The sequence below is a fragment of the Allosphingosinicella sp. genome (assembly GCF_036387615.1).
Taxonomy (GTDB): Bacteria; Pseudomonadota; Alphaproteobacteria; order Sphingomonadales; family Sphingomonadaceae; genus Allosphingosinicella.
In genome coordinates, this window is the sequence record NZ_DASVTH010000052.1 from 56361 (window position 1) to 99706 (window position 43346).

39 protein-coding genes (1 of these 39 only partly in view) are annotated in these 43346 nt (G+C 64.7%); 19 read left to right on the forward strand and 20 right to left on the reverse strand.

Going from position 1 to position 43346, the window contains the following annotated elements:
- A protein-coding gene (locus tag VF631_RS10875) for a type II toxin-antitoxin system ParD family antitoxin (protein WP_431850326.1) crosses the window boundary here: on the reverse strand, positions 1-304 show its 5' portion. 269 nt of this gene lie to the left of the window's left edge; 304 of the gene's 573 nt are visible here — the first part of the coding sequence; the start codon lies at positions 302-304; its stop codon lies beyond the left edge, outside the window.
- A gap of 441 nt (positions 305-745) precedes the next feature.
- Between VF631_RS10875 and VF631_RS10880 the strand changes: the two genes are divergently transcribed.
- Genes VF631_RS10880 through VF631_RS10890 form a run of 3 tightly spaced genes read left to right on the forward strand, consistent with a single transcriptional unit; the run spans position 746 to position 3463 of the window.
- Complete coding sequence (locus VF631_RS10880; RefSeq protein WP_431850327.1) at positions 746-1672, forward strand: CsgG/HfaB family protein; 927 nt, start codon at positions 746-748, stop codon at positions 1670-1672.
- Complete coding sequence (locus VF631_RS10885) at positions 1669-2499, forward strand: hypothetical protein (protein ID WP_431850328.1); 831 nt, start codon at positions 1669-1671, stop codon at positions 2497-2499. Before VF631_RS10880 ends, VF631_RS10885 begins: the two co-directional genes overlap by 4 nt.
- 19 nt (positions 2500-2518) lie before the next feature.
- Complete coding sequence (locus tag VF631_RS10890) at positions 2519-3463, forward strand: lysozyme inhibitor LprI family protein (RefSeq protein ID WP_431850329.1); 945 nt, start codon at positions 2519-2521, stop codon at positions 3461-3463.
- Between the two features lie 11 nt (positions 3464-3474).
- Here VF631_RS10890 and accC read toward each other — a convergent pair whose 3' ends face one another.
- The 4 genes from accC to VF631_RS10910 are packed head-to-tail and all read right to left on the reverse strand — an operon-like array spanning position 3475 to position 7001.
- Positions 3475-4821, reverse strand: coding sequence for an acetyl-CoA carboxylase biotin carboxylase subunit (gene accC, locus VF631_RS10895; protein ID WP_431850330.1), 1347 nt, complete (start codon positions 4819-4821; stop codon positions 3475-3477).
- A 3-nt stretch (positions 4822-4824) separates the two neighbouring features.
- Positions 4825-5301, reverse strand: coding sequence for an acetyl-CoA carboxylase biotin carboxyl carrier protein (gene accB, locus VF631_RS10900; RefSeq protein ID WP_431850331.1), 477 nt, complete (start codon positions 5299-5301; stop codon positions 4825-4827).
- Between the two features lie 27 nt (positions 5302-5328).
- The gene (aroQ, locus tag VF631_RS10905; RefSeq protein WP_431850332.1) at positions 5329-5766 is read right to left on the reverse strand and encodes a type II 3-dehydroquinate dehydratase; all 438 of its coding nucleotides are present in this window, start codon (positions 5764-5766) and stop codon (positions 5329-5331) included.
- A gap of 59 nt (positions 5767-5825) precedes the next feature.
- Positions 5826-7001, reverse strand: a complete 1176-nt coding sequence (locus VF631_RS10910; RefSeq protein ID WP_431850333.1) for a cell wall hydrolase — start codon at positions 6999-7001, stop codon at positions 5826-5828.
- Positions 7002-7270: 269 nt separating this feature from the next.
- Here VF631_RS10910 and VF631_RS10915 point away from each other — a divergent pair, with 269 nt between their 5' ends.
- Positions 7271-8188 carry an iron-containing redox enzyme family protein gene (locus VF631_RS10915; protein WP_431850334.1) on the forward strand — a complete coding sequence of 306 codons (918 nt, stop codon included), beginning with the start codon at positions 7271-7273 and terminating at the stop codon, positions 8186-8188.
- Here VF631_RS10915 and VF631_RS10920 read toward each other — a convergent pair whose 3' ends face one another.
- Positions 8189-8800, reverse strand: a complete 612-nt coding sequence (locus VF631_RS10920) for a flavodoxin family protein (protein ID WP_431850335.1) — start codon at positions 8798-8800, stop codon at positions 8189-8191.
- Between the two features lie 75 nt (positions 8801-8875).
- On the opposite strand from VF631_RS10920, the gene msrB reads away from it, so the two are divergent.
- Positions 8876-9337, forward strand: coding sequence for a peptide-methionine (R)-S-oxide reductase MsrB (gene msrB / locus VF631_RS10925; protein WP_431850336.1), 462 nt, complete (start codon positions 8876-8878; stop codon positions 9335-9337).
- Between the two features lie 60 nt (positions 9338-9397).
- Here the strand turns inward: msrB and VF631_RS10930 are convergent, their stop codons facing one another.
- The 6 genes from VF631_RS10930 to VF631_RS10955 all read right to left on the reverse strand — a co-directional run bounded on the left by VF631_RS10930 (position 9398) and on the right by VF631_RS10955 (position 16925).
- Positions 9398-9634, reverse strand: coding sequence for a hypothetical protein (locus VF631_RS10930; protein ID WP_431850337.1), 237 nt, complete (start codon positions 9632-9634; stop codon positions 9398-9400).
- A gap of 322 nt (positions 9635-9956) precedes the next feature.
- A complete protein-coding gene (locus VF631_RS10935) occupies positions 9957-10781 on the reverse strand; it encodes a cyanophycinase (RefSeq protein ID WP_431850338.1) in 825 nt (274 codons plus the stop codon).
- A 27-nt stretch (positions 10782-10808) separates the two neighbouring features.
- Positions 10809-13574, reverse strand: coding sequence for a cyanophycin synthetase (gene cphA / locus VF631_RS10940; protein WP_431850339.1), 2766 nt, complete (start codon positions 13572-13574; stop codon positions 10809-10811).
- 134 nt (positions 13575-13708) lie between these two features.
- Entirely contained in the window at positions 13709-14851 is a 1143-nt protein-coding gene (locus tag VF631_RS10945; protein ID WP_431850340.1) for an acyl-CoA dehydrogenase family protein, read from the reverse strand.
- The gene (locus VF631_RS10950) at positions 14851-15849 is read right to left on the reverse strand and encodes a CaiB/BaiF CoA transferase family protein (protein WP_431850341.1); all 999 of its coding nucleotides are present in this window, start codon (positions 15847-15849) and stop codon (positions 14851-14853) included. The genes VF631_RS10945 and VF631_RS10950 overlap by 1 nt, the downstream gene beginning before the upstream one ends.
- A complete protein-coding gene (locus tag VF631_RS10955; RefSeq protein WP_431850342.1) occupies positions 15846-16925 on the reverse strand; it encodes an aldose epimerase family protein in 1080 nt (359 codons plus the stop codon). Before VF631_RS10955 ends, VF631_RS10950 begins: the two co-directional genes overlap by 4 nt.
- Positions 16926-17047: 122 nt before the next feature.
- On the opposite strand from VF631_RS10955, the gene VF631_RS10960 reads away from it, so the two are divergent.
- Positions 17048-18103 carry a glycoside hydrolase family 43 protein gene (locus VF631_RS10960; RefSeq protein ID WP_431850343.1) on the forward strand — a complete coding sequence of 352 codons (1056 nt, stop codon included), beginning with the start codon at positions 17048-17050 and terminating at the stop codon, positions 18101-18103.
- Positions 18103-19326 (forward strand): glycoside hydrolase family 172 protein, encoded by a 1224-nt coding sequence (locus VF631_RS10965; RefSeq protein WP_431850344.1) that lies wholly within the window; start codon positions 18103-18105, stop codon positions 19324-19326. Before VF631_RS10960 ends, VF631_RS10965 begins: the two co-directional genes overlap by 1 nt.
- A gap of 47 nt (positions 19327-19373) precedes the next feature.
- Here the strand turns inward: VF631_RS10965 and VF631_RS10970 are convergent, their stop codons facing one another.
- Positions 19374-22205, reverse strand: a complete 2832-nt coding sequence (locus tag VF631_RS10970; protein WP_431850345.1) for a TonB-dependent receptor — start codon at positions 22203-22205, stop codon at positions 19374-19376.
- Between the two features lie 304 nt (positions 22206-22509).
- On the opposite strand from VF631_RS10970, the gene VF631_RS10975 reads away from it, so the two are divergent.
- Positions 22510-24579: a transglycosylase domain-containing protein gene (locus VF631_RS10975; RefSeq protein WP_431850346.1), complete on the forward strand. Its 2070-nt coding sequence runs from the start codon at positions 22510-22512 to the stop codon at positions 24577-24579.
- A 90-nt stretch (positions 24580-24669) separates the two neighbouring features.
- Here the strand turns inward: VF631_RS10975 and VF631_RS10980 are convergent, their stop codons facing one another.
- The 3 genes from VF631_RS10980 to VF631_RS10990 form a co-directional block, all read right to left on the reverse strand.
- On the reverse strand, positions 24670-27960 hold the full coding sequence (locus VF631_RS10980) for a TonB-dependent receptor (RefSeq protein WP_431850347.1): 3291 nt from the start codon (positions 27958-27960) through the stop codon (positions 24670-24672).
- Between the two features lie 263 nt (positions 27961-28223).
- Positions 28224-28424: a hypothetical protein gene (locus VF631_RS10985; RefSeq protein ID WP_431850348.1), complete on the reverse strand. Its 201-nt coding sequence runs from the start codon at positions 28422-28424 to the stop codon at positions 28224-28226.
- A gap of 60 nt (positions 28425-28484) precedes the next feature.
- Positions 28485-30809 carry a transketolase gene (locus VF631_RS10990; protein WP_431850349.1) on the reverse strand — a complete coding sequence of 775 codons (2325 nt, stop codon included), beginning with the start codon at positions 30807-30809 and terminating at the stop codon, positions 28485-28487.
- 261 nt (positions 30810-31070) lie between these two features.
- Between VF631_RS10990 and VF631_RS10995 the strand changes: the two genes are divergently transcribed.
- Positions 31071-31259 carry a hypothetical protein gene (locus tag VF631_RS10995; RefSeq protein WP_431850350.1) on the forward strand — a complete coding sequence of 63 codons (189 nt, stop codon included), beginning with the start codon at positions 31071-31073 and terminating at the stop codon, positions 31257-31259.
- On the opposite strand, the gene VF631_RS11000 is transcribed toward VF631_RS10995, so the two are convergent.
- Complete coding sequence (locus VF631_RS11000) at positions 31245-31658, reverse strand: BLUF domain-containing protein (RefSeq protein WP_431850351.1); 414 nt, start codon at positions 31656-31658, stop codon at positions 31245-31247. The two genes, VF631_RS10995 and VF631_RS11000, sit on opposite strands and share 15 nt — an antisense overlap.
- A 401-nt stretch (positions 31659-32059) precedes the next feature.
- Here VF631_RS11000 and VF631_RS11005 point away from each other — a divergent pair, with 401 nt between their 5' ends.
- The 8 genes from VF631_RS11005 (at position 32060) to VF631_RS11040 (ending at position 37944) form a co-directional block, all read left to right on the forward strand.
- Complete coding sequence (locus VF631_RS11005; protein WP_431850352.1) at positions 32060-33277, forward strand: tyrosine-type recombinase/integrase; 1218 nt, start codon at positions 32060-32062, stop codon at positions 33275-33277.
- Positions 33278-33374: 97 nt separating this feature from the next.
- The gene (locus VF631_RS11010) at positions 33375-34499 is read left to right on the forward strand and encodes a hypothetical protein (protein ID WP_431850353.1); all 1125 of its coding nucleotides are present in this window, start codon (positions 33375-33377) and stop codon (positions 34497-34499) included.
- A gap of 186 nt (positions 34500-34685) precedes the next feature.
- Positions 34686-34889: a helix-turn-helix transcriptional regulator gene (locus tag VF631_RS11015; RefSeq protein ID WP_431850354.1), complete on the forward strand. Its 204-nt coding sequence runs from the start codon at positions 34686-34688 to the stop codon at positions 34887-34889.
- Positions 34890-35095: 206 nt separating this feature from the next.
- On the forward strand, positions 35096-35293 hold the full coding sequence (locus VF631_RS11020; RefSeq protein WP_431850355.1) for a hypothetical protein: 198 nt from the start codon (positions 35096-35098) through the stop codon (positions 35291-35293).
- Entirely contained in the window at positions 35290-35637 is a 348-nt protein-coding gene (locus VF631_RS11025; RefSeq protein WP_431850356.1) for a hypothetical protein, read from the forward strand. The genes VF631_RS11020 and VF631_RS11025 overlap by 4 nt, the downstream gene beginning before the upstream one ends.
- Positions 35634-35831, forward strand: a complete 198-nt coding sequence (locus VF631_RS11030; RefSeq protein ID WP_431850357.1) for a hypothetical protein — start codon at positions 35634-35636, stop codon at positions 35829-35831. The genes VF631_RS11025 and VF631_RS11030 overlap by 4 nt, the downstream gene beginning before the upstream one ends.
- Positions 35828-36682, forward strand: coding sequence for a toprim domain-containing protein (locus VF631_RS11035; RefSeq protein ID WP_431850358.1), 855 nt, complete (start codon positions 35828-35830; stop codon positions 36680-36682). The genes VF631_RS11030 and VF631_RS11035 overlap by 4 nt, the downstream gene beginning before the upstream one ends.
- The gene (locus tag VF631_RS11040) at positions 36682-37944 is read left to right on the forward strand and encodes an AAA family ATPase (protein WP_431850359.1); all 1263 of its coding nucleotides are present in this window, start codon (positions 36682-36684) and stop codon (positions 37942-37944) included. The genes VF631_RS11035 and VF631_RS11040 overlap by 1 nt, the downstream gene beginning before the upstream one ends.
- Positions 37945-38697: 753 nt before the next feature.
- Here the strand turns inward: VF631_RS11040 and VF631_RS11045 are convergent.
- On the reverse strand, positions 38698-39483 hold the full coding sequence (locus tag VF631_RS11045; protein WP_431850360.1) for a hypothetical protein: 786 nt from the start codon (positions 39481-39483) through the stop codon (positions 38698-38700).
- 173 nt (positions 39484-39656) lie between these two features.
- On the opposite strand from VF631_RS11045, the gene VF631_RS11050 reads away from it, so the two are divergent.
- Together VF631_RS11050 and VF631_RS11055 are read left to right on the forward strand one after the other, a co-directional pair.
- Positions 39657-40685 (forward strand): hypothetical protein, encoded by a 1029-nt coding sequence (locus VF631_RS11050; RefSeq protein ID WP_431850361.1) that lies wholly within the window; start codon positions 39657-39659, stop codon positions 40683-40685.
- A gap of 691 nt (positions 40686-41376) precedes the next feature.
- Complete coding sequence (locus tag VF631_RS11055) at positions 41377-42072, forward strand: HAD family hydrolase (protein ID WP_431850362.1); 696 nt, start codon at positions 41377-41379, stop codon at positions 42070-42072.
- 403 nt (positions 42073-42475) lie between these two features.
- On the opposite strand, the gene VF631_RS11060 is transcribed toward VF631_RS11055, so the two are convergent.
- Together VF631_RS11060 and VF631_RS11065 are read right to left on the reverse strand one after the other, a co-directional pair.
- Complete coding sequence (locus tag VF631_RS11060) at positions 42476-42967, reverse strand: hypothetical protein (RefSeq protein WP_431850363.1); 492 nt, start codon at positions 42965-42967, stop codon at positions 42476-42478.
- Positions 42968-43150: 183 nt separating this feature from the next.
- On the reverse strand, positions 43151-43346 hold a 196-nt coding region (locus VF631_RS11065; protein WP_431850364.1), incomplete at its 5' end, for a hypothetical protein.

The following is a 43346-nucleotide window of genomic DNA, read 5'->3' on the forward strand; positions in this document are numbered from 1 at the left end:
GCCGTTCCACGACTTGCTCGCGGGTCACCGGCGAAACCGGCTGCTCTTGCACGAAGCGCGTCTTGGCTGCGCGATCCCGAACGTCCTTGAAGACAATGTCGGCCGCAATGCCGGGTCCGCTCTCGCGCCCGCGCTCCATCTCGGCCCGGAGCGCGTCCAGCCGCGCGTTGCGCTCGGCTTCGCGCTCCTCCATCAGCCGCAACCCATCGCGCACGACCTCGCTCGCCGAAGCATAGCGCCCGCTCCGGACCTGCCCCTGCACGAACGTCTCGAAATGCTTCCCAAGCGAGTAACTGGCCGGCATCGGGCACCTCCGTTTATCAATTTATGATAACTTGAGGTGCAGGGCAAGCCGTCCTGCCTTTTCGGCGCCGCACACAGCCACCCGCCCGGCAGCATGACCCCTCTGGAAAGGATCCCCGAGCTGCAAGGCCAAAGCGGCGGCTGACGAGCCATGCCCATATGCGTGCCGTTTCGGAGAGAGTTCAGACCAAACCGGATTCTTCTTCCCGCCAATCCGCCCATGAAAGGCCAAGGCACGCAATTGCGACTCTGAAAATGCGGGTATAGTCTAAGCCACTGTTCCTGACCGCGTTGTGCCCGTCGGCACTTGGCCCGGCAAACAAGTCGATCGTTCGACTTGGCGCGTTATCAATCAATATCAGCCGCTTTCTTCGGCAGCCGATCACGCGCGTCTTGCGCGGTCCCGGTTGCTTGACTGCGCTGAACAGGGGGGACTTTCGACATGCGTCTATTCGCGCCCTTTGCGGCTCTGCTCGCCATCTGCCTGCCCGGTGTCGCGCAGGCTCAGACCAAGAAGCCGATCGTCGCGGTCATCAAGATCGACGATCTGGCCGGGACTGGCCAGGCCGACACGCTCTCCACCATGATCGAGACCGCCGTCGCCGGCACCAACAAGTTCCGGCTGATCGAGCGTGAGCGGCTGGGCAAACTGGTCGGCGAGCAGACGCGCGCCAAGGGCGGCATGGTCACCACCCGCACGCCGGGCAAGGTCGGCGGCTTCGAAGGCGTCGATTTCCTGATCTACGGCACCATCACCTCGATTTCCGCACAGCAGAAGCACGATTTCGGGGGCACGTTGCTGATGGGGCTGATGAGCGGCCGCGACAAGCAGGGACCGAGCTGCTCCAACATGGTCGCGACGCTGAGCCTCGACGTGAAGATCACCGACGCGGATTCGGGCGAGATCCGCTACATCACGCGGCTGAACGAGACCCAGAAGTCGATCTCGAGCTGCGGCGGCCCGGGACAGATCGACGCCACGCTGCTGATGCGTTCGGCGGCCGACAAGGTGGCGAGCGGGCTCGTCACCGCCATCTACCCGATCCAGATCGCCGCAGTTCAGGGCGATGGCAGCCTCATTCTCAACTATGGCGAAGGCTCGCTCGCGCCCGGCGCGGTGATGGCGGTCTATACCAAGGGCGACATCATCCGCGATCCTTCGAGCGGTGAGGTAATCGGCAACAACGAGACCAAGCTCGGCCTGATCCGGGTTTCCGAGGTGCAGCCGCGCATGTCCAAGGCGGTGGCGCTCAGCGCCTTCACCAACGCGCCGCCTGTCGGGGCGATCGTCCGCGCGGTGAGCCTCGAGGAGGGCAAGGCCGCGGGCAAGGCCGCCGAGAAGGCCAGCAAGAAGGCCAACAAACGGTGAGATCGCGCCTGCTGCTCGCCGCGCTGATGCTGCCGGCGAGCCTCACGGGGACGCAGGCGGCGGCTCAGGGCCGGCCGGCGGTCAAGGTTGCGGAGATCGAAAGCGATCGCGACTGTTCCGTCTTCGCGGCCTTCTGGGGCGCCTGGCTCGTCATCGAATGCCGCAACAACTTCCCCCAGCTGCGCGACCGCATCCAGTCCGCCATCGCCCAATCGGGCAAGCTCGGCCTGTCCGCCCGCAGCGGCGGCCGCGACCTGCCCGCGCCGGCCTACGTGCTGAGCGGCCGCGTCAGCGCGCTGGAGACGACGAGCTCGCGTGCGACAGCTGTCGACTATTGTGTCGCAGGCACCAACGCCGCCGCCAGCCTGGACGTGCGCGTCCGCGACGCCCGCAGCGGCGCGATCGTCTATGGCGGAACCGTCACCCGGACGGCGTCGCTCGCCCACCATGTCGTCGCCGGCGAAGGCGGCTGCTCCGCCGGCCCGGCCGGCCGCGCCAGCTACGCCTCGCTCCAGAACGATCTCGCGCTTTCTGCGGCAAGGGCCGTCAGTTTCCATGTCGTGCCGCTGCGCGTCACTCAGGTGTCGGGCAAGCGCATCAACCTCAACTATGGCGCGCCGCTGCTCGCGATGGGCGCGATCGTCCAGGTGCCGGACATCAGCGGCGCCCCGGTTCGATACCGGGTGAGCGGCGCGATGGCGGACTCGGCCGTGGCGGACGCAATGGGCGACGTCGGCGACATCCGGCCCGGCACGCGCGCGCTCTACATCGAGAGCGAGGATCCGGCCGCGAACGGCCGCCGGTTCGAGAAGGTCGACTTGCCTTGAGACGGGATGGGGGCGTTCCATGTTGAAGAGATCGTTCGGATTATGTCTGCTCCTGCTTGCCACGGCATGCGGGAAGCAAACCGTCGCCTGCAACGCCGAGGATGCTCAGGCTCCCGTCCTCGCCATCGCGCGCGAGCAGGTCGAAAAGGCTGCCACCACGCAGGTTCGCGGTGAGAGCGGCGACCGCCCGGTCTCGCTATCCAAGGTCCGAGCGGCGGTCGGCCAGCTCGGCTTCTCGATGGCCGACATCCGCACCTCCAAGGAGGACCCGAACAGCACGAAGCGCTTCTGCGTCGGCACCTTGAAAATCCGTTTCCCTGCCAATGCGCTCGAAGACGCGGACCAGGCGCGAGAGTCGGCCGGCCTGAGCCTCGTCTCCGACCTTGCCGATGATGGCGGCATCGATCGCAATGCCGACGTGTTCGACGCCGAGATCGAATTCAACGTCCAGCCCACCGACCAGGGCGACAAGGTCTTCGCCGAGACGGAAAGCGGCCAGAACCTGTTCCGCTTCGCCGGCGAGGTGCTCGCGTCCAGCCTGCTCAAGGCATCGATCGCGGAGGCCCAGCGCGAGACGCGGCTCGCCCAGCAGCAAGCGGCGGCGAGCGAGGCCGCCGCACAGCAGGAGAGCCAATCGGCGACGCTGGACCTCACCAAGAACGAGAACCAACTCGCTACGCAGCAGATCAACGCTCTTTGGGGCTCGATCCCGAACCGCACCCGCGCTCAGCTTCAGCCGCTGCAGCGGGCGTGGGTGCGCAAGAAGGAAGCGGATTGCCGGCTGGAGGCGGCCGGCGCCTCACTCGACCCTGACGAGGTCGAAACGGCACGGCTCGGCTGCGAGACGCGTTTCACCCAGGAGCGGGCGCGCTGGCTTGAGCCCTACCGCAATTACGAGCCGCCTTCGGAGCCGGAGAGCTCGAACAGCGGCGGCGAGGAGACGGAGACGGTGGACGATATTTGACCGACGGACGCCTACTCCGGTCGCGCCAACCATTCTTCCAGCCACTTGATCGTGTACTCGCCGGCGCGGAACTCGGGGTCGTCGATCAGCTTCTGGTGGAGCGGGATCGTGGTCTTCATCCCCTCGATCACATATTCCTCAAGCGCGCGCTTCAGGCGCATGATGCAGCGTTCGCGGCTGCTCCCGTAGACGATCAGCTTGGCGATCATGCTGTCGTAGTAAGGCGGGACGCGGTAGCCGCCGTACAGGCCGCTATCGACGCGGACGTGCATGCCGCCGGGCGCGAGATAGGCCTTCACCGTGCCGGGCGAGGGCGCGAAGGTCTTGGGGTCCTCGGCGTTGATCCGGCATTCAATCGCGTGGCCGCGAAACCGAATCTGATCCTGCTTGCAGGATAGGCTTTCGCCGGCGGCGATGCGGATCTGCTCGCGAACCAGGTCGATGCCCGTGATCATCTCGGTCACCGGATGCTCGACCTGGAGCCGCGTGTTCATCTCGATGAAGAAGAACTCGCCATTCTCGTATAGGAACTCGATCGTGCCCGCGCCGCGATAGCCCATATCCGCCATCGCCTTGGCAACGATGCCGCCCATCCGGTCGCGCTCGTCGCCGCGGATCACCGGTGAAGGCGCTTCCTCCAGCACCTTCTGGTGGCGCCGCTGGAGCGAACAGTCCCGCTCCCCGAGGTGAATCGCATTGCCCTTGCCGTCGCCGAACACCTGGAACTCGATGTGGCGCGGATTGCCGAGATATTTCTCCATGTACACGGTGTCGTCGCCGAACGCGTTCTTCGCCTCCGACCGCGCCTGGCTCATCTGCGCTTCGAGCTCGTCCTCGGAATGCACCACCTTCATGCCGCGCCCGCCGCCGCCCGAGGCCGCTTTGATCAGCACCGGATAGCCCGTCTCCGCCGCGACCTTGCGGCCCTCTTCCGGTCCCTCCACCGGCCCGTCCGAACCGGGAACTAAAGGAAGGCCCAGCGCAGCTGCGGTGCGCTTGGCCTCGACCTTGTCGCCCATCACCCGGATATGCTCGGGCTTGGGGCCGATCCAGACGATATCGTGGCTCTCGACGATCTCGGCGAAGCGCGCGTTCTCGCTCAGGAAGCCGTAGCCCGGGTGGATCGCGTCGGCATGCGCGATCTCGGCCGCGGAGATGATGTTGGGGATGTTGAGATAGGATTCCGAGGCTGCCGGCGGGCCGATGCAGATCGCCTCGTCGGCCAGCCGAACGTGCATCGCGTCGGCGTCCGCGGTCGAGTGCACGGCGACTGTCTTGATGCCCATTTCGTGGCAGGCGCGGTGAATACGAAGCGCGATCTCGCCGCGATTGGCGATCAGGACCTTCTCGATGGCCATGTCTTACTCGACGACCAGCAGCGGCTGGTCATATTCGACCGGCTGGCCGTTGCTGACGAAGATCTGGCGGACGATGCCGGAGCGGGGGGCGGCGATCGGGTTCATCACCTTCATTGCCTCGATGATCACCAGCGTATCCCCCTCGCTTACCCTATCGCCGGGCGTGGCGAACGGCTTTGCGCCCGGCTCGCCCGAGAGATAAACGGTGCCGACCATCGGCGACCGGACGGTGCCGGGATTGTCCTGGGCGGGAAGTTCCGGCGCGGGGGCGCTCGGCTGGGCCGTTGGGGCCGGCGCAGGAGCGGGCCCGGCATAGACAGCCGGTCCGGGCGATCCCGAAAGCTTGCGCTTGACCACGATCCGGCGCGCGCCGTCCTGGACCTCAATCTCGCTGAGATCGCTTTCGTTGAGGAGGCTGGCCAGCTGGCGAACCAGATCGGTATCGACCTGGAGCGCCCCTTCGCTTCTGGTGTCCGTCATAGTCTCTTCCCTGTTCGCGCCGCCCTGTCAGAGACGAGCGGCCGCGTCCAGAGCCAGCAGATAGCCGAGCTTCCCGAAGCCCGTGATCGTGCCGCGCGCCACCGGCGCGACGTAGCTGCGGTGCCGAAAAGGCTCCCGAGCCTGGGGGTTGGAGAGGTGGACCTCGATCACCGGCGTCACGATGGCCTTGACTGCGTCGTGCAGCGCCACCGAGCTGTGGGTGAAACCGCCGGCGTTGAGGATAACGGCGCGCGCTTGCGTCGCCTGTGCCTCGTGCAGCCAGTCGATCAGATGACCTTCGTGGTTCGATTGCCGCACGTCGACGGCAAGGCCAAGCTCGCGCGCCCGATCCTCCAGCGCGCCGGCGATGTCGTCCAGCGTGTCAGGGCCATAGACCTCAGGCTCACGCGCCCCAAGCAGATTTAGGTTGGGTCCGTTCAGGACAAAGACCAGTGGGGCGGCCATAGCGCTTCTTTCGAAAAGCAGAGGCTCCTATGGCGCTTCAGCCCGGCGTGCAATCAGCCTCAAAGGCCCGGCGTCGATCCCGCCTTCGGCTCCGCCTTGCGGACACCCTCCAGCACGACCGGCGCCGCCGGCTTCGCTTCCGCGGTCTTGGCCGCAGCCGCCGGCGCTTTCTCGACCTTCTGGCCGAGCGGCGTCTGTTTGGAGCCGTCGCCCTGCCCGCTCAGCGCCCAGCGGTTGCTGATCGTGTCCTCCGTCTTGGCGGCCTGCGCGGTCAGCATGCTCGTGACCTGCGACTGCTGCATCGGCTCGTAGCGGCGCAGCACAGCGCGCTGGAAGCTGTCGATGCTGCTTGGCGGCAGCGGCTTGCCGTCCGGTCCTTTCTCGGCGAGCCCGGCCTGCTCGGCAGTCAACTTGGCCAACTCGGCCGCGACATCGGCAGGCACCGTCGCGGCCATCTGGATCGCGGTCCGGCGGCCCAGGCCGGTCACGTCCGGCTCGGCTCCCGCATGGCGGTCCGCGAATGCAGCGCCGCGGCCCCAGCTTCCGGTCCAGCGATAGAAGATGTGGGTGCCGATCACCGCCGCCTTGACCAGGCTGGAGCTCCAATAAGGAACGACATAATTGGTGTGGTAATGCGTTGCCCAGCCAACCGGCGCGAACACCTTGCCGGCGAGCATCTCCGACGCAATCGCGCGCGCCCGGTTCCAGTAGGCAGGCATCGGCGCACGCGCGAGCGAGCCGTCGCACGTGTACGAAAACTGGCAACCCGTGGTGCGCTGCGAACCTTGAAAGACCACGCCGCACACGGTGTTCGGGTAAGCCGGATGCCGGACGCGGTTGAGCACCACCTGCGCGACAGCGCGTTTGCCGTCATCGGACTCCGTAGCAGCTTCGTAGTAGATGGCCGACGTCAAGCAATCGAGCGCGCGGTTCGTATCGATCCCGTTCTTGGCAGCAAGCTGGAAGGCAGTGGCCGGCGGATTGGGTCCGATCGCCACCGGAACGGCCGCATTGATTGCAACCGCATCTTGCGGCGCCACGTCCGGGCGAAACTGGAGCGGCTCAGGCGCCGGCGGCAACTGGGCGCGAAGCTCGGCAGCCATGCCTGGGGTCACGCGCGCATTGGCGGAGCCTTCCATGCCGGTCAGCAACGTCATGCCGGCCAGCGCGTTGAGCGCAAGGAAGGTCAGGAGGACCAGCGACGCCAGCGCCTGCTTGAGTGACAGATTCGGCATGCGAAAGGCAGGCATTCGCAAATTTGCAATCAGCATTCAGGACTCCGGTGATCGGACACACCCATATCAGGGCGCGTTCGCTGGAGACAACCAAAGCTCGACTTTGCGGTTGTCCAGAAAGGTCGGGTTGAACGGATAAGCCACTGCCCTGGAGATCTTATAGCACAGAAACCTGTCGCTAGGCAAAACGAGCGGCCCCGCTCCGCCCCAGGAACCGGTCATCCCGCCAGCGGTTTAGCCTGCATCCCAATGTTACGGACGTGATCTGAATGGCGACCCAGGCCTCCATCTCCCTTGCCCAAACGGGCGCGGTCCAGTTCCTGACCGATCCGTTTCAGCGTGCCCTCGCGCACTGGAACCACGAGCGACTCTCGCCTTGTTTTCCGGATGCGGACTGGCAAAAGAGGCTGGACCGGGACACGCGCATGCTGCGGCTGGAAGGCGCGTTCATTGAGGAGCTGCGCGCCGAAGTCGCCAACGAGGCCGCCGCTGCACCGACCGACGTGGAGGGCTTCATTGCCTGGTTCGAGGCACTTCAGGAATCCGGTCCCGGTCAGGGCGATCCGCTCTTTCCCTGGATCGAGCAGGAAGCCACCTTCGATCAACTGCGCTGGTTCATGGGCCAGGAAGCGGCCGGGGAAGCGGGTTTCGACGACCTCGTCGCGATGACTCAGGTCAAGATGCCCGCGCTCCCCAAGCTCGAGCTCGCCCGCAATTATTGGGACGAGATGGGCCGCGGCAACCTAAAGGGGATGCACGGCCCGATGCTGCAGGTGCTGATCGAAACGATGAAGATCGAGGCCGAGATCGACAGCACGGTGTGGGAGAGCCTCGCGCTCGCTAACGCGATGACCGCGATGGCGTCGACGCGGCGATATGCCTGGCATTCAGTGGGCGCTTTGGGCGTGATCGAACTGACCGCGCCGGGCCGCTCGGCAGCAACCGCCGCCGGCCTGCGCCGGCTCGGCTTCTCGGAGCGCGAGCGGCGTTATTTCAGCCTGCATGCAGTGCTCGACGTCAAGCATAGCGAGGACTGGAACCGCGAGGCGCTACGCCCCCTCGTCTCCGAGGATCCGCGTCGCACCACCGCGATCGCGGAAGGCGCGCTCATCCGTCTCAAGGCCGGCGCACGCTGCTTCGAGCGTTACCGTCAGGAGCTCTGGAACGGAAGCGCAGCCGCGGACTGATCAGCCGGAAGTCTCCTGCTGAGGTAAAGGCGACGCTTTTAGCGCCCTCGCGACCGCGGCCATATTTCGTGCTGCGTTGCGGGCGAGACGGTCCGAATAGTCGTGCGCCTGATCGGTTTCCAGATAGTCCGGACCGGGTCCCGGGCCGAGATGCCAGTAGGTCCAGCAATTGGCGGGCATGGTGAACCCAATGTCGATCAACGGCTGGCTGACACAGGCGACGATGTGATGGGCGCCGTCCTCGTTGCCGGTGATGACGATCCCGCCGACCTTGTCGAACGCGATCGGCCGGCCGTCTTCCGCGGTTTCGCTGAGCATAGCGTCCATCCGCTCCAGAGCACGCTGGCAGATGCTGCTATGTTGGCCGAGCCACGTCGGCGTCCCCATCACCAGGATGTCGGCGGCGACGATCTTTCCGCGGATGAACGGCCAATCATCGCCCTCGCCTTCGTCCGAGCTGACGCCCGGCTTCACGTTGTAATCGGCCAGCCGAACGATCTCGCTCGTGATGCCCTCCTCTTCGAACTGGCGGACGAGCACTTGCGCCAGCGCCTCGGTTTTGGACGGCGCGAGCGAGGCTTTGAGCGTGCAGCTCAGGAAAAGGGCCTTCATGCGAGCTCCTCGGGCATAGCCGGAAGGACCTAGCGTCCTTATCTCTCAGGTGGCCAGCAGAAAGGATCATCCGCAATGAGCGACACCCAGGCACGGGAAACATCGGCATCGGGCTACGACATCGCCCCGCTCGCACCGGAGGAGCGGGACCGGCTTGCCGGCCAGCTCAGCGCCGAGGAGCGCGACGTGCTGCTCAACCATGGCACCGAGCGGCCCTTTTGCGGCACCTTGCTGAACAACAAGCAATCGGGAGTCTATGCCTGCCGCCTGTGCGGGCTGCCGCTGTTTCGATCGGAAGAGAAGTTCGAATCGGGCACCGGCTGGCCCAGCTTCACGCGCGGCTACGATCCGGAGCACATCCGCGAGATCAGCGATCGCAAATACGGGATGGTGCGAACCGAGATACGCTGCGCACGCTGCGACAGTCATCTCGGCCACGTCTTCCCGGACGGCCCGGCGCCGACCTTCCAGCGCTACTGCCTGAACTCGGTCGCGATGGAGTTTTTCGCGAGCGAAGCGGACATTCCACGGCACTGAGCGCGACCGGTGGAGCGGGAACGTATATCCGCTCCGAGTTGAAGGCGAATGCTGCCCTTCTCAGAAGGGTGCTCGCGGCTTGTAGATCATCAGCACTCGTTCGATTTCGCCTTCGGAGCCCAACACCACTTCGATGTCCCAGTAGAGCTGCCCTGGTCCATTGGGCGCGTAGGCAAGCCTGTGTGGCTGCCAGAGCCGATTGTCGGTCTGGACGCGTTCGATGTTCCACACCCTTTTGAACGGCACCTGCAGGAATGCATCTCGTGGCGAGACTTTGGTCGTCTCGGATGACGCCATCGATCCCGCTAGAAGCTCGAACGTCTGAAGCTCCCCGGCTCTCAGCCGACGTTGGGCCTCCTCCAACTTAGCAATGAGCGCCGTCGCTTCCTCGGCGCCGAGCCCTGTGAGTTGCCGTGCGGCGGGGGCTTGGTGGTTGCTTCTCGTTTGAGCCCACCCGATGGCGGACTGAACCGATAGTCCGATGAGGAGCAAAACATACCAACTGCGCATCACCGGACTTTCGCTCATCCAGCAAGTCTCTGCAATGGGCCGTCGGCGGACGCGAATGGACGAACTCGATGAGCGTAGCGGACCCTGCAACTGCCGGGCCGACCTAGTGTCATTCTGAAGTCTGCGCCTTGGATCGCGGGATCGGCCGACGTTCCTTCAAGTCGAACTCGTCTCCGGTGCCGAGCACGTGAACGCGCACGTCGTGCATGGAAAGCACGCGTTCCGGCCGCGCTTCCGCGAGGTTCGAGTGTGAGACATGCTCGCCGTCGACGATGTACACGGCGCCGGCTCCGATGACCCGGAAGCGATCGCCCTCCACCACTGCGGCCGTATCCTCGTCAATGCCGATGCCGAGCACGCCCGGATTGTGCGCGACGGCACCGATCAGACGTCCAAAGCGGCCGCGTTCGGCGAAATGCTGGTCGATGATGACGTTGCGAATGAAGGCAAGGCCCGGCGCCATGTGTAGCCCCCCAATTCGGTGCGTTTCTGCGCTGCTGCCGCGTACCAGCATGGTGTCGCTCATCACCGACGCGCCTGCCGAGGTGCCGGCGATCACGCCTCCCTCCTTCCACACCCGCCGCACTTTCTCCTCGATCGCGGTATGGCCGATCTGGCTGGTGATGCGCAGCTGATCGCCGCCGGAGAAGAACACGCCGGCCGCGCCGTCGAGCACGGCGAGTTTCTCGGCGCTGTGCGCTTCGGCTCGGTCCTCAACGTAGAGTTCGACCAGTTCGCCGACGCCGAGATCCGTCAAGGCTTTCTGATATTCGGCGAAATAGCCTTCAGGCTGGTGGCTTGCGACGGTGGCCAGCACCAGCTTGCCGCCGTTGATCAGGCTAGCAACCTCCTTGAGGATGATGCGGTCGCCCTCGGAGGTGCGGTCTTCGTGGCCGCCGATGATGATCAGCTTGCCGCATTTGGCGTCGGTCATTTCAAATCCTTGCAGGGTGCGCCGGCCTCACTCCGCCGCGAGCGTGCGGGGGCTAGTGTCGGGTCTCTCGAACCGCTCGATCTGCCGCCAGGTTCCTTCTACATCCGTCGGCGTTACGATCAGCAGCTCGCCGGGATTGGTGGCGAGCAAGGCGGCCGCGGTCGCGCCATGCTCTGTCGGGATAAGGTGAACCATCTCCGGCAGGGCGCCGCCCTGAACCGCGCCCCGCTTGAGCAGTTCCATCACTTCGCCACGCGAACGCCCCCGCAAGCCGGGGTCCTCGCGGAAGAAAAGCTCGTCGAAGATACCGGCCGCGATCTGGCCCATTTCAACGATGTCCTCCTCGCGCCGATCGCCCGGGATGGAGAGCACGCCAAGCGCGCGCTTGTAGCGGTGGCGCAGGCCCCGAACGACTTCGCCCAGCGCGGTGAGGCCTGCGGAATTATGCGCGTAATCCAAGATGACGCGGAAACCGTGCTCTTCATGGACGTTGAGGCGCCCCGGATTCTGCTCGAAAGTCGACTGGAACGAAGCCATGCCTGAGCGGATGGTGAGCAAAGGCACGTCGTGAGCCAGGCACATTGCAATGGTGGCGCAGGCATTGGCGATGTTGAAGGTCGCCATGCCGTGGAGCGTCGCCGGGATTGCGCCCGCCTCGATCACCACCTCGCGTCGACCACGCTCGTAGTGAACGATGGTGCCCCCCTCGTGCCCGGGCTCCCGGACAACGGCGAGGCCGCCCTCCTCGATGTGGCGCCTTAGGAAAGTCGGCATCTCGTCCGGGCCGCCGTTCAGCGAAAACCAGGCGAGCCGGCCGCCCGCACGGCGCGCCATCCGCACGCAAAGCGGATCGTCGGCGTTGAGGACGGAGGTGCCGTTCTTCTGGACGGTTTCCACGATCAGGGATTTGACCGCGGCGAGATCGTCTAGGGTCTCGATCCCCTTCAGCCCGAGATGATCGGCGGACACGTTCAGGACGACGCCGACATCTGAATCTGAAAAGGCGAGCCCCTCGCGCAGGATGCCGCCGCGGGCAGTCTCCAGCACGGCGATGTCCACGCTGGGATCACGCAACACGATGCGGGCGCTGCGCGGGCCTGTGGCATCGCCCGACGCGACCAGCACGCCGTTGACGTAGACGCCGCTGGTTGAAGTGAGCCCCACATTGGCGCCGGTGTAGCGCAGCACCTGCTTCACCATCCTGCCGACGGTCGACTTGCCGTTGGTGCCGGTGATCGCAAAGATCGGCACGCGGCTACGCCCGCCGCGCGGGAACAGCATGTCGATCACCGGCCGGGCGACATCACGCGGCGGGCCTTCGGACGGCTCCAGATGCATGCGAAAGCCGGGCGCGGCGTTGAGTTCGATGATGCCGCCGCCCGTTTCCCGCACGGATTTGGAGATGTCGGGCGCAATGAAATCGATGCCGGCGATGTCGAGCCCGACGATCGCGGCCGCGCGGCGGGCGATCTCCGCATTGTCCGGGTGAATCTCGTTGGTGCGGTCGACGGCCGTGCCTCCGGTGGAGAGGTTCGCGGTGGCGCGCAGCACAACCTTTTGGCCCGGCTCTGGGATGCTCTCAACAGTGAGACCCGAGCGTTCCAGGAACTCGCGAACGTGGGCATCGACCTTGATCCGGGTCATCACCTTCTCGTGGCCGCGGCCCCGGCGCGGGTCCTTGTTCACCTCGTCAATCAGTTGCTGGATGGTGTGGACTCCGTCGCCGACGACATGGGCCGGCACTCGTTCGGCGACAGCGATCAGCTTGCGGTCGATCACGAGGATGCGGTGGTCGTTGCCCTCAAAGAACTGCTCGACGATGATGTCGCGGCGACCCTTGGCTTCTCGCAACGCTTCCTCGAAGCCGAAGCGGAGCTGCTCCTCGCTCTTGATACCGATGGTGACCCCACGGCCGTGATTGCCATCGAGCGGCTTGGTGACGACGGGAAAACGCAGCCGCCGCGCCTCCCGCACCGCATCTTCCACATCGCGGACGACGACGCCGCGCGGCACCGGGATGCCGTTGTCGTCGAGCAACTGCTTGGTCTGGTCCTTGTTGCCGGCGATATCGACCGAAATGAGCGCAGTCTGGCCGGTGATACTGGCGCGGATGCGCTGCTGGTGACGGCCGGTACCGAGCTGGATCAGGCTGCGCTCATCGAGCCGCATAACCGGAATAGACCGCCGCCGTGCTTCGTCGACCAGCGATTGCGTGGTCGGTCCGAAGTTGAAGCGGCCGACGGTGCGCCGTAGCTCCGCCAGTCGCCGTTCGAAATTGAATGGGCCGGCAAGCTCGTAGACCCGGTCGAGCTTCTCGATCCCGCGTAGCTCGTCCGGCAGCAGTGAGTTGACGAGTTCGAGCGCGATCCGGCCCGCCATGCGCCCGATCCGCTCGTCGGCGTAAGCGAACATGACGTTGTAGACGCCTGGCTTGCCTTTCACCGAGCGCGTCTTGCCACGCGTGACCCGCGTGCCGGCCAGCGTCTGCAACTCGAGCGCGACATGTTCGGCCACGTGACCGATCCAGGTGCCCTGGCGCAGCCGCTTGATGAAGCCGCCGCGGCGCTTCAGGCTGCAACCGTGGCGATCGAGGCTCGGCAACATCTCGATCAGCCGGTCCGTGAAGCCGGGGATGCGGTCGCTCGGATAATCCTCCAGGCGGCCGAGATCGAGCATGATGCGAACGAACGGCGTGTGGCTGTAGTAATGCGGGCCGCGATACACGCCCACTTCGAGGACGCTCATCGGTTCGGTCATCGAACGCACGGCGGAATAAGGCTGCAGCTCGCTCATCGCTCTCTTCTTCGCTGCCCCGCGTGAGCGAGATACGCAGCCCGGGACAGGCGCGGGGGTAAGGTGGTGGGACGGTGAATGCGCGGAGGTGAAACGAGGTTCCGGACCTCCTTCTCCCGCGAGCGGGAGAAGGGCTAGAGGGAGCGGCTCACCACTTCCTTCATGATCTCGTTGGTGCCGCCGAAAATGCGGGTCACGCGGGCGTCGCGCCACAGGCGGGCAATCAGATATTCGTTCATGTAGCCGGCCCCTCCGTGGAGCTGGAGCGAGGCGTCGCATAGCTCCCATTGTAGCTCGGTGTGCCAGAGCTTAGCGGCGCTGGCCTCGGCGGCGGTGAGCTCGCCGGCGATGTGGCGGCGGATCGCCCAATCGAGATGCGCCCAGCCGACCTGGAGCTTGGTCGCAATGTCAGCGAGCGTGAACTTGGTGTTCTGGAACTCGAACACGGTTTTGCCGAACGCCTTGCGCTCCTTGGTGAACTTCACCGCCTCGTCGAACGCGCGCTGGGCCGAGCCTTGCGCGGAGCAGGCGATGGAGAGCCGCTCCTGGGGCAATTGGCTCATCAGGTAGGCGAAGCCCATGCCTTCAGCGCCGAGCAGGTTGCTCTGCGGGACGCGGACGTCGTTGAAGAACAGCTCGGACGTGTCCTGGCTGTGCAGCCCGATCTTGTCGAGGTTACGGCCGCGGGCGTAGCCTTCGCGCTCGGCTTCTACGAGGATCAGCGAAGTGCCGCGCGCGCCCTGCCCTGGGTCGGTTTTGGCGACCACGATCGTGAGCTCGGCATGCTGGCCGTTTGTGATGTAGGTCTTGGAGCCGTTGATGACGTAATCGGCGCCGTCCTTGACCGCGCTGGTGCGGATGCCCTGAAGGTCCGAACCTGCGCCCGGCTCGGTCATCGCGATCGCGGTCGGCGTTTCCCCGGAGATCATGCGCGGCAGCCAGTGCGCCTTCTGCTCCTCCGTGCCGTAATGGACGATGTAGTCGGCGACGATGTCGGAATGGAGCGTGATGCCGGCGGTCGAGCCGGCATAAGCCAGTTCCTCGTCGATCACGGCATTGTAGCCGAAGTCGAGCCTCAGCCCGCCATACGCCTCCGGCACGGTCGGGCAGAGCAGGCCGGCCTCGCCGCACTTGGTCCAAAGCTCGCGATCGACGATGCCCTCGGCTTCCCAGCGGTCGAGATGGGGCGTTAGCTCCGCGGCGAAGAAGCGCCGCACCTGATCGCGGAACATCGCATGATCTTCGGTGAAGCAGGTGCGGCGGGATGTGTCGAGCATCAGACCTCCTTGAAGCGGGGCGCGGGTGCCGGTTGGGTCAGGCCACCCTGCTCGGTGAGGGTGCCTCGCGACGCAAGGTGCGGGTGCGAGGGTGCGTCGGCAAGTGAGAGGATCGACGCGAAACAGACATCGCAGCCTTCGAGCAGAGCCGACCAATGCTGACGGGGATGCCGGCGGAAGGTGGCGGTAAGCTCGTCCCGCAGGGCCGGATCGAACTGGCCGGAGCGGAGCCCGAGCTTGTTCGCGAGCACCGCGAAGAAGTGCGGCTCGAGCGCGCCGATCGCGACCCATTCACCATCGGCGCATTGGTAGCTGTCATAGAAGGGCATGCCGCCGTCGAGCAGGTTCGCGCCGCGCTCGTCGCGCCACATGCCCGCGGCGAGCAGGGACCAGGTCTGGGCCGCGAGCAAGGCGGCCCCGTCGACCATCGCGCAATCAATGACGCTGCCCCTGCCGGTGGCGCGGGCGGACAGGATGCCGGCGAGCATGCCGAAGGCGAGCAGCATCCCGCCGCCGCCAAAATCGCCGACCGCGTTGACCGGCGGTGTGGGCGCCTCCCCTGCCCTGCCGTAGGTGTGGAGATTGCCGGTGACGGCGATGTAGTTGATGTCGTGCCCGGCGGTGTGGGCGAGCGGACCCTCCTGCCCCCAGCCGGTCATGCGGCCGTAGACCAGGCGCGGATTGTCGGCGTGGAGCGGCTCCGGCCCCAGCCCCAGCCGTTCCATCACGCCGGGCCGGAAGCCCTCAATCAGCCCGTCCGCGTTCGCCGCGAGCTCCCGCACGCGCGCGACGTCGTCCGGGCTCTTCAGATCCAGCGTCAGGACCTCGGCGCGGCCGCGGCGCAGGATGTCCTTGTCCGGCGGGATCGGCGGCGTCCAGCCGGCGCGCTCGATGCGGATCACCTCCGCGCCGTGATCGGCCAGCATCATCGCCGCGAATGGCGCAGGCGCGAGCGCTGCCAGTTCGACGATCCTGATGCCGGCCAGCACGCCAGTCATCGGCGGTCGACTGAGAACCGGAAGACGATCAGGTTGCGGTAGGTCTGGCCGGGATCAAGGCGGATGCTGCCGAACTCGGGCCGGTTGGGCGCGTCGGGCGGCATTTGCGGTTCGAGGGCGATGGCGTCGCCCTGACGGTAGAGCTTGCCCGACTTGCCCCGGACGCTGCCGTCGAGGAAATTGCCCGAATAGAATTGCAGGCCCGGCTGATTGGAGAGCACTTCCAGCACGCGGCCGGAGCGCGGCTCCTCGACCCGGGCCAGCAGGCGTGGTTCGGGCGAGGGCGAACGGGCCAGCGCCCAATTATGATCGTAGCCGCGGCCGAAGCGGATCTGCTCGTCGGCGCCCTCGCGGACTCGCGCGCCGACGGGCGTAGGCTGGCGAAAATCGAACGGGGTGCCGGCGACCGGCCGGAACTCGCCTGTCGGAATGGCGGTATCGTCGGTGGGGTGGAAATGCTCGGCTGGAAGAGTCAACAGGTGCCCCATGGCGCCTTCGGCCGAACCTTCGCCGGCCAGGTTCCAGTAAGCATGGTTGGACAGGTTGACGAGGGTTGGCCGATCGGTGGTGGCGCGATATTCGATGGCAAGCTGGTTGTCGGCATCCAGGCGGTAGGTCGCATGGGTTTCGAGCGTGCCCGGAAACCCCTGATCACCGTCCGGGCTGAGATGGCGCAGCGTCACGCTCGGCGCGGCTCCGCCTGAAGCCTCGACCGCCTCCCAGTTCACCTTGTCGAAGCCCCGTGGGCCGCCATGGAGCGCGTTTGGGCCGTTGTTGACCGGCACTTGATAGTCCTGGCCGTCCAGAGTGAAGCGGCCCCCGGCGATGCGGTTGGCGACGCGGCCGACGATGCAGCCGAAATATTCGACGCCGGCCAGATAGCCCGACAGCGTGGGATAGCCGAGCGTCACATCATCCAGGCGCCCGTCGCGATCGGGCACAATCACCGATTGGATCGCGGCCCCGTAGGTGATGATCCGCACGCTCATGCCGCCCGCGTTGGCAAGCGTGATCGCTTCCACCGCCCCACCATCGGGCAAGCGGCCGAATTCCTCTCGTTCGATGCTGCCGGCCATGCCTTGTCGCCTCTCGATTGAACCAGGCGGCTATGCTAGCGGTTTGGGCACAAGGAAAGCCCGGCTAGTGCCCGCGTGGTGAACGCTTCCGGCGCCGGGCTGGACGAGCGTAGGAGAAGCCGGTGCCCAGGTTCAATCTCAAACTGTTCGGCTGGACGCTTGCGGCGGCCCTCGGCACGGCGACTGTCGCGGGCAACAGCCAGCCACTCTTCGAACCGGTGCTAAAGGACAATTTCCCCGATCCGTTCATCCTGCCGGTCGGCGACAACTATCTAGGCTACGCGACCAACACCGCCAACCGCAACGTGCCGATGGTGGTTTCGAAAGATCTCGTGCGCTGGCGCAAGCTGATGGACGAGACCAATCCCAAGCTTCTCTACGACGCGATGCCGACCCTACCCGCCTGGGCCAAACCCGGCTTCACCTGGGCGCCGGAGGTTCTGGCGCTGGACAAGGGTTATGTGCTGTATTTCAGCGCACGCCATCGCAAGCGCGATATCCAGTGCGTCGGCGCCGCGACCAGCGCGGACCCGCTCGGCCCGTTCGTCAGCGCCTCGTCCGAACCGCTCGTCTGCCAGCCTGAGCTCGGCGGCACGATCGACGCCCATCCGTTCCGCGATACGGATGGCAAGCTCTACCTTTACTACAAGAACGACGGCAACAATCCGCGTTTCCTCAAGCCTTCGCAAATCTGGGCGCAGCGGCTGTCGGCGGACGGCTTGCGGCTCGAGGGCACCGCGACACCGATCGTCAAGAACGACACGCATTGGGAGTGGCGGGTGGTGGAAGCGCCGGTGATGGTGCGGCACCAGGGCGGCTACACCTTGTTCTTCTCGGCCAACCATTTCGGCTGGGAGGCGGACCAGCGCCTGTCCAATTACGGCACCGGCTATGCGCGGTGCGAGGGGCCGATGGGGCCGTGCACCGATGCGCCGGAAAATCCGTGGCTGCGCAGCTATTTCACCCCCTCGGCCGGATGTCTGAGCGGGCCCGGCCACCCGACGATCTTCTCGGGTGGCAATCGCCGCTACATCGCCTTTCACGCCTGGGCCGCGACCGCGGGGTGCCGCCCGGCAAAGAGCGAGCGCTACCTGTATGTCGCGCCGCTCGGGTTCGACGGATCAAAGCCGGTGATCGGCCGAGGCCTGAAGCCTGTCGCGGCAGCCAAGGCCAAATGATGGTGCGGACGGTGCTCGCGCTCGCGGCCGCGGGGGCGAGCGTGCCCGCAATCGCGCAGGACGAACTCTACCGCTTCCAGCCAGGCCAGGAGACCCGCTGGATCAGTCCTGAAAACCCGACTGGCGCCAAGGGCGCGGGCGCACGTGAAAACAAGGGTGCCAAGGGCCACGCATTCGACACCGTCCCGCTCGGCGGGAGCCATGTGCTTGCCGACATACGCGGCGCCGGCACGATCGACCGGATCTGGATGACGATCGAGGATCGATCGCCGGAAGCGTTGCGCGGCCTGCGGCTCGACATCTTCTGGGACGGCGCGGCAAGGCCGGCAGTGTCTGCACCGCTTGGCGACTTCTTCCTGCACGGCGCGGGCGAGATGGTGGCGATGGAGACGGCCCTGCTCGCCAGCCCGGAGGGTCGCTCGTTCGTGTCGACGATCCCGATGCCGTTCCGGACGGGGGCGCGGATCGTGGTGATCAATGAATCGCCCAAGCCGGTCAACCTCATCTTCTTCGACGTGAACTACCGGGCGGTGCGGGAGCAGCCGCGCGATGCGCTCTACTTCCACGCCTGGTGGAGCCGCGAGCGAGCGACGAAGCTCGGCCGCGACTTCCGCATCCTGCCGCGGATCCAGGGCCGGGGCCGGTTTCTCGGCACCAGCGTCACCGTGCTCACCAACCCGGTCTACGAGAAGACCTGGTGGGGCGAAGGCGAGATCAAGATCGCGATGGATGGAGACCGGGCGGATGCGCCCACGCTGGTCGGCACCGGCACCGAGGATTATATCGGCACGGCCTGGGGCCAGGGCGCCTATATCAACCGTCACCAAGGCGCGCCGATCGCGAGCTGGGAGGGCGAGGGTCGCTGGACCTTCTATCGCTGGCACGTGCCCGACCCGGTCTGGTTCAGCCGCGACATCGAAGTGTCGCTGCAGATGATCGGCGGAGCGCGCAAGAACATCGTGCTCGGCCTGCAGAAGAAGGGCGCACCGCTGATTCCGGTGACGATCGATCCCGGATCGCGCAACAATTTCCAGAAGCTGCTCGAAACCGGCAAGCCGCTCAGCGACCCCAGCCTGCCGGACGGACACACCAATTATTACCGCAGCGACGATGTCGCGGCCGTCGCCTATTTCTATCTGGACAGCCCCGGAGGGAGTCTGCCGGCGATCGCGCCTGCGGCGGAACGCCTGGCGGCGCTCCGACCACCGCCGCAAAAGAAATAGGGGCGCCGTTCCCGGCGCCCCCGAAGCTTTTCCCGTATCGCTCCCGGTCAGAGCCGGAAACGGACACCGAGCGACATGGTGGATTCCTCAAAGCGGAGGAACCGCACATATTGAGCGCGCGGCTGGCCCGCCCGAGCGGAGGAGAAGTTCTGGCGGAACGGATCCTCCAGGATGTTTGTCCAATCGAAGAAGATCGTCGCATTCTCGATGATCGTGAAGTTGGTCGAAAGATCCAGGCGGCCCGGCGGATTGGCGAACTCGCGATAGAAGCCGCCTTCCTCGTCGCCACGAATGTCGCGGCGGTCGAGATACGAGCTGCGGTGGTTGTATGTCAGTCGCGCAGAGAAGGGCCCGCCTTCATACATGCCCACCAGGTTGTAGGTGTGCTTGGAGACGCCGCCGGCACCCGGCAGCTGGATTTGATCGGTGATGAATTCTCCCGCATTCAACGGGTCGGCGATCTCCAGCCTCCCATCGAGGTAGGTGTAGTTCGCCTGGATGCCGAAATTCCCTAGGAAATCCGGAATGCCCTCGAAGTCGAAGAAGGTCGAGAGCTGCGCTTCGAGGCCCTGGATGCGGCCGGAGCGGGTATTAACCGGCGTCGTCACCCGGATGGGACCAAGCGTTGGGTCATCCCGGGTGACCGTCTCGTTTTGGATAAAGCCCCGAAGGTCGCGCCGGAATACGGCGGCCGACATGAAGCCGGTGGGCGAGAAATAATATTCGAGCGACAGGTCGTAATTGTCCGAGTCCAGCGGCCGCAGGAACGGGTTGCCGGCGCTGCCCGTTCGCAGGCCGCCTTGCGTCGGGTCGGGTGCGCCAAGGGTCGCTGACGGGTTCAGCTGCGCGAAGGTCGGACGGGTGCGAGTCTGCGTATAGGACGCGCGAAGCTGCAGCTGCGGCGTGATACGGAAGCGGAGGCTCGCATTCGGCAGGAAGTCGGTGAACGACTGCTCCGCGTCGATCGGGGTAAACACCCCGTTGACGTTTGCCGTGCCCGAGACACCCACTTCGGTATGCACCGCCCGGATTCCGGCAATGCCCTCGAGCCGCTCGCCGAACCCGAAGTTCACCTGCGCGTAGCCGGCGTAGGTTTTCTCCTGCGCGTCGAATGTGGCCGTCGGATTGGGCGCCACCGGTTCGACCGTGAACGCTCTGCCGTTGTTCGGGAATCCGAAATTCGGATTGTTGGCGATCACGAATTGCCGAAGTTCCTCGCGGTTCCGCCGGATCGAGCGGTAGGTGGGCGTGAGGAAGGTCTCGGTGCCTGACTGAATGTCCGTGCCCCGGAAGCCACGGCGCGGAACCGCAAAATCAAGCGGCAATGCGGTGATCGGAATCCGCCGATCCAGATTGAAGCCTGCAAAGCGATCACCGAACTCGCGGTGGGCGTCGCGGTCGGTGAGGCGCGCGCCGACTTGCACCGAGCGCAGGAAGCTTTCGTCGCCGAATTCATACTGGGCGTCGATCCGGGCCTGATAGTCGTCGCCCTCGGAGACCTGGTCTTCCTCGAAGAGGCCTTCGAAGAATTGATTGGCGGGATCGTTCAGGTCGCAGTTGCTGACGGTGAATTGCGGCGTCTCCAGGTCGAAGTCGATCGTGGAGCCATTGGGGCAGTAGCGCCGGTCCACAGATTCGGTGGAGCCAGTGAAACGACTGTCGGTCCGCGCGAGATCGGCCGTGAGGGTGAAGGGGCCGGCCTCGTAGCGGCCGCCGACCGCAAACTGATAGGTGTCGGTCTTGTTGAAAGTGCCGCCCTGGAAGGAAAAGAGCGCGGGAGGATTTGTAACCGTGCCACTCGAGAGGGTGTTGTCCCCCCGGAAGACGAGGTTGGTATAAGATTGACCGCCGAACAGCAAAGCATCGAGGCGACGGTCGGACACCTTGTTTCGGAAGCCTTGGTACAAGCCTTCCGCATAGAACTCGAGGGTGTCGTTCGGCCGCCACTGGATCGATGCGTTGACAGAGGGCCGCGTCCGGTCCCCTTCACGATAGAAGAGCCGCTGGACATCGGGAAAACGCACGTCCGCGGGACCGCAGCAGTTGAGCTGGTTTCCGTTCCGCCCGAAGGTCTGCAGGAAATCCGTGTTGGACGGCTCTGAGTCGAGGAACTTCAGGCGCGTGTAGGAGGCGTTCACCAGAACGCCGATCTCACCGATACCGGTGTCCCAGCGATTGCTGACCAGGATGTTGCCGTTGGGCGTGATCTCGCCGGCCTGCTTGGTATACAAGCCCCACACCGAGCCTCCCAGCTCGAAGCCCTTGAAGTCGAACGGGCGGCGCGAACGGACGTTGACGAGCCCCGCGAGGCCCGCCTCGACGAGGTTGGCCGTGGTGGTCTTGAACACTTCCAGGGCGGCGATGTTGGCCGACGGGAAGTCCTGCAGCGCGACTTGGCGCGTTTCGGCCGTGAAGATCTCGCGCCCGTTATAAGTGGTGGTGTAGTCCGGAAGGCCGCGTACCAGCACGCGCGAAGCTTCGCCGCCGAAGCGGTCCACGGTCACGCCTGGAATGCGTGCGGCGGTATCGGAGACGGCAAGGTCGGGCAGCTTGCCAATATCTTCGGCCACGATCGCATCGACGATCTGCTCGGAATTTCGCTTGAGGTTGCGGGCGGACCGCAGCGACTCCCGGAACCCGGTGACGACGATGTCTTCGCCGGCTGAGGCATCATCGGCGCCGGCCTCGCTCTGCACGGCGTCATCGGCCTGCGGAGCACCGGCTTCCGGATCGGCCGGCTGCTCCTGCGCTTCTTGCCCCTCGGGCGACTGCGTGGCCGGCGGCTGCGCGGCGGAGGGCTGCTGCGCCCAGGCCGGTGCGGCGCCGAGCGCGAGCACGCCCGCGGACGCTGAGCAAAGAATGAGTGACTTCAGGCGCATGGTTCAGCTCCCCTCAACTGATTGCCGGCGGCTCTCGAACGGAGCCGTTTCAGGGCGCACGCTACAACCAGCGGATTCCAATCGGCAAGTCGAGCCGCTCGATTATTGCGAGACTGTGACATTGCGGACGCAATGACCTATGTGGAGTTCTGTCGCGTCGGAAGGTCTATTCAGCGCGCCGAAACCAAGCGGTCGCGATATCGTTAGGCGTTTTGGCGCGGGCGTTTCGCCCGGCCGGGAGGGTTTGGCTTTGTTGAGTGATCCTGTTTCAACGCGGGGCCCCGGAAACCGGCGGTTCGCGCGAGTGCTTGCCGACGACGAACTTCCCCCCGAGCTGATCGAGCCGACCAACGCCCCGCCCGCACCGGCCCGCAATCGCACCCTGAAGCGCTGGCTTTACCTCGCACTGGGGCTGTTCGCGCTACTCTTCCTTTACATGCTGGTCACCGCGCCGCTATCCAAGTCGCTTCAGCCGATCGCCGCGCCGGGCATCACCCTGCTGTCCGCCGAGGGCAAGCCGATCGCTCGGCGAGGCGCGGTCACCGACCTTCCCGTGAAGGTGGAGGAGCTTCCGCCCCACGTCGCCGCGGCCTTCGTCGCGATCGAGGACCGGCGCTTCTACGATCATAGCGGCGTCGATCCGTGGGGCATCTTCCGCGCCGCGATCGTCAACCTCAAGGAAGGCGCGGTCGTCGAGGGCGGCAGCACGATCACGCAGCAGCTCGCCAAGCTCGCCTTTCTGTCGTCCGACCGGACCTATGCACGCAAGCTGCAGGAGTTCCTGCTCGCTTTCTGGCTGGAGGGTTGGCTCAGCAAGGACGAGATCCTGTCGCGCTACCTGTCCAGCGTCTATTTCGGCGACAATATCTACGGGCTGCGCGCGGCCTCAAACCATTATTTCAGCCGCACCCCCGAGAAGCTGACCGTCGAGCAGTCGGCGATGCTGGCAGGCCTCATGAAGGCGCCGTCGCGGCTCGCCCCCACCGTCAACCTCAAGGGCGCCCGCGAACGCGGGGATGTGGTCGAGCAGTCGATGGTCGACGCCGGCTTTCTAACGGAGGAAGAAGCGAAGAAGCTGCCGCGCGTGAAGCTCAAGCGCGGTCCGGTCAAGGACGTGCCGACCGGCACCTATTTCGCGGACTGGGTGTTCCCCGACGCCCGCGCCTTTGCGCAGGCCGGTTACGGCGAGCAGCGCATCGTCACCACGCTTGAAGACGATCTCCAGCGGCTGGCAGTCAACGCGGTGCGCAGCGCGGGCCTCGGGCCGGCGCAAGTGGCGTTGGTGGCGATGCGGCCGGACGGGCGGGTGGTCGCGATGATCGGTGGCAAGAGCTACAAGTCGAGCCCGTTCAACCGCGCCACCCAGGCCAAGCGCCAGCCGGGCTCCGCGTTCAAGCTGTTCGTCTACCTCGCGGCGCTTCGTGCAGGCATGACGCCGGGCAGCATGATCGAGGATCAGCCGCTGACCGTCGGCGACTGGACGCCCAAGAATTACGAGAACCGGTATCGCGGCCTGATCACCCTGCGCGACGCCTTTACCGTGTCCAGCAACGTCGCCGCGGTGCGGCTGTCGGAGCGGGTCGGGCGCGAGAACGTGATCCGGGCGGCGCGCGACCTCGGCATCACCAGCGAGCTCGACAATCAGCGCAGCCTTCCGCTCGGCACCTCAGGGCTGAGCTTGATGGAGCTGGTCGGGGCTTATGCGTCGGTCGCAGCCGGCAGCTACCCGGTCCGCGCGCGCGGCCTGCCGGAGGTGGAGGAGAGCTGGTACGATCGCATGATGTCGCGCCAGAACCGGATGGACGAGCGCACGCGGCAGATGATGCTGGAGCTACTCTGGTCGTCGGTCAACCGCGGCACCGGCCGCGCCGCCGCCCTTCCCGTCCAGAGCTTCGGCAAGACCGGCACAACCCAGGACAGCCGCGACGCCCTGTTCATCGGCTTCGCAGGCGATCTGGTGACGGGCGTGTGGGTCGGCCGCGACGACAACAAGCCGCTCGGCAAGAACGTGACCGGCGGCACTGTGCCGGCGCAGATCTGGCGTGCCTTCATGTCCCGCGCGGTGAACCCGCGCACCGGCCAGGTCGCCCCGGCGCCGACCCCGCCCGAGCAGGTGCTGATCCCGGACACGGGGGTGCTGCCGACCGACGTCAACGTCCCGATCGGCGACACCGGCTACGATGTCGGCATCTCGGTCGGGCCGGACGAGGTGACGGTCTCGACCCGGCCGAGCGGCGAGGAAACGGTGACCGATGTCGATCCGGCCGTCCCGGAAGAGCCGGAGCCCGCACCTGGGGATATCCCGACGATCGCGCCGCCGCCACCGCCGCCCGTGCCGGAGGATGAGCCGGTGGAGGAAGGCAGCGAGTTCTGAGCGGACGATTTCCGCCGCACCGCATCGCGCAAGAAAAAAGGGCGGCAGGTTTCCCTGCCGCCCTTTTTCTCATGGGTAACTAGACGCCGCTTAGAATTCGAAGCGAACGCCGAGGCGGACCTGCCAAAGTGAGACGCGGGTGAACAGCTCCTCGTTCGGCGCACGGAAGTTCGAGTAACGATACTGCGCGCAGGGGTTGGTACCAGCCGCGACGCACTGCACGTCCACCAGCGGCGTCGTATACGGGAAGCGCACCTGGCGGAGCGAGCCCCAATCGCTGTCGATCAGGTTCAACACGTTCTCGACATCTGCGAAGAGCTTCACCTTGCCGAACCCGAAGGTCGGGATGTCCTGCGCGATACGCAGGTCGATCTTGGTGAAGTTCGGGCTGCGCCCGATATTCTTCGGCGCAATCTGGCCGCGGAAGTTGCGCAGCTTGGTGCCGTCGATGAAGTCGTTGAGCAGCTGCTGCGTTTGCGCGGCGGTTTGCGTGATGACGGTGTTCGCACCGGTACCGGTGGTCGTGTTGGCATACTGAACCAGCACGTCCGAACCACTCGCGGGGACGTAGAGCAGGTGCCGGTCGTCGTTACCGAACACGCCGAACACCTGGTCGCGACCGCTGGCGTTGGTCGGATTGGCATCGAAGGTGTAGCTGTACGGCCGTCCCTTGCGCCACTCGCCGAAGATGTCGATCCGGGTCTCGGCGTTGGCGAAGAACTCGCGGCGATAGCCGAGGTTGAACTTCACCGAATGACGAATCTGCTCGTTGCTGGTGCCCAGCGTGGAGCCGTTCGGGTCGCGGGTTGCCTGATTCGCGTAATTCGAGAACGCCACTGACGAGGTCAGCGGGTTGCGATCCTCGATGTCCTGGAAGGTATAGGAGCCGCCCAGGCTGAAGCCATTATCGAACTGCTTGTCGAACCGCGCCACAGCGATGATGGATTCGCCCTCCTCGTGATTGGTGAGCAGGATATCGCTGTTATTGCCGCTGGTCCCGGCGAACGGACCGTACCGCGTACGGCCGTCGGGCGTGGTGCCGACCGGAGCAGCGCGCAGATCGACGTAATCGATGCCCTTGTCGACGAAGCCATAGATGCCGTCGACCGCAAAAAACCAGTTGTCGCCAAGAAAGCCGAGGTCCGCATTATAGGAAACGCTGCCCGAAAAGCGCCACTGCACCGGGATATCGAATTCCGGATCGATCGCGTTGGTCGTGGCGTTCGGAAGGGCGGTCGTGCTGCTCTGCACGAACTGGGTCACGATGTCTGGAATGCCCGGCCCGGCACCCCTCACGTCGTTCAGCGCGGCGATGCCGATATTGGTGGGCGCGTTCTGGAAGCCGGTCGCGGTACGATTGATCGTAACCCGGTTCTGGGTGACGCCAGTGTTGGAATAGCTGTTCGAGATATACACGTCCGGCGTGCCCGCCGCGAAGCGGCCGGCGGTCGCGATCACACGGAGGCGGTCGCTGGCCCGCCAGCTCAGGCCGAAGCGCGGCAGCAGAACATCACGGCCGTTGATCGTCACCCGGTTGGAGAAGCCGTACCGGCTCAGGAAGGACTGGTTCAGCGCCGGGCGAACGTCCTGCGCGTACAACTCGTACCGCAGGCCCATTATCAGGTTCAGATTGTCGGTGACGTCCCAGCTATCCTGAACGCCGAAGGTGAAGTTCTGGTAATCGAAGATCGCCGCGGCGCCGTTGATGTCTCCAGTCGTGGACTGCGCCAGATCGAGCTGGTTGGCGCGCCCGGCTTGGAAATCCGTAATCGAGTCGAAGTAGAAGGAGCCGGACGCACGCTGCAGGAACAGGTTGTAGACGTCCTGGTCGGTGCGCTCGGCAAGGAACTTGAACGTGTGGGCGCCGGCCTGAAGATTGGCCTGCAGCTGGATGTTCAGATTGCGGGTGTCGAGTTCGTTGGCTTGACGGCTGACGTCCGGGCCGAAGCGGATGCTGCCCTGGTTGGTCGAGCAGCCGGTCAGACTTCCGGTGGACGTTTGGTCGAGACAGACGGTGAATTCGCCGAACTCACGTCCGAATGGCGGAGTTTGATCACGGTTGTAGTCGCGGAAGCTGACGCGTGCTTCGGTCGAGAAAGTATCCGACCAGTCGCTGTTCAACTGCGCCACGCCCGAGTGCACAACCTCCTTCAACGTGTAGGTGTTCGAGAACAGGCCGAGCCGCGGCGTAGCAACACGCGTGTCGTTGCTAGCCTCAATCGCCTGCGTGCCATTGTTGTAGATGTAGGTCAGCGATGCGCGATGATTGTCGCTGATGTTCAGATCGAGACGGGCCGTGACGCGATCGTCCTCCTCCGGAAGATTCCGGAGCACGTCGCCGGTGTCGAAACCATAGACGCTCTGAGCGATGCTCGAAATCTGATCAATCTGGGCACGGCTGACGTTCGGCACGACCGTGCCGAAACCTTCGCCGGCCGGACCAATATCGGTCGGCTCCGTCTCGCGGGTCCGCTCCCAGGCGACCGCGAAGAACAACCGGTCCCGGATGATCGGGCCGCGCAGGAAGGCGCCGTAGCTCTTGTTGTTTAGATCGAGGTCCAGCCTGGTCCCGCGCGACTTATCGCCGGTCAGGTTATCGTCGTTGTAGGTGAAAAAGGCGCCGCCGGTGAACCGGTTCGTGCCGGTGCAGAGCTGCGTGTTGACCGCGCCGCCCTGGAAGTCACCCTCGGTGATGTCGGCCGGCGCGACGGAGACGGAGAACTGGCAGATGGCATCGAGCGGAACCGGGCCTCGCGAGGTGGGGAGGCCGCCATTGTTGAGGCCAAAATCGTCGGAGAACTGGACGCCGTCGACCGAGAAGCGGTTGAAGCGCGGATTCTGCCCGGCGATTGAGAAGGCGCGGCTATTGCTGAGGTCGACCTGAGCGAACGGGCTGCGGCGAACCAAATCGCGCACGTCGCGGTTGATCGAGGCCACGCCTTCGATGGCATCGCGGTTGAGCACCGTTACCGGACCGAGCGACACGCTAGCGCCGCCATTCCGCGTGCCGGTGACGACGATCTCCTCGCCCGCTTCGGCGGTCTCGGCCGTCGCGGCAATGTCGATATCCAGGCGTGCGACGTCACCGGCTGTGAGGTTCAGCTCTTCCGGATAGGTGAAGGCGGCGGCTCCGGGGGCGGTCACGACGATCGTGTACGGGCCGCCGAAGCGCAGGCCGCTGGCGCCGAAATTGCCCTGCGTGTCGGTGTTTACGCGCGACACGGCGCCGGTCGGCACGTGGGTGATCACCACCTCGGCATCGGCAACCGGAGCGCCGGCGGTCACCACGGTGCCGCGGATATCGGCGGTGGTCTCCTGCGCGTAAACGGCAACCGGCATGACAAGCGCGGCGGTCGCGCAAAGCAGCGAAATTCTGTTCATGAATGTCCCCAAGGCCCGAGCGCTTCGCCGGCCACACGAATTCAACGTGTTGCACCGCGGCAAAGCCTGCCCGCCCTTAAGCCGACTTATGTTGCAGCATCAAGACAGGTGTGCGGGCGGGAGGGACAGGGATGCCCCGCCTCCTTGGGGAGAGGTGTTGCAATATTGCCGCGCTCACCGGAAAAGCGGCATAATGAGCGTTTGAGCCTGCGGGCTCGACGGCCGGCAGCGGGTCCGGTGCATTTTCGCCCCAGCCGAGTCGCTCAGTCGCGGTCGATCGGGCGGCGCTTCTTGCGGCCGTCGTAAATCTTCTTGGCCGCATAGCCGCCGGCAAGAGCGAGGCCGAGCGGGCCGAAGGCGCGCCGGGCGACGATCGGGACCAGGGCGCCGGCGATCGCGCCCCGAGCGCCCGAACGTCCAGCGAGCCGCTTGCCCACCATTGCGCCGATTATGTTGCCGATCATGTCTTCACTCCGCTTCAAGTCCGTTCCGACGACAGCGCGTGAGTCGAGGCGATGTTCCCGTCAGGGCAGGAAGAGCTCGGCGGCGGCTTCGACGATCGCGTCCACGTCGAGCCGATATTCGCGGTAAAGGTCGGGAAGGGCGCCGGTCTGGCCGAACCGGTCGAGGCCGAGCGGGCTCACGCGGTGGCCGTGAACTCCGCCGAGCCAGGAAAGCGATGCCGGGGCGCCATCGAGCAGGGTAACGAGCCCGGCGGTGCGGGAGAGCGGCGCCAGGAGTTGCTCGATGTGGCTGCCGGCGCCCTGCCCTGACCGGGGTCCCGTCCAGCGCGCGCTGCGGCTCCCGCTCCAGCCGCGGTGGAGGAGATCGGGCGAGGTGATTGCGAGCAGTCCGAGGCCGGGCAGGTCTTCGGAGAGCGCTTCCCAGGCCGCGAGCGCCTCGGGGGCGATCGCGCCGGAATAGACGATCGCGGCCTCGGCCCCGGGCGCAGGCTCGCGCAGCCAGTAGGCGCCGGCGATCGCGCCCGCCTTCCAGGCGCCGTCCGCCCGCTCGAGCTGGCGGAGCGAACGGGTGGTGAGGCGCAGATAGATGCTCTCGCCATCGGCGCGCTGCATCAGGCGGAAACCTTCCTCCATCAGCAGGGCGAGTTCGTCGACGAAGGCGGGTTCGTAATGGCGCAGGCCCGGCTGGCCCAAAGCGATCAGGGGCGGATTGATCGACTGGTGGGCGCCGCCCTCCGGCCCGAGCGTCACGCCCGACGGCGTCGCCACCAGCATGAAGCGGGCGTCCTGGTAGCAGGCGTAGTTCAGCGCATCGAGGCCGCGGGCGATGAACGGATCGTAGACCGTGCCGATCGGCAACAGCCGCTCGCCCCACAGGTCACCGGCCAGGCCCAGCGCCGCCAACATCAGGAACAGGTTGTTCTCGGCGATGCCGAGCTCGATGTGCTGACCGGCGGGCCGAGCGCCCCACTTCTGTGCCGTCGGGATGCGCGCCTTGGCGAAGACATCGGCCAACTCCTGACGGCGAAACAGGCCGCGCTGGTTCACCCACGCCCCGAGATTGGTAGAGACGGTGACGTCGGGCGAGGTGGTGACGATGCGGTCGGCGAGCGGTCCGCCGGCTTTGGCGAGATTGAGCAGGATGCGGCCGAACGCAGCCTGGGTGGACTGTTCCTCGCCCGCCGGCGGCGTGATTGCGGGCACTTCGGCGACGTCCCAGGGGCGCTGCCGCTTCTCGCGGGCGATGCGGCTGTTCTCGACGACTGAGCGTACGGCTTCGGCAGCATTGCCGCCCAGGCCTGCATAAGGCTCCCATTCCTGCCCTTCGGCGATGCCCATTCGCTCGCGAAGCGCGGCGAGCTGGCCTGGGTTCATCAAGCCCGCATGATTGTCCTTGTGGCCGGCGAATGGGAGCCCCTGCCCTTTGACGGTGTAGGCGATGAAGAGCGTCGGCACATCGTCCTGGGCGGCGTCGAACGCGTCGACGAGCGAGGCCATGTCGTGGCCGGCCAGATTGGTCATCAGCGCCGCCAGGGCGTCGTCGTCGCGCGCGTCCAGGATGGGCTGGGTCGCGGGCGAATCCTTCAGCAATCGCTCGCGCCAGGCGGCGCCGCCGAGATAGGTCAGCGCCGCGTAATCGGCATTGCCGGCTTCATCGATCCAGGCCTTGAGCGCATCGCCGCCGGGTTCTGTGAAGGCGGCCTCCATCGCCTTGCCATATTTGAGCGTGACCACGCGCCAGCCGCAGGCGGCGAAGATGTCGTCGAAGCGGCGGAACATGCGCTCGGCGGTCGTGTGGTCGAGCGACTGGCGGTTGTAATCGACGATCCACCAGCAATTGCGGATGTCGTGCTTGTAGGCCTCGATCAGGCATTCGTAGATGTTGCCCTCGTCGAGCTCGGCATCGCCCATCAGCGCCACCATGCGACCTGCGTCACCGGCCTCCATCAGCCCATGGGCGAGGAGATAATCCTGAACGAGGCTGGCAAAGGCGGTGATCGCGACGCCCAGGCCAACCGACCCGGTCGAGAAGTCGACAGGGATCTTGTCCTTGGTGCGGCTGGGATAGCTCTGCATGCCCCCAAAGCCGCGGAAATTCTCGAGCTGCTCACGCGTCTGGCTCCCGAGCAGATAAAGGACGGCGTGCAGGATCGGCCCCGCATGCGGCTTGACCGCCACCTTGTCGTTGGGCCCGAGCGCGTGGAAGTAGAGCGCAGCCATGATCGCCGTCATCGACGCGCAGCTCGCCTGGTGCCCGCCGACCTTTAGCCCGTCGGTGCTCGGCCGGATGTGATTGGCGTGGTGGATCGTCCAGGCCGAAAGCCAGCGGAGGCGATCGTCGAGAAGGCGGAGCGCGTTGAGATCGGGCGAGGTCTTCTGGAGCATGCGCGCTCCTCTAGCCCGCCGCCCTCCCCTCGTCACCCGGCTCGGAGAACCTCTCCGAAAGCCGGTCCGGAGTTAGCGACACCATCCGCGCCGTTTTTTCGCGCCGCCGCCAGATCACTCGGAACCTAATCTATGTAAAAACCGTTTTGAACCGGACCAGATTGTTGAGAAGCTGCATGACGCTTCTGCGATCATCCGACGGACAAAGGGCTGCATTGTTCTGCCGACCCGGCGTGGTTCGCCAAAGAGCGGAGAGAATAGTTGCCCTACGAGACGCGCTCGCAAAAACGCGAAAGGCAGAGCCGCGAGGAGGAAAATAGCCAGCGGCGCCTGCGGGACAGCATAGAGCAGGCCAAGCGGCTGCTGGACAGGGCCGAGGCCTTGATCCTGCGAGGTCGCGATCACGGGATCGCGTCAGCAGCGCGCACCGTGACTTCAGACGCGAGCTGAAGCGCCGCTCCTCGTCCAGTCGGACAGGCTCGAAATCCCCACCGCAAGTTCGTCATCGTCTCGAGCGGCCCTGATTGCGTCGATACGCCGCTGCAACTCCGGACCGGCGGCAATCTGAGCCATGCCCCAGTTGGGAAAGCTGCGCTGTTCGATCTGCTGTCGCGCCAGGATGCGCACGTCCTCGTGACGGTGATCGATCAGAATACTGCCCATGACTTGTGCGACCGCCGCTTCCGGGCCTTCCAGGATCTGGGCGAAGTCGCAGCCGCTGTGCACCAGCGCGCCCGTTATCCCGCTCCGCAGATTGCGCTGAACCGCGACCGACAGGATCGCCCGAAGCTCACGTTCCTGATCGTCAGGTTCAAGGACGCAGCGGCTGAGATAAAGAAGGCTTAGCATTATCAGCTGGTTCTCGGTTGAGACACTTCAGGGTTCCGAGGCGGTAACCTGAGCGGGTTCCGGACGAACTTCAACATCTTGCGAGCTCAGCGCTTGACCCTTCACCTCTACAACCTGCCGGGTATCGGTTTCGGCGTGTGAATGGTGACCCCGACTGGATTCGAACCAGTGGCCCTCAGATTAGGAATTTGAGGGTGTGGCTCAAGCCTCACGAGGACGGCCCCTTGCAAAGTGGCTGCCTTCTGCGGTGGTTCGTTGCATGTTCTTGCTTTGAGTTGCAGCGGGTATCATGTACCGTGATTGCTAAGTGCTTTCTAGCTCAGGCGAGCAATCATGGCGACGGGCAAAATAACCAAGCGGACGATTGACGCCATAGCGAAGGCGTCAAAGGATCAGTTCCTGTGGGAGATGATCTAAGCGGATTCGGACTGAAGGTCACGCCTGCGGGAAACAAGGTCTACTTGCTCCAGTACCGCATGGGCGGCCGGGGGGCGAAGACGCAGCGCTTCACGATCGGCACGCACGGAAGCCCCTGGACGCCGGCCGGAGCGCGCGATGAAGCGGAGCGGCTGCTGACGCTGGTGAGGCAGGGCGTTAACCCTGCGGATGAGAAGGCCGAGCGGCAGCGGATCGCGTCCGATCTGGCCTTCAGTGAGTACGCCACACGCTTCTTGAAGGAATATGCCGAGACGCACTGGAAAGCCTCTTACGCCAACGCGGAAGGAATCCTCCGTCTGCATGTGACGCCATCGTTCAAGGACAAGCCCCTCCCCCTGATCCGCAAAGCCGACATCGCGGCGCTATTCGATCGTCTGCCCTCGGGTAAAGTCGCGCTGCGCCGGAACGTGTTCGCAGTAATCCGGAGGCTGTTCCGGTGGGCGAAAGGAAGGGGCGACATCGAGATCAACCCGCTGGATGACTTCGAGGTCCCCTCCCCTCCCGCCGCTCGCGATCGCGTTCTTCCGGATGATGAGCTGCGGCTAGTGTGGTTGGCAGCGGGCAATCTGGGCCATCCGTTCGGACCGCTCTACCGGATCTTGGTCGCCACAGGCCAGCGTCGGGAGGAAGTCTCGGGCCTGGACTGGCGCGAGCTGAACCGCGCTGCGGCGGAATGGACGCTGCCGGCCGCGCGGGCGAAGAACGGTGTCGCGAGCATCGCTCCACTGAGCCCTCTCGCTATTGCCGAGATCGACGGAGTTGCTGGCGGGGAGAAATGGCCCAAGCGCGGCTTGGTGCTGTCCACGACCGGCAAGACGCCCGTGTCCGGGTATTCTAAAGGCAAGGCGCGGCTGGATACGGCGGTGTTGAAGCTGGCCCGCGCTGAAGCCGAACAAACCGGCGACGATCCCGAGCATGTCGAGGTTGCACCGTGGCGGGTTCATGACCTGCGGCGCACCTTCGCCACCGGCATGCAGCGGCTGGGCGTCCGCTTCGAGGTCACGGAGGCCGTTCTAAACCACGTCTCCGGCTCCAAGGCGGGCGTGGCGGGCGTCTATCAGCGACACGACTGGCGAGACGAGAAGCGGGACGCGCTGAATGCGTGGGCTGCTCACGTCGAGCGCATCGTGTCAGGTGTCGAGGAGACTAACGTGGTTCGGCTCGCGTCAGCGCGGGCATGAACGGGAGGCGCGGCTAGGTTTGGCCGCTGAAAAGCCGGTTTCCGCACCGGCCCGCCGCGCCTCTTCCGTCAATGCGGATCGCCAGCGGAGGCGATGAATGGAATGGGTTAGCGCAAAAGAGCTGCTTACCGCGCTCAATGCTACAACGGCTTGGCCGTCTTCGGTCACGCTTGCAGTCTGCCGTCGTGCGTTCGCTGGTGAGCTAGACACGATTGCTTCGGCGGTCGTGATCGGGACGGAGAAGCGTCGTGACCAAAGGCTCCCCACAAAGTTCTGGTGGGCTGGTGGTCACGAAGCCCTAGAGCAGGACTGGGAGCGTGGCGACTTCTCCACCATGATTGAGACAAGCGTGGGTGAGCGCGAAATGAAGGCGTTCGGCGTGCGGTTCTCAAGGCACGATGCGGAAAGGATGGGCGCCGAGTTCCCCCCCAAGCCGATAATCTCCTTGGACGTCTTTGCGGAGGCGGACCGGGAGGCCGGAAGGCGGTGGCGTTTGGAGCAGTGGTGGCCCTGGATTGATGCCGTGGCGTGGGTAGCGAACCGATCCCCTGACGCAATGGAATTGCTCGCCGCCTACCGCGCGCTTCACCTCCGATCGCCTGGAAGCGATCTCATAAACGAAGGCGCGCGGTTCACGGTGGGGCAAAGCCTAATGAAGCCGAGTTCGATGCGTGAGGCTGAGGCTGAACTACTTCAAGCGCTGAGGCTGGGGGAGATTGCGTCGCGGGGCGCGGCGACCCCTGAGGGGCAGCTTTCGACCATAGACCCTGCCGAGTGGAGCCGATTGGGGCGACCATCTCAGTATCATGTCGCAAGGCAGGAAAATGATCCTCCCGCCATCGTCTTTCACGATGTTCGCCTGTCCACCCGCGACCTGCTGGCCCGGTGGCCCGACGCGAACGCCGAGCGGGCTCCGAATGAGCCTGTCCCTCCGGCAGAGCCCGATCCCCCGGTCGCGCAGCCTGCCCCAACACCGACGAAGATCAAAGGAAGGTCTGGCCCCAAGGTTGATAGCGACTGGAAAGCCAAAGTTTATGACTTCTGCAAGAAGTCTGGGCGTAAGTACGTAGCAGGCCCGGTTGGCGGGCGAGTGTTTCTGAGCGATCTAAAGAAATACTATAGGATGGGCGAGGCTGATGGCCCGCGTGATCATCGACGTACGCAAATGTGGCGACAACAATGGCTCGATGAGCAGGCCGGCTTAGAGACGCCCTCCACCTGATTCGCAAAGTCCGTGGAAAGCTCCTGCGCGATCTATACACGAACGTCAGTAGAAACTGGCTGAAAACTGCGGGTGGGTGTGCAGGGTTCGTGCACGATTGTCAGAAACCACGCGTCCTCCGGCCTCTGTTGCCTGAAACCTTCTCTCAGCCGCCGCACTCCCGCTGGTGGCGCATTGGAGGCCAGGATGACCGAAGATCGCTGGGTAGATACTGAGGGGGCAGCCAAGCATGTTGGCCTTGCCGTCTCCACAATGGAGAAGCTGCGCACTTACGGTGACGGGTGCCGTTATTCCAAGCGTGGGCGTTCGGTGCGGTATCGCATTTCCGATCTCGACGCATGGATGACAGAGCGGCTGGTTCAGTCCACTTCCGAGCGGCTGGTTGCCTAGGCCATGCCCCACCTCGGCGGGCACTCGCGCCCCATAATGCGAGAAAGCCGCCCGGCCTTCGTGGCTGGACGGCTCCCCGATTGTCACTTCGCGGGCGACAACTCGGCACATAGCACCTCGGCCCTCAGGCTGCAATTTCTTGGCCGCTTCGGCGTTTCAGGAAGGCTGGCCGAACAGGTCGCCTCGGCCTTCTGGGGAGAGGCAGCATGAGCCGCATCCTCTCCAGCGATGTCAGCAACGGCGGCAAGCTCGTCGCCTGCATCGATCCAGACGCCCGTTACGTCACGCCCAAGGTTCAGGAGCTGCGCTTCGCCGCGACCCTGACGCCGTTCCCCGACGAAGCTGCCGCCCAGGCGGCGCTCAAGGAAAATGGCGCAACCTCTATCCTTGGAGGTTCGAAATGATGAACCACCACACCCCCGAGTTCGACTTCGACCTCTACCCGACCGTTGCCGGGTACAAGGCGACTGACACCAGCGCCGCTGCTGCCCGCGACATCACGCCCGAGACAGGGCGGCTGCGGCTCCTGGTGCTGAACGACATCGCCGCTCAACGGGAGCATGGCTCTACCTCGGAAGAGATTGTCGAGCGGACGGGCGTTCCGCGCGTGTCGATCCAGCCTAGAACGAGCGAGCTGAGGCGGCTCGGCAAGATAGTGGACAGCGGCAAGCGCAGGCCGAACCCGTCCTCGGGCAAGCAAGCGATTGTCTGGGTCCTACGGCAGTTCAAGCGTGGAGGGGCGGCATGAGCGCGCCCTTCACGCATCACGCAGACGCTGCCCGCGCCCTGATCGCATCCGGCGCCGACATCGGCCGCAAGGCTGGCGGGTTTTGCGGGCAGATTATCTTCGATCCAGTCCTCAGTGAGCGGCAACGCAAGTGGCTGGAGACCCTGCTCGAACGGAGCGGCTTACCGCCGTTGCAGGACGGGGGTGGATCATGACCGCCGAACCTGTGGCGGACTTCCTGTCCGCAATGGAGCAGGCGGGCGTTCGCCCCGTCGAGCCGATCGCTCAACAGCTCGGCGGCGGGAAGCTGATCCGCTTCCGATCTGAGGGCGACAAGTCGGGCCGGCGCAATGGCTGGGCGGTGCTGTATCTGGACGGCAAGCCAGCGGGTGCATTCGGCTCTTATCGGCTCGGCGTGCGCGAGAAGTGGAGCGGCTCGGGCAATGTCCTGCCTCTCTCGCCTGCGGAATACCGGGCGCGTCAACAACAATGGCAGCAGGAAGCCCGTAGGCGCCATCAGGAGCGCCAGGAGGGCTGGGAGGCGACGGCGGGCAATGCTCGCGCCCGTTGGGACTCTGCGGGGCCTGTAGCGGCTTCTCACGCCTACTTGGTCCGTAAGGGTCTGGCCGGCGAAGGACTGCGCCAGGAGGGGCACCGGCTGCTCGTGCCCATGCACGACCTGGACGGGCGTTTGTGGAACCTCCAATCCATCGCACCAGACGGCTCAAAGCTCTTCATGAAGGGCGGGCGGCAATCGGGCCTGGCCTGCATCATCGGCAACGGCGGTGGGCGCCTGTGCTTGGGTGAAGGCTGGGCCACTATGGCGGCGGTGCGTTCGGCCACGGGCTACCCTGTCGCGGCGGCGTTCTCAGCGGAGAACCTGGCGCGCGTTGCTACGGATGCTCGGAAGCACTGGCCTAAGCTCGATCTCGTAATCTGCGCTGATGATGACCCGCATCTCGTCCGAAACCCCAAGATCAGGAAGAACGTCGGGCGGCACTATGCGGCGGCTGCGGCTCGCGCGGTGGGTGGTCGGCTTGCAGTTCCATTGCAGGAGGCTGGCTGATGGAAGCCGCAACCGATTTTGATGAGTTTCGCCGGGCCTTTGGGGATGAAGCCACCCGAGAAGCGATCAACCGCGCCCGGCCCGTAGAGGTTGAGCCGCTGAAGATCAGCGCCACGCCTTACGAATGCCGAGATCCCCGACACATCCCGCTCCGCCCGTGGGTCTATGGTCGGCAGCTTCTGCGCGGCTCGCTTTCGCTGGTGGTAGCGCCCGGCGCCACGGGCAAGACGGCGCTGCTGGCGGGAACCGCTCTCGCGCTGGCAAGCGGTCGGTCTCTGCTCGATAAGCAGGTTTGGGACGGACCTAAGCGGGTCTGGCTCTGGAACCTCGAAGACTCGCTTGAGGAATTGGCGCGGCTAATCGAAGCGGCCCGCTTGCACTGGAATATCTCGCCGGCCGAACTGGACGGGCGTTTGTTCGTGGATAGTGCCCTGAACGGCTCTGAGCTGATGGTCGCGGTCGAAGATCGGTCGGGGTTTCGCATCCTGCGGCCGGTGGTGGATGCGCTGGTCACGGAGCTGATCGAGCGCGGTATCGACGTGCTGATTATCGACCCGTTCGTCTCCAGCCATCGGGTAAGCGAGAACGACAACGGCGCGATCGACGCCATCGCCAAAGAGTGGGCTCGAGTTGGGGTTCGGGCGAACTGCTCGGTCGTGCTGGTCCACCACACCGGCAAGCTGGGCGGCGCGGAGGCGACGGCCGAGCGGGCGCGCGGTGCATCGGCTCTCGTTGGCGCGGCGCGGTCGGTGTTGGCGCTCAACAAGATGACGGAAGAGGAGGGCCGGCAGTTCGGGATCGATGGCGAACAGCGGCGCCGATACGTGCGTGCCTACGATGACAAGAACAACCGTACGCCTCCGGCTGAAGCCTGCGACTGGTATCAGCTAGCCTCGGTCTCGCTCGGCAACGGCATCATGGGGGGAGAAGGCGATAGCCTGCCCGTGATGCTGCCCTGGTCCCCGCCTGATGCCTTTGACGGCGTGACCGTTGCTCACCTCCAGGAGGTGCAACAGCGCATCGGCAGCGGGCAATATCGGAAAGACCCGCAGTCGTCCGATTGGGTCGGTCTGCTCATTGCCGAAGTGCTCGGGCTCGATGTCACCGATCGCAAGGGCTCGGACGCCGCACGGGTCAAACGCCTGCAATCCCGGTGGGAGGCGAACAAGGCGCTGCTCCCGGTTCGGGGCAAGGACCACAAAGGCAATGAGCGCGTGTTCTTGGAAGCCGGGGAAATAGCGCTCGAAGGCTCCACACCTTGAAAAGGTGGGTGAGGAAAGGTGTGGAAGGTGTGGGCTCAGAATCTCCTCACCACCCCCTCCCCCCTTTAGGGGAGGGGGGGTGTGGAAGTGCGGAGCCGGTGCGTTTCAGGGTGGGGTGAGGGTTCGATCGAAAAACGGCTGATAACGTCAGCTCCGCCTGATAAAACAGGTCGGGAACAGGTCGGCCCGTAACTGATATAACAGCGCGGAAACAGCTACGCTCACGGTGATGATACACCGGGGAAACACCGGGCCGCCGCTTGACGGCCGAACAGTACGCGGGCGCGCGGTAGGTAATAGGGCTGCAGGCGGAGTTTCGGCAGCAATACGCGCGGGCGTGCGCGTTAGATAAGGGGCGCTCGGGCGGGGGCGGAGCCTAAAATAGGGGAATCTACGGGGGCGCTGCTGCACGGGGACAAGTCAGCTATGTTTCCGGGTTCCCGTTCAACGACTTAAGGGCATTTGCCGGACGTTTCCGCGCTGCGCGTACGTCATTTAACGGGGGAGTTTTTTCAGGCCCTAAACGCGCGTGCGGGTTGTGTTAGGGGGCGGCCCGCACTGGATATTCGGAAGCATGCGCGGGCGCGGGATATAAGGGGCGGGTGGTTCACTGATGATACAGTGGGAAAACAGAGAAGCGCCTCGGCCTCCGCTGGATTAGGACAACCCGCATGCTGCTGCCCTGGGCAAAGACGCGGGCGGGCTATGTGGAGCTGGTGACGAAGCGCCTGGGCTGAATGCCTCGATGACCCTTTAGCTGGGGTCGAAGCTTCCTCGGAATTGATGCTTATCTTCGCCGACCTGTACCGTGAAGGTCACGGGAACCGGCTCTTTGGCTCGCCTAAGCTTCTTCGGCAAGTCGAAGAAAAGCATTCCTGAAACGACCTTTCTGGGGCCGACGGTCGTTGTCTGGAGGACCTGGCTTTCGATGGCTCGCACGCTATCGGCCTGGCGCTCCAGTACGCCTGCTGTTCCTGCGCGGTACTGCTCGTTTGCGATAGCCTCCTCTACGACTGCTCTCCCCTTATCCGTCTTCGTGTAATTCCCCTTAGTGGTCTTGGTGTGATTGATCGCGCCCGATGCCATCGAGTTGTAAGGCGCAGAGCGTATCGATCCCAAGGCGCTGTAAGTCTCCGTGCCGCTTGTCGCCCCGTTGTCCGCGCTGGGAGTCGCCAATGCCATCCCGGAGTTCTGCCGCGATTGTCGGCGGCTCTCCTCCTTCATCAGCACGTCATATCCCACGATCTTAACGGCAGTTCCGTCGTCAAGGGCCGCTGTGACATTCTTTGGGCCGATGTCGAACGGTAGCGCTCCGGGATTGAGAGCGACGAGCATGAACTCGCCACGCTTATTCAAGGCGGGCCCGGGCGCCACAAACCGAATGATGCTCTTAGCACCGACGCTGTCGATTATTCGCCAGCCATCTTCGAATCGGGAGGCCTGTTCGGAGCCAGGGGAGATGCGGAGGAAAATGTCTGCCGCAGTCGCAGGTGCGAAAGGTATAGCCAGGCTCAAGCTGATCAGGATTGCTTTCCGCATCGTGCCCCCCGCAGTTTAGACTCGAAGCGCAAGTTACCTTAGCTGGGGCGATCGTCCTAGCCAGTTTAGCGGGCGGTTCGGAAGCCGAACCAGCGTTTGTTACATGATGTTACATGACGCCCAACGGAGACTGGGCTAGGCTGTTGCCGATGTTGATGGGGGGGGCAAAATCGGTGACAAACTTGAACCGCATCGGCCTGGTCGGCGCGACGCTCGCTGTCTGGCCGTCCCTTGTGACGGCACAAGCCAGCGGATCGAGCCGGGAACTGGTGCTTGGGGCAAAGCAGGGTTTCGAGATCACGATTGAGGTCAATGACGTGCCGCTTCGGCTACGCGTTGATCCAAGCGCGACCGGCGTGATTCTGCTTAATCCCGGCGCCGCCGCTCGCGCCAAGCTGCGTCCGAGCAGGCTCGACAAGAAGCTGGCCCGGGCATTGGGCCTGGAGGCCGAACCCGAGGGGTTGCAATCGGGCAGCATCGGCGGGCACGACGTTCCGGTCAGCACGCCAGATCCCAGCAGGACGCCGGCGCCGGCCGGAGCGCAAACTCAGCTTGGCTCGGTGCAGATGCGCGGCAAGCTCGCGCTTGCCCGCGCCGTGATCGCGGGCCAAAGCGAGCAGAAGGTGTTCAGCTGGTTCGCCCGCGACGTGATCAGCGACGCGGACGGCATCATCAGCCCGGCGGTCTTGCCGTTCGACACGGTACGCTTTAAGTTTCGCGAGCCGTCCAATGTCGAACGGCTGGTCCCATTCGCGCTAGACTATTCGCCGTTAACCGGCCTCATCTATCGACACCCGATCGCTGGCCACCATGTGAGCGTAAAATTTTCGGTGCTGGAGCCGGCGACGACCGCCACGGCAGCTGCAGCCGCGGTGATCTCCGCCCATCTGGGTGGCAGTTGGGCGGGCGACAGACGGATGCATTCGGTGGGCCTGGGCGTCACCCGTCCGGTTCGTCCGCTCAGCCTCGGCGCGCCGCTCGGCATCAAGTCGCTGTCGGTCGATCGACTGCTCGTCCGGATCAGCGATCATCGCGGCGGCCACGCTCTCCCGCTCGACGAGCCGATTGGCGATGACCTGCTTGTGACCGCCCGGTCAGCGCAGGAGGCGCGTTATCTTCTAGTTGTTGGACAGGACACGATGGGGGGCTGCAGCGAACTCAAATACCTGCGGCGTAACCGCATCGTGATGACCTGCCGCTGAGGCGAGGTCACTCCGGGGCGGCAGGCATCGCCACCAGGTCCACCTTCGCCGCTTGTGGCACGAGACCTGCACCGAGCGCTCTGTCGCTTGCCTTTATCTGCATGGCGTTGGTGGCCGATCCATCACAGCGACTTCTCCGCGCCCTACGGTCCGGCCAGGAAATGCGCCGACACAGGCGCGGGTAGCAGCCAGTACTCTATCTCTATCGCTGTGGGGCGGCGCTTCATGGGCTCAATGGAGCAGATCGGGCGCGTGTAGGACAGGGCTAGTCGCCGCCGCCTTCTAAGCCGATTCCCGCATCGCTGGGCTCGATGTTACGGCGGTCGAAAACGATGTGTAGGACTGCGGCTCCCGCGAAGACCACAAACGCCACAATCGCTGCCGGGCTTTTGTTCTGACCCGTTATCATCAAATACACCCCGAACAACTAAGCCGGAAGCGCTACGAGGACGTAAACCAGCTTCAGCCAGCCCGGCATGCCCTGCCACCAATCGCCGTGGCTCACTCCGGCTTCTCCAAGGGCTTATGCACCACCAGCTTCTTCACCCGCTCCTCGAAGCGTTCGGGATCGTGGTCCGTCTCTAGGTGGCAAGCGGCTCTGATCCAGGGTGCGACCATATCGCCCAGCTTAGCAGATGCGCTGATGCCCGCTATGGGTGGAAAACAGACGTCCGGATGCTAATCCCTGCTGATGCGACTTGAGCTCATCTGTCTCGATGCGGACGACACGCTATGGCACAACATGCGACACTTCGCCGAGGCGGAGGACAGTTTCATCGCTATGTTGCGGCCCTTCGCCGATGCGAACATTGCGCGCGTCAGCCTGGAGGCTTGTGAAAGCCGGAACCTGAAGCACTACGGATACGGCGCGAAGGGGTTCACGCTGTCGATGATTGAAACCGCGCTCGAGCTTGGCGGGCCCGCTCTGCCTGCATCGGTCATTCGAGACATTGTGGAAGCCGGTCGGCGTTTGCTTGCACATCCGGTGGAATTGCTCAGCGGGATTGAGGAAACGCTACACGCGCTGGCAAATCGCGGCCGGCTCGCATTGGTAACGAAGGGCGATCTCCTCCATCAGGAGGCTAAGCTAGCGGCCTCTGGGCTCGGTGAGCTGTTTTCTGCAGTAGAGATCGTGAGCGACAAGAACAAAGGCACTTTTGAGAGGCTGTTCCGACGCCACGATGTCCGCCCCGAGCAGGCTGTCATGGCGGGCGATTCATTGCGCTCCGATGTGCTCCCGGCTCTGGATGCCGGCGCGTGGGCTGCCTTTGTGCCGCACGCGATTCAGTGGACGCACGAGCAGGCGGAAGAGCCAAGCAATCACCACCGCTACAGGCGGCTCACTTCCCTTGCAGAGTTGCCCGCCTGGATCGACGATATAGCTTGAGGCCTCGCACGACTTCCTGCGCGACATCCTCGTCAGCCTGATCTGCACTCAGGCTTATGCGCTATAAGCGGGTATTCGGATTGCGCTGTCCGTTCGGAGGCGGAGCAACGACGTCCCAGTGCTCTGCGATCTTGCAGCCTTTCACTCGAAACATGCCTAGCGTGCGGTTCCTCAGCCACAATCCGGGCCAGGAACGCGGCGGTTGCTTCCTTCGCCCCTGTAGCAGTCGAACTCAGCTTAGAATGGAGATGTGACGCAAGCGGCCCTGGGAGTCATGTCCGCAATGGGTCGAAACCCGACATCCCGCTGAAGGTCCGGAATGGGTGGAAGACGGACGTTCGGCGTCGATGTCCGGAATTAGATGCGCGAAGCAACCTATGCGGCCACCCGCGCCACAGCACCCCTAGTAGTCGAACCGCATTCCGCGGCATGAAGCGGCGCGCAGCTGATAATCTGCGAACACTGACGTGGGCTTGCCCTTGGTTTGCTCGGTAATAGTCCAGCGCCAGCCAGTGCCGGTGCGCGTGAACCGGTTCAGGTAAGTCGCATCTGAAAAGCGGTAGCGTTGCACGAAGCCGCCTTGTTCGAGCTCACCGAGACCTAACGAGGGTTCGTACAGTCCACCCGTCGTATCGAGAAAGAATGACCCAATGGCTCGGGGCTGCTCGCCAGCACCATAGGTGATCGATGCTTCATATGGGTCTGACCCGATCGCTCGTAATTGCAGAGTGAAATAGCGTCGGCCTAGATGCCACTGGCCCCGCGCAATCGCCGGCGAATCTTTGCCCTGGACCTGCCCGCTTACTCGCCAGCAACCTTGCAAGCCTGCCACTTCAGCCAAGCCGGGCGGTACGGTGTAGGCTGGCGTCGCTAGCATGAGCATCAATGTAATCATCACCACATCCGATTCGGCGCTCAGGAGCTAAAAGCCCTTATACCTGCTCGTCCATTTGTGTTCGCCGCTCCTGTGTTTAGCTTAAGCGGTAAGCTGGCAGCATGAGCTTTTGTCCGCAATGGGTCGGAAGCAGACGCTCGCAGAATGGGCTTAATCCAGTCCAACGCGCGGTGCGGTACCCGCTCAATGCCGATGCGGCGCGCCGGGCTGGCCGGGCTGGGGTCCACCGCCGACACGACCGCTGATCTCACCCGGGTTAAAGGCATCGGTGTGGATGTTGAGCACGATGAGACCGCCGCGCATCGCCGCGACGAAGTCCTCAAACGACAGGCCAGATCGCAGGAGCGCCGCGCCGGCGGCATAATCACGATCCTTTGCC

Excerpts from the sequence above, each read along its gene's own strand:
- accB (WP_431850331.1), bottom strand. The coding sequence starts at position 5,301 with ATGACGGACACCAGAAGCGAAGGGGCGCTCCAGGTCGATACCGATCTG.
- VF631_RS11035 (WP_431850358.1), top strand. The coding sequence starts at position 35,828 with ATGACCGCCGAACCTGTGGCGGACTTCCTGTCCGCAATGGAGCAGGCG.
- cphA (WP_431850339.1), bottom strand. The coding sequence starts at position 13,574 with ATGAGCGAGCTGCAGCCTTATTCCGCCGTGCGTTCGATGACCGAACCG.
- VF631_RS10950 (WP_431850341.1), bottom strand. The coding sequence starts at position 15,849 with ATGACTGGCGTGCTGGCCGGCATCAGGATCGTCGAACTGGCAGCGCTC.
- VF631_RS11000 (WP_431850351.1), bottom strand. The coding sequence starts at position 31,658 with ATGCTAAGCCTTCTTTATCTCAGCCGCTGCGTCCTTGAACCTGACGAT.
- VF631_RS11030 (WP_431850357.1), top strand. The coding sequence starts at position 35,634 with ATGAGCGCGCCCTTCACGCATCACGCAGACGCTGCCCGCGCCCTGATC.
- VF631_RS10945 (WP_431850340.1), bottom strand. The coding sequence starts at position 14,851 with ATGCTCGACACATCCCGCCGCACCTGCTTCACCGAAGATCATGCGATG.
- accC (WP_431850330.1), bottom strand. The coding sequence starts at position 4,821 with ATGGCCATCGAGAAGGTCCTGATCGCCAATCGCGGCGAGATCGCGCTT.
- VF631_RS11025 (WP_431850356.1), top strand. The coding sequence starts at position 35,290 with ATGATGAACCACCACACCCCCGAGTTCGACTTCGACCTCTACCCGACC.
- aroQ (WP_431850332.1), bottom strand. The coding sequence starts at position 5,766 with ATGGCCGCCCCACTGGTCTTTGTCCTGAACGGACCCAACCTAAATCTG.
- VF631_RS10970 (WP_431850345.1), bottom strand. The coding sequence starts at position 22,205 with ATGCGCCTGAAGTCACTCATTCTTTGCTCAGCGTCCGCGGGCGTGCTC.
- VF631_RS11020 (WP_431850355.1), top strand. The coding sequence starts at position 35,096 with ATGAGCCGCATCCTCTCCAGCGATGTCAGCAACGGCGGCAAGCTCGTC.
- VF631_RS11055 (WP_431850362.1), top strand. The coding sequence starts at position 41,377 with ATGCGACTTGAGCTCATCTGTCTCGATGCGGACGACACGCTATGGCAC.
- VF631_RS10965 (WP_431850344.1), top strand. The coding sequence starts at position 18,103 with ATGGTGCGGACGGTGCTCGCGCTCGCGGCCGCGGGGGCGAGCGTGCCC.
- VF631_RS10990 (WP_431850349.1), bottom strand. The coding sequence starts at position 30,809 with ATGCTCCAGAAGACCTCGCCCGATCTCAACGCGCTCCGCCTTCTCGAC.
- VF631_RS10890 (WP_431850329.1), top strand. The coding sequence starts at position 2,519 with ATGTTGAAGAGATCGTTCGGATTATGTCTGCTCCTGCTTGCCACGGCA.
- VF631_RS11015 (WP_431850354.1), top strand. The coding sequence starts at position 34,686 with ATGACCGAAGATCGCTGGGTAGATACTGAGGGGGCAGCCAAGCATGTT.
- VF631_RS10930 (WP_431850337.1), bottom strand. The coding sequence starts at position 9,634 with ATGGCGTCATCCGAGACGACCAAAGTCTCGCCACGAGATGCATTCCTG.
- VF631_RS10910 (WP_431850333.1), bottom strand. The coding sequence starts at position 7,001 with ATGCCGAATCTGTCACTCAAGCAGGCGCTGGCGTCGCTGGTCCTCCTG.
- msrB (WP_431850336.1), top strand. The coding sequence starts at position 8,876 with ATGAGCGACACCCAGGCACGGGAAACATCGGCATCGGGCTACGACATC.
- VF631_RS11045 (WP_431850360.1), bottom strand. The coding sequence starts at position 39,483 with ATGCGGAAAGCAATCCTGATCAGCTTGAGCCTGGCTATACCTTTCGCA.
- VF631_RS10980 (WP_431850347.1), bottom strand. The coding sequence starts at position 27,960 with ATGAACAGAATTTCGCTGCTTTGCGCGACCGCCGCGCTTGTCATGCCG.
- VF631_RS11040 (WP_431850359.1), top strand. The coding sequence starts at position 36,682 with ATGGAAGCCGCAACCGATTTTGATGAGTTTCGCCGGGCCTTTGGGGAT.
- VF631_RS10985 (WP_431850348.1), bottom strand. The coding sequence starts at position 28,424 with ATGATCGGCAACATAATCGGCGCAATGGTGGGCAAGCGGCTCGCTGGA.
- VF631_RS10935 (WP_431850338.1), bottom strand. The coding sequence starts at position 10,781 with ATGACCGACGCCAAATGCGGCAAGCTGATCATCATCGGCGGCCACGAA.
- VF631_RS10920 (WP_431850335.1), bottom strand. The coding sequence starts at position 8,800 with ATGAAGGCCCTTTTCCTGAGCTGCACGCTCAAAGCCTCGCTCGCGCCG.
- VF631_RS11010 (WP_431850353.1), top strand. The coding sequence starts at position 33,375 with ATGGAATGGGTTAGCGCAAAAGAGCTGCTTACCGCGCTCAATGCTACA.
- VF631_RS11060 (WP_431850363.1), bottom strand. The coding sequence starts at position 42,967 with ATGATTACATTGATGCTCATGCTAGCGACGCCAGCCTACACCGTACCG.
- VF631_RS10880 (WP_431850327.1), top strand. The coding sequence starts at position 746 with ATGCGTCTATTCGCGCCCTTTGCGGCTCTGCTCGCCATCTGCCTGCCC.
- VF631_RS10955 (WP_431850342.1), bottom strand. The coding sequence starts at position 16,925 with ATGGCCGGCAGCATCGAACGAGAGGAATTCGGCCGCTTGCCCGATGGT.
- VF631_RS10915 (WP_431850334.1), top strand. The coding sequence starts at position 7,271 with ATGGCGACCCAGGCCTCCATCTCCCTTGCCCAAACGGGCGCGGTCCAG.